This window comes from Streptomyces sp. NPDC050564 (genome assembly GCF_044457265.1).
GTDB lineage: Bacteria > Actinomycetota > Actinomycetes > Streptomycetales > Streptomycetaceae > Streptomyces.
Genome location: NZ_JBITGS010000011.1, coordinates 1 through 56,061 on the forward strand (window position 1 = coordinate 1; position 56,061 = coordinate 56,061).

The following is a 56,061-nucleotide window of genomic DNA, read 5'->3' on the forward strand; positions in this document are numbered from 1 at the left end:
GCCTCGGGGTATGTGCTCAAACAGATCAAGGGCTCCGACCTGGTCTCGGCAGTACGCACGGTCGCTTCCGGTCAGTCGATGCTGGACCCCACGACGACCGCCCGGCTGATGCGCTCCCTGCGCGCGGACCCCGCCGAGACACCGGCCGTGGCGCCCGAGCTCGCCAGTCTGTCGCCCCGCGAGCGGGACATCCTCGCGCTGATCGGGGACGGACTCACCAACCGCGAGATCGGCAAGAAGCTCTACTTGTCCGAGAAGACGGTCAAGAACCACATCTCCCGGCTGCTGGCCAAACTGGGCGTCCAGCGCCGCGTCCAGGCTGCGGTACTGGCCAGCCATCTCGAACACTCCGAGGCCACCGACCACCCGACGCGATGAGTCCTCCCGGCCGCGGACCGCGGCCACGTCCGCGGGCTTCGCCGGTCAGCGTCCGGCCACGTCGCCGTCCGAGCTCACGGGAACGCGCCAGACGAGCCGTGTGCCGCCGCCCTCCGGCCGTTCGCCGAGCGTCAGCGTGCCTCCGAGAGTGACGGCACGCTCCTCCAGGTTGTTCAGACCGCTGCGTCGGACGTCACCGGGCACCCCGCAGCCATCGTCCGTCACGGTGAGCGTCAACTCACCGCCGGTGCACTGGAGTCGGACGTCCACGGCTTGTGCTCCGGAGTGCCGGGCGGCATTGCTCAGCGCCTCGCCCAGCACCGCGAGGGCATGATCCGCGACCTCGCCGGGAACGTCGGTCTCGACGAGTCCCTCGATCCGCAGCGCGGGCGGGAACCCGAGCGATGTGGTCGAGGCCTTCACTGCCTCGGACACCCGTCCGCGCAGGCCGCTCCCCTCCCTCGTGCCCGATCCGTGCGCGCGGAGGCCGAAAATCGTGGAACGAATGATCTTGATGGTGTCGTCGAGGTCGTCGACGGTCCGTGCCAGGCGAGCCATGCCCTCGGGATGCTCCATGAAGGGCTGCGCACTCTGCAGGGTCATGCCGGCCGCGAAGAGCCGCTGGATGGCAAGGTCGTGCAGGTCGCGGGCGATGCGGTCCCGGTCCTGGAGCAGCGTGATCTGCTCCGCGTCCCGGCGCCGTTCGGCCAGCTCCAGCGCCAGGGCCGCCTGATCGGCGAAGCCGAGCAGCGGTCCGGTGTCCACGTCGCCGAACGGCCTGCCACCCGGCGCACGGCCCAGCAGGAGCACACCACGCGCCTTGCCGCTGGTGCCGAGGGGCACCGCGACCACGGATCCGAGCCCCGCCCACTGGGTCTCGCCCTCACCCGTGCGGGCATCGCGCCGTATGTCGGTGCTGACCACCGGCTCCGCCGTGTTCAGCGCGGCCCCCAGGAAACCGTCCCGCGCGGACATCACCAGGCCGCCGAGTTCCTCGTAGTCGCCCGGCGCGTCGAAGGGACGCAGGCCGGGAAAGGCGTGGAAGGCCGCCTTCCAGGCGGCGGCGTGCACCCGCGCGGAGTCGGTGATGCCACCGTCGGTGTCGAAGACCACGGCCGCCGTACCCCGCAACGTGCCGGATACACCGTTGCGGCGCCGCTTCTTGCTCATCGGTCGTGCGCCACCGGATCGGATGGGCCGGCGGGTGGACCTGGCCCACGGCAAGGTAGTTGGCGGCCCGACAGTGGGCGTCCAGGGTGCGCAGTTCCGCATCGGTCAGTACGGTGCTGTCCTGGTGTTCGACCTTGGGCATGGTGACTCCGTGGTCATCGGGCGGAGGAGGCGGCATGGCCGGCAAGAAGGCGGCGACATTGCCGCGCGCGGCGTACGAGCGGGAGCTGCTGCGTCTGCAGACCGAGCTGGTGAAGCTTCAGGAATGGGTACGAGCCGAGGGCGCCCGGCTCGTGGTGGTCTTCGAGGGACGGGACGCGGCGGGCAAGGGCGGCACGATCAAACGCGTCTCGGAACATCTCAACCCGCGGATCGCCCGGACGGTGGCGCTGCCCAAGCCGACCGAGCGCGAGCGCACGCAGTGGTACTTCCAGCGGTACGTCGAGCATCTCCCGGCCGCCGGGGAGATCGTGTTGTTCGACCGCAGCTGGTACAACCGCGCAGGGGTCGAGCATGTGATGGGCTTCTGCACCAAGGAGGAGCACCAGCTCTTTCTGCGCCAGTGCCCGATCTTCGAACGCATGCTGGTCGAGGAGGGCATCCTGCTGCGCAAGTACTGGTTCTCGGTGAGCGACGCGGAGCAGCAGAAGCGGTTCCGGCGACGGCTGAAGGATCCGACGCGGCGCTGGAAGCTCTCTCCGATGGACCTGGAGTCGATCACCCGCTGGGAGGCGTACTCCCGGGCGAAGGACGAGATGCTGGTGCACACCGACATCTCGGAGGCCCCGTGGTTCGTCGTCGAGAGCGACGACAAGCGCCGGGCCCGGCTGAACATGATCGCCCATCTGCTCGGCTCCGTTCCCTACGAGGAGGTGCCGCCGCCGGTTCTGGAGCTGCCGCCACGGCCGCCGTCGACCGGCTACGTGCGGCCGTCACGTGATCTGCAGACGTACGTCCCCGATTACGCGGCGGGCCTCTGGACGGCTCATGCCCGTTCCGGTACGACCGCGACCGGGCAGGCGGAGTGATGCAGGACCGGGTGCGCGACCCGGCCGAGTTGACGTCCGATGTGTCCCTCGCGGCGCCGCGCGCCGACGACCAGCAGGTCGGCGCCGGACGAGGCGTCCGGCAGGACCCGGCGGGCGGTACCCTCGGCCGCCCTTCGGCGCAGCTCGACGGCCGGATGCTCGGCTGCGGTAGTGCTCAGCGCCGGTGGGGGATGGGTCTCCTCGGTGATCACTCGTGCGGGACGACGGCGACGGGGGCGCAGGCGTGGTGCAGTACAGCGTGTGTGACGGGCCCGATGTGCGCACCCACGGGCGAACGGCGGACGCGGCGACCGACGACGACCAGGGAGGCCTCGCGGGAGGCATCCACCAGGTGGTGGGCCGCCTTGCCGGACAGCGAGTCCTCGGCGACGTCCACCGCGGGGTACTTCTGCCGCCACGGCCGCACCGCTTCGCTCACCGCGGCGGCTTCCTCCGCGGCGATGTGAGCGTTCATTTCGAGGTCCGGGGGCATGCCGTACGCGATGTAGGGCGGCTCGTTCCAGCCGTGCACAACACGCAGAGACGTACCGCGCAGGAGGGCCGCTTCGAAGGCGAAGCCGATCAATGAGCCGTCGGGGTCCGCGGAGTCGAGTCCCAGCACGACCGGCCGGAAGGGGGCCGCGGCGGACGGGACGCCGGCCGGATCCACCGTGTGCTCGTCGGCGGCCTGCTCCCCGGCACGCACGAGGACGACGGGGCGCTCGGCGTGTGCCACGACGGCCAGGCCGACGGAGCCGACCATGAAACCGCCCGCTCCGCTCATTCCGCGGGAGCCGAGAACCAGCAGCTCGGCGTCCTTCGCGGCGCACGGCAGCACCTCTGCGGGCCGCCCCGAGAGTTGCTCCATGACTACTTCGACCCCTGGGTGGCGCATCCGGATTCCGTCGGCCGCTTCGCGAGGGATCCTCCCCCAGCCTTCGGCCGGGGGTGCCCCCATCTCGCTTCGCTCGCTCCAGTGCTGCTGCGTCTCGGCTCCGAGGAGCGGCGCCTGCGCCATGGGCTCCGGTAGGGGCTCCCAGACATGGACCACCTTCAACGGCAGTCCGCGGAGCTTCGCCTCACGGGCCGCCCATTCGGCAGCGGCCCGGCTCTCGGGCGAGCCGTCGAGACCTACGGTGACGGTTCGGAGCATGGTCTCCACCTCCTGAATCGGGGAATCCGATTCCAGCGTCGTGCCGTGGGGGCTCGTGGTGCAGGGGCCGCAGGTCCCCGGAGGAGGCCGATCGGCCCAACGGACCCGCGACGGGCGCGGGAGGGCGGAACCCTTGCGCCGCCTGTCCGACCTCGCCAAGGCGGGGGCGGTGACCGCCACGGAGCTGATGTCGTCCCCGGCCGTCACGGTGCACGGCGACTCCACCCTTGCCCAGGCCGCGCGCATCATGGCCCAACGCCAGGTCAAGCGGCTGCCGGTCATCGACAACGAAGGCATGCTCATGGGCTGTCCGGCTCGACGTGCTCCCCGCCGTTCGAGCCCAGGGTGAGGGGCACCGCCGGCAGCTTCCGCTTGGAGGCGTGCCGGCGCTCTTCTCGCCGCCGCGCCGCTCCGGCCGCCGCGAGCGATCCCGCGGCCGCCTTCGGCATGAACTGGTGGTGAGTAATTGCATAATTCTCGGACATACCAGTAAATTTCCAGCTGCCGCTTCGAGATGTCACCGGCAGACGGGGGCAAAGGATGAGAACGGACGACCGCGTCGCGGTGACGACCGGGATCGCACGACTGCACGCGTCGCCCGGACTCGCCGGGCCCGGCCGGCTCGGGCTGGTGACCAACCACACCGGCGTCCTCCCCGACCTGCGCCCGGCCGCGCCCGCGCTGCTCGAGGCGGGCGCGCGGCTGGTCGCCCTGTTCGGGCCCGAGCACGGGCTGCACGGGACCGAACAGGCCGGCGAGAGCGAGGCCGCTCAGGCGGACCCCACCACCGGCCTGCCGGTCCACGACACATACCGGTGCAGTGGCAAGCGCCTCGACAAACTGCTGCTCGGCAGCGGCGTCGACGCCCTGGTGTTCGACCTGCAGGACATCGGGGCCAGGTTCTACACCTACGTGTGGACCATGTTCGATCTGATGGTCGCCGCGGCCCGCACGGGCGTACGGTTCGTGGTCGCGGACCGGCCGAATCCCCTGGGTGGACTCGTCAGCGAGGGCCCACTGCTCGACCCGGCGTGGGCCAGCTTCATCGGGCGCGCCCCGATACCCGTCCGGCACGGCCTCACCTGCGGCGAACTCGCCCGGCATCTCAATGCCTCGGTCGTTCCCCAAGTGGCGGGCAATTCAGCAAACTTGACGATGGTCGAGGCTGTCGGCTGGCAGCGCGCCATGGACGCGAACGCCACCGGCCTGCCGTGGGTCGCGCCCTCGCCGAACATGCCGACGCCCGCCACTGCCACCGTCTACCCCGGCACCTGCCTGTTCGAGGGGACGAATCTCTCGGAGGGCCGTGGTACGACGCAGCCCTTCGAGATCGTCGGGGCCCCGTACATCGACGCGCGGTTCGCGCCCTCACTCGCCGAACTCGCCCTGCCCGGAGTGCACTTCCGTGATCTGCGGTACGTACCGACCTTCCACAAACACGCCGGACGGCCGCTGCGCGGGGTCCAGCTCCACATCACCGACCGCGAGGTGTTCGCTCCCGTACGTACAGCCGTCGCGATGCTCGCCACGCTACGGCGGCTGTACCCGGACGACTTCGCCTGGCTCACCGCGGACCGCGGCGCGGAGCGGACCGGCCACCGTCACTTCATCGACCTGCTGTGGGGGTCCGACCGGTTGCGGCGCACCGTCGACGCGGACGAAGACCCGCTGCCGCTGTGCGATCCGCCGGCGCCGCCCGCCCGATGGGCCGGCGACGACGTGCTGCTCTACCCCTGAGATCTTCTGCCCCGACGCCGCGCACAGCGCCGTCGCCTACGCCGCGGACGCCGTCCTCACCACGGTGCTGCGCGAAGGGGGACTGCGCTCGGGCGAGATGGCCGGTCGCATCGCCCGACTCGCCCTCGTCGACTGCGTCCCGACCGCCGTGGCACAGCGCACCCCGCACCAGACCGAGGCAGCGCTGCGGGCGACGTTCGACGCCGTCCGCGGCCTGCGGATGGAAGGACAACCCCGTCGATGACCGATCGCACGACGAAATCCCGGGCCGAGACGCGTGGCTTTCGCGCGGGCGACGGCCCGCGGTTGGTGGAGGCGTGGCGCCGTAGTGCGCCGGCCGACTCCATCACCCCGGACCGCTTCCGCTCCCTGGTCCTGCTCGACGCCAACTTCGATCCCGAGGGGCTTCGGGTCGCCGTCGACGGCGACCGTGTCGTCGGCGCCGCCTACGCGGTACGCCGTCTGACGCCGATGACCGGCACCGACCTGGAGCCGGAGCAGGGGTGGATCCCGTTCTTCTTCGTCGACCCGGCCACCCGCGGGCGCGGCCTCGGCCGCCGGCTGCTGACCGAGACCCTCGACTGGCTGCACAGCCACGGCCGCACCCGGGTGGACTTCTCCTCGTACACCCCGAACTACGTCCTCCCCGGCCTGGACGCCAAGGCGTACCCGGAAGCGGCCCGGCTCCTGGAGTCCCTGGGCTTTCGCACTCTGTACGAGGCGGCGGCGATGGACCGCGGCCTGGTCGGCTATCGCATCCCGGAGGAGGTCGCGCGCCGCTCGGCCGAACTGACGGCGCGGGGCTACCGATTCGCCACCCCGTGCGACGACGACCTGGTGGACCTGTTCGCGCTCGCCGGGAACCACTTCGGCCCGGACTGGGCGTGCACGATCCGGGACTGTCTGGCCGCTGGCACGCCGCTCGACCGGATCGTCGTGGCCCGGGACCCTTCGGGCCGCCTGGTCGGCTGGGCGATGCACGGCGCGTTCGATTCGGTGGACGAGCGGTTCGGTCCGTTCGGCGTGCTGGAGGAGATGCGCGGTACAGGACTCGGCCACGTCCTGCTCCACCTGGTCCTGGAGCGGATGCGGGCGCGCCGTGCGCACTCCGCGTGGTTCCTGTGGACCAGCGAGCAGTCCTCGGCGGGCCACCTGTACCGCAAGACCGGTTTCACCACGACCCGGGTGTTCCGCGTGATGCGCCGGGAGGCCGCCCGATGACGCCGTCACGCCGCATGGGTGGTCTGAGCCCCGGTCAGCCATCCTGCCGCGCCAGCGACCTGAGTCCCGGTCAGCCACCGTGCCGCACCCTCGGCCTGAGCCGCCGTCACTTCGCGCTCGCGCTCCCCTCGGCCCTGCTCGCCTCCGGCTGCGCCGCGCCGCACCAGGGCACCGGGCGGCCCGGGGATCCGATCGTCCTCACCCTGCTCTCCCACTACGCGAGCGGGGAGCTCAAGGAGGCCCTGCAGGGCCCGGTCGACGAGTGGAACGCCCTGCACGACCGGGTCAAGGTACGGACGACGGCCGTCGAGTTCACGGACCTGCTGACCACGTTCATGGTCCGGCAGGCCGCGGGCCAGGGCGCCGACATCATCCACCCGTACTGCCTGTGGAACGGCCAGCTCGTCCGGGCAGGCGTCCTGCGGCCCGCCCCGTCCGAGCACGCCGAGGAGATCACACGCGGCTTCGGCGGGGCCGCGGTCGGCGCCTCGTCGGTGGGGGGCAAGATCTACGGCTACCCCACCGAGGTGCAGACGTACGCCCTTTACTACAACAAGCGGCTGTTGCGCGAGGCAGGCATCGACGGCCCTCCGCGCACCTGGCGGGAGCTGGAGGAGACGGCCTACCGCACCGCCGAGCGGGACCGGTACGGCAACACGCTGGTCCAGGGATTCGGGCTGTCGACCTACGACGACTCCACCACCGTCGGCCAGACGCTCGCCCTGCTCAACGCCGCCGGCGGAAGGTTCGTCTCCGCGGACGGCAGGAGCACCGCCATCGACTCGCCTGCCGGCCGGGCCGTGTTCGACCTGGAACACCGCCTCGTCGTCAAAGGCGCGAGCGCGCCCGGCGTCAACGTCTACAAGGCGTTCCAGTCCGGGCAGGTGGCCATGGTGGTCAGCGCCGGCTGGTGGACCGGGAGCCTGAAGGCCCAGATGGGCAAGGACTACCGCGATGTCGGCGTCGCGCCGCTGCCCGTTCCCGAGGCGCAGGACGAGCGCGCCACGCTCTCCACCGGCTTCATGCTGGGGGTCAACACGGCCAGTGAGCACCCCCGCGAGGCCTGGGAGTTCCTGCGCTGGCTCAACACCGAGAAGGTGGGCGTGAAGAGCGCCGAGAAGGGCGCGACAGCGACCCGGATGAGCTCCCTGCAGGTGTCGGTCGGCTCCCTGACCGGCCGCGCCGACGACATGCGGACGCTCCTCGGCCAGGGCAGTGATCCGAACATGCGCCCGTTCCTGGACGCGCTGGCGTACGCGGTGCCGGAGCCGAATGTGCCGGGCGCGCAGCAGGCCAAGTCGCTGCTGCGCAAGAACATCGAGGCGTTGTGGACCGGTCAGCAGTCGGTCGACGAGGCACTGCGCGCCACCCGTCGTCAGGTCGATCAGGAGGTGTCGCGCTCATGGTGAACGTCCTGGCGCCGGAGACGACCGAGCGGGCGCACAGCCCGCGGTCGGCCGCGTCCGCGGTCGACGGCCGCGTCCGGACCCGGCGCCGCCAGGCCGTCGTCGCCTATCTCTTCCTGGCGCCGACGCTGCTGTTCTTCGCGGTCTTCCTGATCCTGCCGCTCGGCTTCGCGCTGCTGCTGTCGATGTCCCGCTGGGCGGGGTTCGACCTCGGCGACATCGATCCGGTCGGCCTGGAGAACTTCACCGGCCTCTTCGCGGAGGGATCGACGTTCCTGGCGCCGATCCTCACCAATACGCTGCTGTTCGCCCTGGGCACCGTGGCCCTCGCCCTCGCCGGCTCCCTGGTGGTCGCCACCTGCATCGACAACCTGCGGTTCCAGGGGCTGTGGCGCACCCTGTACTTCCTGCCGATCGTCACGACCGTCGTCGCCGTCGGCAACGTATGGAAGTACATGTACGAGCCGGGCGGCCTGGTCAACGGCGTCCTCAACGCCCTCGGGCTCGGCTCGGTGGCGTTTCTCCAGGACCCGGACACCGCGCTGCCCTCGGTCGTGGTCGTACAGGCCTGGGCCTCGGTCGGCTCGGCGATCCTCATCCTGACCGCCGGGCTGAAGTCCATTCCCCAGTCGTACTACGAGGCCGCCGCGCTCGACGGCGCCGGCCCCGTCACCGTCTTCTGGAAGATCACACTGCCGCTGCTGCGGCCGTCCCTGCTGTTCGTGTGCATCACCCAGTTCCTCACCGGCCTGCAGTCGTTCGCACTGATCATCGTGATGACCAAGGGCGGGCCGGGTGACGCGACCAATGTGGCCGCGCTGGAGATGTACCGGCAGGCCTTCTCGTACGGCGACTGGGGCACTGCGAGCGCCGCCGCCTTCGTGCTGTTCGTGGTGGTCCTCGCGGTCACCCTGGTGCAGTTGTGGATCTTCCGGCGCAAAGGGGAGGACGCATGATCCGCCGCCGTTTCCCGTGGTTCTCGTATCTGCTGGTCGTGACCGGTGCCGTGCTCACGGTGGTGCCGTTCCTCGACATGGTGATGACGTCCTTCAAGGGGCCCGGCGAGTCCGGCACGCTGCCGTACCGGTTTCTGCCCAAGGCGCTCGACCTGTCCAACTACCGGGCGGCGATCGACCAGCTCGATCTGCCGGTGCTCTTCCGCAACAGCGTCACCGCCACCGCCCTGATCACCGGATCGGTGCTGCTCACGTCGTCACTCGCCGGCTATGCGCTCGCCAAACTCCGCTTCCCCGGCCGGAACTTCATCTTCCGCCTCGTGCTGTCGACGATGATGTTCCCCCCGTTCCTCTTCTTCATCCCGCACTTCCTGATCCTCGTGCACTGGCCGCTGGCGGGCGGCAACGACCTGTTCGGGCGCGGCGGCGCGGGCCTGACCGTCAGCATCGCGGCGCTCGCCATGCCGTTCCTCGTCAACGGCTTCGGGATCTTCCTGATGCGCCAGTTCATGGTCTCGATCCCGGACGAGGTCCTCGAGGCCGCGCGCATCGACGGGGCCGGTGAGTTCGCCGTGTGGTGGCGGATCGTGGTGCCGCAGACCAAGCCGGTGCTGGTGACGCTCGGGCTGCTGACCTTCGTCGACGCCTGGAACGAGTACATCTGGGCGCTGCTCGTCTCGACCGCCGACCCGGACGTGATGACCCTGCCCGTCGGCATCCAGCTCCTGCAGGACTACGTCGACCCGACCCGCACGATGCCCATCGTCATGGCGGGCCTCGTCCTGAGCATCCTGCCGGTGCTGATCCTCTTCCTGCTGCTGCAGAAGCACTACATCCGCGGCGTCATGCTCAGCGGCCTCAAGTAGGAGTGAATCCGTGACCGGCGCGAAAAACGAAGACGATCCTCGCCCTCGGCGGCCGCATCGGCGGCATGGACCTCACCGCAGGCCCCCTGCCGGCCGAGCACATCTCCGGCTTGACATCTTGAGTGCCGACCAGAAGTCCTCGTCACACACATCACGACAGGACTGTCAGAGCCCCGCGATCGCGTTCCAGCGCTTCGCGAACTCCGTGCGTTCGCCGGACGTGATGTCGCGGGCGATCGCGAGGCGCTTCCGCATGGTGGCGTCGGGGAAGATCAGCGGGTCCTCGGCGAGGGCGGCGGTGTCCTTGTCCTTGGAGGAGGCGAGGACGTCCTGCGCCGCGGGGACGGGGCAGACGTAGTTGACCCAGGCGGCCAGCTCGGCGGCGACCTCCGGCTCGTAGTAGTAGTCGATGAGCTTCTCCGCGTTGGCCTTGTGGCGGGCCAGGTTGGGGATCATCAGCGACTCGGCCCACAGCTCGGCGCCCTCCTCGGGGACGACGAAGCGGATGTCGGGGTCGTCGGCCTGGAGCTGGATCACGTCGCCGGAGTACGCCTGGCAGGCCAGGACATCGCCACTGGAGAGGTCCTTGATGTAGTCGTTGCCGGTGAAGCGCCGGACTTGGCCGCTGCGGACATGCTTCTCGACCTGGTCGCAGACCTGGTCGAAGTCGTCCGCCGTCCACTTGGTGATGTCGACGCCGTTGCCCTGCATCAGCAACGCGAACACCTCGTCCAGGCCGGAGAGAAGGGTGACCCTGCCCTTGAGGTCGTCGGCCCACAGGTCGGACACGTGCTTGATCTCGCGGCCGACCTTGCGGCGGTTGTACGCGATACCGGTGATGCCCGACTGCCACGGCACGGAGGATTTGCGTCCCGGGTCGAAAGCGGGCGAACGCAGCAGCGGGTCAAGGTACTTGGTGACGTTGGGCTGCCTGGCCCGGTCCATCTCCTGGACCCAGCCGAGGCGGACGAAGCGCGCACACATCCAGTCGCTGATGACGATCAGATCGCGACCCGTCCGCTGATGGTTCATCAGGGACGGGCTGATCTTCCCGAAGAACTCGTCGTTGTCATTGATCTCCTCGACGTAGTCGACGGAGATCCCGGTGCGCTTCTCGAAGGCCTCCAGGGTGGGCCGCTTCGTGGTGTCGTTGTCGTCGGTGTCGATGTACAGCGGCCAGTTCGCCCATGTCAGCCGCTTGTCGCGGGCGGAGAGATCGGCCCCGGCCCGGTCGCCGGGTGACACATAGGCGGCGGGCACCCCGCATCCGGCCAGGGCGCCGAGCACGGCACCACCGCCGAGGGCGCGCAGCAGGGACCGGCGGGACAGGGGTGAGGTCTTCCGATTCACTGGCACCCGGGCAGCATGCCGTCACCGCCCGTGGCCGGACAATGGACGCTGCGTCGACCGGTCGCCCCCCGACCCGACACCCTGTCGATCAGTCGGCAGAGGTCCGATCAGGCCGTACGGCGCCCCGTGGCGACCGGTGGCGCATGAGTCGGCACTAGGGAGCGTGACCTTCACACTCAGCCCACCCTCCGCGAGGGGCCACGCCTCGACCCTGCCACGGTGTGCGACGGTGACGGCCGGGCAGTCACGGTCGGCGCGTCGGCAGCCACGGCGTCCGGCCCGTCGACGGTGACGTCCGCGGCGCCCGTGTCGTCCAAGCACCCCGAGCCGCCTACCTGAACGGAAACCGCGGCCCCGGACGGGTTCAACTCCCGTCCGGGGCCGCGCGATTCACGTCGTACGGACTAGGCGTCCAGCGACGTCATCACGTGCTTGATGCGCGTGTAGTCGTCGAAGCCGTACGCCGACAGGTCCTTGCCGTAGCCGGACTTCTTGAAGCCGCCGTGCGGCATCTCGGCGACCAGCGGGATGTGGGTGTTGATCCACACGCAGCCGAAGTCGAGCGACTTCGACAGGCGCATCGCGCGGCCGTGGTCCTTGGTCCACACCGAGGAGGCGAGGGCGTAGTCGACGCCGTTGGCCCACTCGATGGCCTGGGCCTCGTCCGAGAAGGACTGGACGGTGATGACCGGGCCGAAGACCTCGTTCTGGATGATCTCGTCGTCCTGCTTGAGGCCCGAGACGACGGTCGGGGCGTAGAAGTAGCCCTTCTCGCCGACCTGGTGGCCACCGGCCTCGACCTTGGCGTGGGCGGGCAGCCGCTCGATGAAGCCGGTGACCTGCTTGAGCTGGTTCGGGTTGTTGAGGGGCCCGTAAAGGACATCCTCGTCGTCCGGCCGGCCCGTCTTCGTCTCGGCGGCGGCCTTGGCGAGCGCGGCGACGAACTCGTCGTGGATGGACTCCTGGACGAGGACGCGGGTGGCGGCCGTACAGTCCTGGCCGGCGTTGAAGAAGCCCGCCACCGAGATGTCCTCGACGGCCTTGGCGATGTCGGTGTCCTCGAAGACGACCACCGGGGCCTTGCCGCCCAGCTCCAGGTGGACGCGCTTGACGTCCTTGGCGGCGCTCTCGGCGACCGACATACCGGCGCGCACGGAGCCGGTGATCGACGCCATCGCCGGGGTCGGGTGCTCGACCATGGCGCGGCCGGTGTCGCGGTCACCGCAGATGACGTTGAAGACGCCCTTGGGGAGGATGCCGCCGATGATGTCGGCGATCAGGACGGTGGAGGCGGGCGTCGTGTCCGAGGGCTTGAGGACGACCGTGTTGCCCGCCGCGAGCGCGGGGGCGAACTTCCATACGGCCATCATCATCGGGTAGTTCCACGGCGCGACCTGGGCGCAGACGCCGATCGGCTCGCGGCGGATGATCGAGGTCATGCCCTCCATGTACTCGCCGGCCGAGCGGCCCTCGAGCATGCGCGCGGCACCCGCGAAGAAGCGGATCTGGTCCACCATCGGCGGGATTTCCTCGGAGCGGGTCAGCCCGATCGGCTTGCCGGTGTTCTCCACCTCGGCCGCGATGAGCTCCTCGGCCCGCTCCTCGAACGCGTCCGCAATCTTCAGGAGAGCCTTCTGGCGCTCGGCCGGGGTCTGGTCGCGCCAGGCCGGGAAGGCCGCGGCGGCGGCCGCCATCGCGGCGTCGACGTCCGCCTGTCCGGAGAGCGGCGCGGTCGCGTACGCCTCGCCGGTCGCGGGGTTGACCACATCCGTGGTCCGTCCATCGGCGGCATCGCGGAACTCTCCGTCGATGTAATTGCGCAGACGACGCAGCTCGGTGCTCACTGCCCGGCCCTCCTGTCGGATGTCCAACGACTCAGGTGTCCACTACCTGAGATGCCTGAGACCCCACCCTAATCCGTGCGCCGACGTTTTCAACACCCCCGGTCGCCCCAGAACTGCGAAATCCGCAAGACACGTCCTCGTAAACAACGAATTTCATCGCCGTGGCCTTGCGGAACTGTCGAGACGTCGTGCACAGTGAGCTCGTGGCCAGTCGAAGCGCAGACCCCAGGGACTCCCGCGAGTCCAGGAACGGCAGTCCCCAGCTGGACGCCGTCTCCCTCGCCATCATCGAGCAGCTGCAGCAGGACGGACGCCGCCCGTACGCCGCGATCGGCAAGGCCGTCGGCCTCTCCGAGGCGGCCGTGCGCCAGCGCGTCCAGAAGCTGCTCGACCAGGGCGTGATGCAGATCGTCGCCGTCACGGACCCACTCACCGTGGGTTTCCGCAGGCAGGCGATGGTGGGCATCAATGTCGAGGGCGACCTCGACCCGGTGGCCGAAGCGCTGACTGCCATGTCGGAAGTCGAGTACGTGGTGATGACCGCGGGCTCGTTCGACATCCTCGCCGAGATCGTCTGCGAGGACGACGACCACCTGCTGGACGTCATCAACAAACGCATCCGGGCCCTGCCCGGGGTGCGCTCCACCGAGAGCTTCGTCTATCTGAAGCTCAAGAAGCAGACCTACATGTGGGGAACCCGATAGCCGTGAGCACCAAGGACCTCAGCAAGACCGCGTACGACCACTTGTGGATGCACTTCACCCGCATGTCCTCGTACGAGAACGCGCCCGTTCCCACCATCGTCCGTGGTGAGGGCACCTACATCTACGACGACAAGGGCAAGAAGTACCTTGACGGTCTCGCGGGCCTGTTCGTGGTCCAGGCCGGCCACGGCCGCACCGAGCTGGCCGAGACCGCCTTCAAGCAGGCGCAGGAGCTGGCCTTCTTCCCTGTGTGGTCCTACGCCCACCCGAAGGCCGTCGAGCTGGCGGAGCGCCTCGCGCACCACGCCCCCGGCGACCTGAACAAGGTCTTCTTCACCACCGGTGGCGGCGAGGCCGTCGAGACCGCGTGGAAGCTCGCGAAGCAGTACCACAAGCTCACCGGCAACCACACGAAGTACAAGGTCATCTCGCGTGCGGTCGCCTACCACGGCACCCCGCAGGGCGCCCTGTCCATCACCGGCCTGCCGGCCCTGAAGGCCCCCTTCGAGCCGCTGGTCCCGGGCGCGCACAAGGTGCCGAACACGAACATCTACCGCGCCCCGATCCACGGCGACGACCCGGAGGCCTTCGGCCGCTGGGCCGCCGACCAGATCGAGCAGGAGATCCTCTTCGAGGGCCCGGAGACCGTCGCCGCCGTCTTCCTGGAGCCCGTGCAGAACGCCGGTGGCTGCTTCCCGCCGCCGCCCGGCTACTTCCAGCGCGTGCGCGAGATCTGCGACCAGTACGACGTGCTGCTCGTCTCCGACGAGGTCATCTGCGCCTTCGGCCGCCTCGGCACGATGTTCGCGTGCGACAAGTTCGGCTACATCCCGGACATCATCACCTGCGCCAAGGGCATGACCTCGGGCTACTCCCCGATCGGTGCCGCCATCGTCTCGGACCGCATCGCCGAGCCGTTCTACAAGGGTGACAACACCTTCCTGCACGGCTACACCTTCGGCGGCCACCCGGTCTCCGCGGCCGTGGCGCTCACCAACCTCGACATCTTCGAGCGCGAGGGCCTCAACCAGCACGTCCTGGACAACGAGGCGAACTTCCTCCAGACGCTCCAGAAGCTGCACGACCTGCCGATCGTCGGTGACGTCCGCGGCAACGGCTTCTTCTACGGCATCGAGCTGGTGAAGGACAAGGCCACCAAGGAGACCTTCACGGACGAGGAGTCGGAGCGCGTGCTCTACGGCTTCGTCTCCAAGAAGCTCTTCGAGTACGGCCTCTACTGCCGCGCCGACGACCGCGGTGACCCGGTCATCCAGCTGTCGCCGCCGCTGATCTCCGACCAGTCGACCTTCGACGAGATCGAGGGAATCATCCGTCAGGTGCTGACGGAGGCGTGGACGAAGCTGTAGTCCGTTCCAGGAAGCTCCGGCCCTCCGGCCGACTGACCAACACCGGCCCCGGTGCCGCCCGTTCGAGTGAGAATGGGCGGCCCGGGGCCGCGTGCTGTCCGGCCTCCCGGCCCCGACTCCCTAGCGTGCGCAGTGACCGATCGGCCCTGCCTTCGTTCCCCCGACCGGGGGACTGAGCGACCTTCCCGAGGCCGCTCGGGCAGCGCAAATCAGATCTGAACCGAGGTGTACGCGATGGTGGTCCCGCCGGACAACGACGTGCTCTGGGCACGCGCCCTGCACGTCAAGCACAACGGCTCGCCCGCGCTCAGCGGTGTCTCACTGGGAATCCGCGACGGCGAGATCCTGGCCGTCGGCGGCCCGCGTGGCAGCGGCAAGACGACCCTGCTCCAGTGCCTGTCGGGCCAGCTGCTGCCCCAACAGGGCGAGGTCTGGTTCAACAGCATGCCCGTGCACACCATGGGCCCGCTGACCCGCGAACGGCTGCGCCGCGACCGCTTCGGCTGGATCGATCCGGCACCGGTCCTGGTCCCCGAGCTGAACGCCTGGGAGAACACGGCGCTGCCGCTGATGCTGCGCGGCTGGGGACGCCAGGCGGCCAAGACCACCGCCCTGGAGTGGCTGGAGCGCCTCGACATCGGCGGCTGCGCCCGCAAGCGCCCGCACGCCCTGCTGCAGGCCGAGCGGCAGCGCGTGGCCATCGCCCGCGCCCTGGCCCCCGCCCCGACCGTGCTCTTCGCCGACGAACCGACCGCCCCGCTGCACCGGGCCGACCGCGCCCATGTGCTGCGCACGCTCACCACGGCGGCCCGCTCGCACGGCATCACGGTCGTCCTCGCCACACACGACGCGGAGGCCACGGCGCTCGCCGACCGCACGGTGTCACTCCTCGACGGACGGCGTGTGAACACGGTCCACCTGCCCCCGGTCGCCGAGACGGAAGGCCGGGCCGCGTGCTCGCTCTCCGTCTAGCCCGCGGGGCCCGGCCCCTTGTCCAGCTCCGCCGGCTCCTGGTCGCCACCGCATCCGGGGGCACCGGCTTCCTGCTGCTGTGCACGCTGGGGTACGCGATGACGCATCCGGACGCCTCGGCCGCCAGTGTCCTGCGCCTGGCCTGGTGCGCCGCCCCGCTCGCCGCCACGGTGTACTTCGCGCTCGCGGTCGCCCGCACCGACCCCGGCACCCGCCCCCGCCCCGGCCTCTCGGCCATCGGCCTCGGCCCGGGCCGCCTGATGGCCGTCTCCGCCGTCACCACGGCCCTCTCCACCGCCCTGGGCTCGATGCTGGCGCTGCTCTTCTTCCTGCAGCTGCGCGGCGATCTGACGGGCATGCCGTTCGACGGTGCGGCGGCGGAGTTCCTCGCCGCCGACGTGTCCCTCCCGCTGCCCGCGACCCTCACCCTGCTCAGCCTGGTCCCGATCGCGGCCTCCGCGACCGTGGCTCTGGCCCTGCGGCCGCGCGGCGGGAAGCCACAGGACGCCACGCGGTCGTACGGCCGCACCTGGATCACGGCACGGCAGAACGCGACGCGCCGCGCCGCCGGACGCGGGACCCGGGAGGGCGGGCGCCCCGTGGGGGGCGGTCGCGGCGCGTCCGGTCCCGCCGACGCTGCCACTGTCGCCGACGGCCTCGAACACGCGGGGGCGTACGACGGCACGGACGCCCTCGGGGACCCGGGCGCACGCTCCGGCACCCATGGGAGCGAGGGCTCCGGCGTTCAGGAGGACGCGGCACCGTACGCCGGTGCCGATGCCCACCGAAGCCCGGGCACCGATACCCGCGGCCTCTCCGGCACCGACCGCGACACGGCCGCCGCCCTCGAAGGCTCCGACTTCCACTGGACCGCGGAGGCGTACGCCGCCACAGACGCCCACCAGGACGACTCCTCCGACCTCCGCCCGGCCGCCCTCACGCACCGGCACGCGGCCGCCGACGACCGGTCCGACGTCCCCACCCCCTACGGTGCGTCCGACGCGTCCGACAGGTCCGACAGGTCCGGCAGATCCAACCGCGCGCGGCGCAACCCGGTTCTCGAGCCGGCCCACCGTCGGCTCCCGCCCCCTGAGTCCACCCCGAGCGGCCTCCCCTGGGGCGCGGCCGCACTCGCGGCGGGCCTCGCCGTGGAGACATATGCGAGCCGTTCGGGCCGCCCGGCGCCCGGGCTCGCGCTGCCCGGCGGTTTCGTGGGCGGGCCGGGCGGGGTGCTGGTCGGCTGGGTGCTGACCGCGGTCGGCCTGGCGCTGGCGGGTCCGGCGATCACGTATCTGTGCGGGCGGCTGCTGCAGGCGGTGCGGCCCGGCGCGCTGCGGCTGATCGCCGGGCGGGTGCTGCAGGCGGAGTCGCGGCGCATCGGGCAGCCGCTCGGCGTGGTGTGCGCGGTGGCGTCGGGCGGATACGCGACGGCGACGCTGTACGCGGGCGCGCGCCCGGACTTCGGGCCGCTTACCACCCTCGGCGCCCTGCTGGTCGCGGGGTGCACGCTGCTGACCCTGGCGACAGCGGCCGTCGAGGCGAAGCAGGCGCGCGCGGACACCACGGCGCAGCTGCTGCGGCTCGGAGCACCCGCCGCGATGCTCCGCGGCGCCGTGGCCCTGCGTGTGGGCGCGCTGCTCGTCCTGTTCGGCCCGCTGACCTGGGCGGTTGCCGAGCTGGCCGCGCTCCCCCTGGTCCAGTGAACCTTGTCCGAAAGAAGGCCGCCGGAACCTCGTGCGAAAAGACTCGCGCCGAGCGATGAGTTCCGCGCGACCCCGCGGTCTACCCCTTCGAACAGCACATCACCGACGGGAGACCTCAGATGTACCAGCAGATGATCTTCGTGAACCTGCCCGTGGCCGACGTCGACACCTCGAAGAAGTTCTTCACGGAGCTCGGCTACACGATCAATCCGCAGTTCACGACGGACGACTGCGCCTGCGTGGTGATCAGCGACACGATCATCGCGATGATGCTGAGCAGGCAGCGCTACGCGGACTTCACCAAGAAGCAGATCGCGGACGCGACGAAGACCAGTGAGGTGCTGCTGTGTCTGAGCGCAGAGAGCCGCGAGAAGGTCGACGAACTGGTCGACGGCGCGATCGCGGCGGGCGGCACGGCGACCGGCGAGACCCAGGACCACGGCTTCATGTACGGCCGGGCCTTCGACGACCCGGACGGCCACACCTGGGAGGTCATGTGGATGGACCCGGCGGCCGTCCAGGGCTGATCCCCGGTCGGCCCGGGACGCGGCGCGGCGCACCTGCCCGGCCGGGCCGGGCGCGCGGTACAGGGGTCCGCACGTCCGCGTCGGGCGCCGCGCCTAGCATGAGCGGGTGCAGCCGACACCTCTCCACGCATCCCACGACCGTGAGATCGAGTCCCTCGCCGAGTTCGACGAAGTCGTCTCGGCGGGCGGCTCGCTCGTCCAGTTCCGTGTTCAGGCTGTCGATCTGACGGACCGTACGACGCAGCTGCTGTCCGTGGACACCGCGGGCGCCGTCTTCCTCGGCTGCCTGATGGAACCCGAGGCGGCGGCGAAGGTCAGGGCCGCGGGCGCGATGGTCTTCCCGCCCGTGCCCGGGCTTCCCTTCGACCCGTACCGGGGCCTGCTCTACTCCCCCGACGAACTCTTCGACTCCCTCGACGCGGGCTATGAGGCGACGCCGGACGCCCGCGCGTACGCCTGGTTCCAGCAGACCAAGGCCGACGGGGACATATTCGCGTCGATGCTGCGCTCGATCCACGACGACTCCGTCTCGGACGCGCTCGACGAACTCCTCGTCGGCGCCCGGGTGGTCGGCGTGATGGGCGGCCACGCGATGGCACGCGGCACGCAGGCGTACGAGGGTGCCGCGCGCCTCGGCCGTGAGCTGGCGCGCGCCGGTTTCACCGTCGCCACCGGCGGCGGCCCGGGCGCGATGGAGGCGGCCAACCTCGGCGCCTACGCGGCGCCCTTCGAGGACGGGATGCTCACCGAGTCCCTCCAGCTCCTCGCCAAGGCACCGTCGTTCACCCCTTCGGTGACCGACTGGGCGCGCGCCGCCTTCGGCATACGGGAACGCTGGCCCTCCGGCGGTCCCTCGGTCGGCATCCCCACCTGGTTCTACGGTCACGAGCCGCCGAACGCCTTCGCCGAGCACATCGCCAAGTACTTCGCCAACGCGACCCGCGAGGACGGCCTGCTGGCCCGCTCGAACGCGGGCGTCGTCTTCCTGCCGGGCGCCGCCGGGACCGTGCAGGAAATCTTCGACAACGCGACTCCGAACTACTACGAGTCCCGTGGCGAGCCCACGCCCATGGTCCTGGTGAACCGGGCGCATTGGACCGAAAAGCACCCCACGTGGCCGCTCCTCCAGTCGCTGGCCCGGGAGCGCTCGATGGAGTCGCGCATCGCCCTGGTCGACCGGATCGAGGACGTTCCGGAGGCGCTCAAACGCCTCGGTGGTTAATGACAAGGCAAAGCCAACGGCCTGTCAGGGCATATGCATTGACAGTCCTTAGGCGGCCCTTATAAACCTGTGAGACTCCTGGGGGTGCTGTTGTCACAGCACCCCCACTCACCCCCCGCAGTTGCGCATCCTGTGAAGGGCAATCGTGTCCATATCTCGCCGTACCGCACGCTCCGTGCGAATCCTCGGTGTTGCCTCCGCCTCGGCCGCGCTCGCGCTCGGCGTCGCGGGCAACGCACTTGCCTGCAACATCCGTGACTTCTCGGCCGTCGCCTCCTGCGACGACAACGGGAAGGGCACCATCACCGTGACCGACACGGACTCCTCGGGCCGGGACGCCATCGTCTCGGTCTTCCTCGAGTCCAACGGCGCCGACGCGAAGAAGATCGGCGAGCAGACGGTCACCGGCACCCGCGAAGGCGCGACCGTCACGTTCTCGGAGGACTGGGCCCCCAACGCCCAGTACCGCGTGCACATCAAGGCCGGGAACATCGTCGACGAGGACATCTCGCCGGACCTGACCGCGCCGTCCGAGGCGTGCAAGTCCACCGAGACGCCGAAGCCTTCGGAGACCCCGAAGCCGTCGGAGACCCCCTCGCCGTCGGAGACCCCCTCGGACACGCCGACCCCGTCGGCCTCCGAGAGCACCACCGCCCCCGCGACGACGGGCGACAACTCCCCGTCTCCCGCGGCCGGTGACTCCAACCTCGCCGAGACCGGCGCGAACTCCAACACCCCGATGATCGCCGGCATCGCCGGTGCGCTCGTCGTGGTGGGCGGCGGAGCGGTGTTCTTCGGTATGCGCCGCCGTGGCGCGTCGAAGGCCAACTGACCCGCAACACCCCGCACGCACGCGTGGCCCGTCCCCCAGGGGGCGGGCCATTCGCGTACGGCTATCCGAACGTCGCCCGCTGCAGCCAGAAGTCCAGCAGCTCCCGCTCCCCCAGCACCTCCAACCGCCCCTCGTCCAGCGGCAGTCGGCGATAAAAGCCGAGCAGTACGTCGGTGAGCGGGCCGCGCAGCGCGACGGTCGCCTTCTCGTGGCCCCGGCGCCAGCTGACGCCCTGCTCGGTGAGCTCCACGACCCACTCGGCGTTCAGCTCGGGGGTGGTGTCGGTGGCGTGGAGGTGGATGCTGCGGCCCGTACCGCGCAGCTCGGCCGCCGCGTCGTGCGGCTGCGTCCGCTGCACGAACTCGACGATCGCGAGCCACTCGTCGATCGCGTCCGCGGCCACGTCGGCGTCGACCTGGTACGGCAGCCCGGCGGCCAGTGTCGCATCGGCGCGGTGGATCGCCAGCTCGTGCGTCATCCGGCGCGCCCAGAAGCCGGAGTTGAGGGCCCCGGCCCACGCCCACACCCGTGTGTCGGGCCCCGCCTCCCGCAGCGTGCCGACGAGCATCTCGCCGGTCTCCGCGAGCCAGGCGTCCAGAGCCGCCGGGTCGCCGTGGGGCTCCGGACCGCCGGCGAGCGGAATCCTGTCCTCGGGGACGTTCTCCTGCGCCCGCGTGCGGACGATGAATTCGACCCAGCGCAGCGCACCGCCCGTGTGCCGCACGAGCTGCTCCAGCGACCATTCGGGGCAGGTCGGCACGGCGGCGGACAGGTCGGCCGCGTTCGCGGCCAGCACATCCCTCAGCTGACGTACCTGCAGCTCGATCGCGTCGCAGTAGCGGTCATGTCCGAGTGGCGTCATAATCCGCAGCCTATGCGGCGGGGGTCTCCCCGAGCACGACTATTTCGCCGGCGTCGAACTCCACGCCGACCTCGTCGCCGGGCTCCGGCGCATCCCGCAGCGCACACGCCGCTTCCAGCCGGGGCGCGTCCTCCGGCTGCAGATGCACGGCGACGTGGGTGCCCCGGAAGGTGCGCGCGGCGACCGTGCAGCGCAGCCCGTCGGCCGCGGCCACGAGCCGTACGCCGGCGGGCCGTACGAGGAGTGTGCCCGGCCCCTGGGGGGCGCCCTCCGGCACCGGAACCTTCCCCCAGGGGGTGTCCGCGGCCTCCCCGCTCACCGTCGCCCCGACCACGTTGTCGAAGCCGAGGAAGCGGGCCACGAACTCGTCCGCGGGGCGCTGCCAGACCTCGAGCGGCGTACCGGACTGGGCGATCCGCCCGTCCCGCATCACCACGACCCGGTCCGCGAGCGCGAAGGCCTCGCCCTGGTCGTGCGTGACGGCGAGCACGGTCGTGCCCAACTCACCGAACAGCTCCCGCAGTTCCACCACGAGCCGTTCGCGCAGCGAGCGGTCCAGCTGGCCGAGCGGCTCGTCGAGCATCAGCAGGCTCGGGCGGGGTGCCAGCGCGCGAGCCAGCGCGACCCGCTGCTGCTCGCCGCCGGAGAGTTCCGCGACGGCCCGCCGTTCGGCACCCGGCAGCCCGACGAGCTCCAGCAACTCTCCTACTTCCAAGGCCTGTTGCCCCTTCCGCGCCCCGTGCATCCGCAACCCGAAGGCGACATTGCCGCCCACGTCCCGCTGCGGGAAGAGCTGGTGGTCCTGGAACATCAGGCCGACGCCCCGCTTGTGCGCCGGCACCGCCGCCTGGTCGCGTCCGCCCAGTACCACACGGCCCGCGTCCAGCGACTGCAATCCGGCCACCGCCCGCAGCAACGTGGACTTGCCGCTGCCGCTCGGCCCGAGCACACAGACGATCTCGTGCTCGGCGACATCGAGGTCGACGGCGTCGAGCACCGGCCGCCCACCGAAGCGTACGGTCGCGCCTTCGAGGCTCAGCAGCATCTAGAACTCCCCGGTCCGGTCGGTCCGTACGCGCTCCAACAGCAGCAGCGCCACCGCGCACACCACCATCAAGATCGTCGAAAGGGCCATCGCCTGGCCGTAGTTGAGGTCGCCCGCCCGCCCGAGCAGCCGGGCCACGGCGACCGGCAGCGTCGGATTGTCGGGCCGTGCGATGAAGACGGTCGCCCCGAACTCGCCGAGCGACACGGCGAAGGCGAACCCGGCCGCGATCAGCAGCGCCCGCCGCACCATCGGCAGATCGACCTCGCGCCACACCCGCCACGGCGACGCCCCGAGCACGGCCGCCGCCTCCCGCAGCCGCCCGTCCACCGCCCGCAGCACGGGCAGCATCGTCCGTACGACGAAGGGGACGCCCACCAGCGCCTGCGCGAGCGGCACCAGGATCCAGGACGCCCGCAGATCCAGCGGGGGCTTGTCCAGTGCGATCAGGAACCCGAAGCCGACGGTCACCGCGGAGACGCCGAGCGGCAGCATCAGCAGGGCGTCGAAGCCCCGCACGAGACGGCCGGTGTTGCGGCGCGTCAGGGCGGCTGCCGCCAGCCCCCCGATCGCCACGGCGATGGCGGTGGCGGCGAGCGCGTACTCCAGCGAGTTGCCGATGGCTTCGATCGGCGCGACGAGGAAGATGCCGCCGTCGGCGGAGGTCAGCGCCTTGTAGTACGCGAACCCGTAGCCGCCGGGGGTGTCGAGGGAGTGCTGGACCAGCACGCCGAGCGGCAGCACGAGGAGGACGACGATGCTCGCCAGCACCCCCGCCAGCAGTGCCCATTGCCCGGCCCCGCGCGGCCGGCGCGCGGTCGCCTCCGGGGCCACCAGACGCAGCGCGGTCTCCCGACGACGTACGGTCCGGGCGTGCACGACGAGGATCGCGCCCACGGCCACGAACTGGATCATCGTCAGCACCGCCGCCGTCGCCAGGTCGAAGATCTCCGAGGTCTGCCGGTAGATCTCGACTTCGAGCGTCGAGAAGGTGGGCCCGCCGAGGATCTGCACCACACCGAAGGAGGTGAAGGTGAAGAGGAAGACCATGAGCGCGGCGGCGGCCACGGCCGGACTCAGGGCCGGCAGCGTCACCTTGCGCCAGGCCGCGAACCGGGAGGCGCCGAGCATCCGCGCGGCCTCCTCCTGGCGCGGGTCGAGCTGCGACCAGAGCCCACCGACCGTCCGTACGACGACCGCGTAGTTGAAGAAGACATGCGCGAGCAGGATCGCCCAGACGGTGGTGTCGAGCCGTACGCCCCACAGCTCGTCCAGGAGCCCGCTGCGGCCGACAAGAGCCAGGAATGCCGTACCGACAACGACGGTGGGCAGCACGAAGGGCACGGTCACGATTGCCCGCAGGACCTGCTTGCCCCTGAAATCGAAGCGCGCGAACACATACGCGCCGGGGAGCGCTATCAGCAGCGTGAGCGCTGTCGAGGCGAGCGCCTGCCACGTGGTGAACCAGAGCACGTGCCGGATGTCCGACTGCGCGAGCACATCGCCGATCCGCCCCAACTGCCAGGCCCCGTCGACCTTCAGACCGCGGGCCACGATCGCGGCCACGGGGTAGGCGAAGAAGACGGCGAAGAACGCGACGGGCAGGGCCATGAGCCCCAGCCGCGCCGCGCTCCCCTTCCGGGCCTTCGGCGGAGCTACTTCAGTACGAGCGAGGTCCACGACTTGACCCACTGGTCACGGTTGTCGGCGATCTTGGCGGGGCCCATGATCTCGGGATCCTTGGCCTGCGGGCCGAACTTCGTGAACTCCGGCGGCACCTGAGCGGCCTGCCGCACCGGGTAGACGAACATGTTGAGCGGCATGTCGTCCTGGAACTCCTTGGTGAGCAGGAAGTCGAGGAGCGCCTTGCCGCCCTTGGTGTTCTTCGCGTGGCTCAGCAGCCCCGCGTACTCGATCTGCCGGAAGCAGGTGCCGTTCGCGACGCCGGTCGGCGCGGTCGTCGGCTTCGGGTCGGCGTAGATGACCTCGGCCGGCGGCGAGGAGGCGTACGAGACGACCAGCGGGCGGTCCGCCTTGGCCTTCTTGCCGCCGGCGGATCCGGAGAACTCGTCGTTGTAGGCCTGCTCCCAGCCGTCGACGACCTTGACGCCGTTGGCCTTGAGCTTCTTCCAGTAGTCCTGCCAGCCTCCCCCATCGCCGTACTTCGCGGCGGTCCCGAGCAGGAAGCCGAGGCCGGGCGAGGACGTGGAGGCGTTCTCGGTGACGAGGAGGTTCTTGTACTCGGGCTTGATCAGGTCGTCGAAGGACTGCGGCGGCGTCAGCTTGTGCTCGCTGAAGTAGGCCTTGTCGTAGTTGACGCAGATGTCGCCGGAGTCGATGGGCGTGACCCGGTGCTTGTCCTGGTCGACCCGGTACTCCGGGAGGACCAGGTCCGAGCCCTTGGCCTCGTACGACTGGAAGAGCCCGTTGTCGAGCGCGCGGGACAGCAGGGTGTTGTCGACGCCGAAGAAGACATCGCCCTGGGGGTTGTCCTTGGTGAGGATCGCTTTGTTGACGGCCTGTCCGGCGTCGCCGTCCTTCAGGACCTTGACCTTGTACCCGGACCGCTTCTCGAAGTCCTTCAGCACGCTCTTGGACACGGCCCACGAGTCGTGGCTGACGAGCGTCACGGTCTTGGAGTCCGCGGAGCCGCCGCTGTCGGTGGACCCGCACGCCGTCAGCACGGGCAGCGTGACCAGGCCCAGGCCGACAGCCACGGACGCGAACTTCTTGGTGTTGCTCACTGATTTCCTCCTGGCTGACCAGGAAGAGACGCGGCCCTGCCCGGAACCTCTGACAGTTCCCGGGCAGGGCGCAACAGCTTGAGTGGTGACCGAACTTCCTACCCAGAATGACCTGGGCAAGGTTCAGAGGGTCTGCGGTCTCTCCCGCACTCTCAGCGCTGTGGCGCTCCCCTGTCGGAATATGAAGATGTACGTACGCAGGACAGGTTACCGCTCGGTGGCAGCGAGCTGACCGCACGCCCCGTCGATCTCCTGGCCCCGGGTGTCCCGGATGGTCACCGGCACCCCGTGGGCCGCGATCGCCTCGACGAACGCCTTCTCGTCCTCGGGCCGCGAGGCGGTCCACTTCGAACCCGGGGTCGGGTTCAACGGGATGAGATTGACGTGCACCGGCTTGCCCTTGAGCAGCCGCCCGAGCCGGTCACCGCGCCACGCCTGGTCGTTGATGTCCCGGATGAGGGCGTACTCGATGGACAGCCGACGCCCGGACCTGGCCGCGTACTCCCAGCCGGCGTCGAGAACTTCCCGCACCTTCCACCGCGTATTGACCGGTACGAGGGTGTCGCGCAGTTCGTCGTCCGGCGCGTGCAGCGAGATGGCGAGGCGGCACTTGAAGCCCTCGTCGGAGAACCGGTGGATCGCGGGGACGAGCCCCACGGTGGACACGGTGATTCCGCGCTGCGACAGCCCGAGCCCGTCGGGCTCGGGGTCGGTGAGCGCCCGGATCGCCCCGACCACTCGCTTGTAGTTGGCGAGCGGCTCGCCCATGCCCATGAAGACGATGTTGCTCAGCCGCGCCGGACCGCCCGGGATCTCGCCGTCCCTGAGGGCGCGCATCCCGTCCACGATCTGGTGCACGATCTCACCGGTCGACAAGTTCCGGTCGAGACCGGCCTGCCCGGTGGCGCAGAACGGACAGTTCATCCCGCAGCCGGCCTGCGAGCTGATGCACATGGTCACCCGGTCCGGGTAGCGCATCAGCACGGACTCGACGAGCGTGCCGTCGAAGAGCCGCCACAGGGTCTTGCGGGTGGTGTCCTGGTCGGTGGACAGATGCCGCACGACCGTCATCAGCTCGGGGAGCAACGCCTCCCGGAGCTTGCCGCGCGAGGCGGCCGGGATGTCCGTCCACTCCGCGGGGTCGTGCGCGTACCGCGCGAAGTAGTGCTGCGAGAGCTGCTTGGCACGAAACGGCTTCTCACCGATCGCGGCAACCGCCTCTTTGCGCTCGGCGGGCGTGAGATCGGCAAGGTGCCGCGGCGGCTTCTGGGCTCCGCGCGGGGCGACGAAAGTGAGTTCTCCGGGCTTAGGCATGGCTGTACCAGTGTCGCAGATCGATTTGGGTGACCTGGGGCCCTAGACGTGCGGTGATCGTCATCGGTCGTACCCGGTCGTCCTCGGCTTTCCTCCGGCGGCCCACAGACGGCCCGACCCATGCCGCCTCGGGACGGCATACGTGCAGGTTGAAGCCCCGATGAAACCAGGAGGGTGCGAGACGGCCGCCGGCACACGCGGTGCCCGTCGCGCGGCGAGTGGACGGCGGGCCGCACCCCTTCGAAGATCGCGAACAGTTCGTGATCTTCGTTTCGCGGGCGGCCGGCCCGCCGAGGACTCCACCGCGGACTCAACCGCGCCATGGGCACGTCGCAAGGTCGGCGCGCTGAGCACATGAGCTTAGGATCCGGATCGTGGCAGACATTCCCGACGAACTCATCAAGCTGGAACATTGCGCCGAGGAGGAACGCGCGAAGCTCGCGGGCCTCACCGGCGAGGAGTACGAGGCGCAGTGGCACCGATGGCGCGACGCGTCCGAGGTGGCACAGGCGGCCATCACCAAGTACGCACAGGCGGCCGAGCAGGACCGCCACGAGGTCGAGCAATCCGTGAAGAGGGCTGTACGGCGGGCAGAGGAGGACCCGGCGGACTAGTCGGGCGCGTACAGGCCCCCGCGTCTCGCGGTGGAGGCGAGGGCCCGTCGCACCATCACCCGTACGGGGTCTCGTGTCGCCCCACGCGCCCCGCTACATTCGAACGCATGAGCGAATGGCGTGATGCGGAAGAGGTCGCCCTCCCGGTGCCGGATGAGGTGCCGGAGTGGCGAGACATCGAATTCGCCCGTACGGGACTCACGCTCACGCTCCAGCGGACAGGCCGACGGCAGAAGGCCCAGGTGTTGGAGTACCGCGACCGGCCGGACGGCAGTCGCGCCCTGCTCGTCATCGTCGACTGGCCCCGGCCCACCATCCGCATGGCCTGGGTCGCATGGGACCCGGACCACATGGGCCTGCTGTACACCGAACGACACGTTCCCGCGACCGTCGAGGCCGAGCCACAGAACGGCGACGCGGTGATCGCGGGCCACGACATGCTCGACTGCTTCCACGGCCAGCCGGTCTCCTACTGGCCACACCACGCAGTCGAGGTGCGTGTGGGCGGCCGCTGGCACGAGGGCGGACTGCGGGCCCACTTCAACGGGCCGGGCGGCCGGTCCGTCGCATGGGTACAGCCGCGCTTCCACGAACCGGAATGGCGGGCCCTCGTCACCTTCAGCCGGCACTACGTATGGGATCCGGCGACGATCAGACCCCGCAGCGCTGACCAGGCCGAACAGGCCTAGACTCGAACATGTGAACGATCCAAGTCCGCCGACCCGCCTGGATCTGCTGCGCTTCCTGGAGCGCGTCCAGGAGCAGGACCTGGCGCGTACGCGGCGATGGATCGAGGCCGAGAAGCAGCGCGAAGACGAGCGGCAGCGCGGGATCGAGGCTCGGCCGCCCGCGCCGGACTGGCTCATCGAGCAGGGGCTCTCCGGGCGCGACCCCGTGTACGTGCACGTCGGCGGCTGCTGGAACTCCGGGACGCGAAGCCGCGGAGTAGAACGGCACCAGGCGGTACGGGCGCTCACGGAGGGCGGGGTACCGGCCTGCCCGCACTGCCGTCCGGACACGGATCTGGGGATCCTCGACTAAGAGCTTTCCGGCCGAGGCATGTGCGGAGCCGGACCAAGAGGGCGGTTGGGTGACGGTGCCGCGCGATCCCGTCGCCCCCCGCCGATGATCACGCCACCGCTCGCAGCGGCCCTTGCTCACCGGCAGGAACGGCTCCTCGATTGCCCATGCAGGGCACGCCGACAAGGGAACAATGCCGAGCATGGGCGCATGGGGGACGTTGCTCGCAACAGTTGTCGGTGCTGCGATCGCTCTGCTGGGGCAGCACCTCGTGAAGCGCGCCGAAGACAAGGCTCGCCTGTCGCAGCTGCTCCTGGAGCAATGTGCTCTGGTGGCTGCCTCTGCGTCGGACTGGCGTCCGCTCGGCTGCAGATCCTCTCCAAGGACCGGGCCCTGCTCTCGGCGCTGGAGGAACTGAACAAGGCCGGCCAGCAGCTCGGCAGCTACTGGCGACGGGGCGACGTGGAAGAGGCCGAGTACACCCGGCGTTGGGAGCGGCATCGCACCGCCAAGGCGCGATTCCTCGCCGCGAGCGGAGAAGTGGTCCGTCGGCACCTCACTCAGGCCTGAGTGACTGGGTCCCACGCCCGGCCACGGCCCGGCGGCCCGCAGGACAACCTCGCAATCGACGCTGAAGACGCAGGTAAGGGGCCTGTTGCCGGCGGATCACCGCCAGTTTCCCGGACTTGGGCATGGCCCTGTCGATGTCGCAAAAAAACGGAGGTGGCTTGTCAATGTCGCAGAAAAACGGAGGGGGTTCGCCGTCCTGTGGACAACGAGCCCCCCGCCGTCAAACCGCAGCTCAACGGCGCAGCGACCGCGATCGTGACCGCGGGTCAGCCGGATCTCACGAAGATCAGCCGGCCCCTACGAAGATCACCAACAACAGCCACACCACCGGAGCCGTCGGAAGCAACGAGTCCAGTCGGTCCATGATCCCGCCGTGGCCCGGCAGCAAGGTGCCCATGTCCTTGATGCCGAGGTCCCGCTTGATCATGGACTCGCCGAGGTCACCGAGCGTGGCGCTCGCCGCGACCGCGAGGCCGAGGAGCAGGCCCTGCCACCAGGTGCCGTCGTCGATCAGGAACTGCATGCACAGCGCACCTGCCGCCATGGCGAAGCTGACCGCTCCGAGCAGGCCCTCGCGGGTCTTGCCGGGGCTGATGCGCGGCGCCAGCTTGTGCTTGCCGAAGCGCCAGCCGATAGCGTACGCGCCGGTGTCGCTGACGACCGTCAGCAACAGGAAGGTCAGGACGCGGCGCGGGCCGTCGTCGGCGGTCAGCATCATCGCTACGAACGTCGCCAGGAACGGCACGTAGAAGGCCGCGAAGACCCCCGCCGTGACGTCCCTGAGGTAGCCCTCGGGCGGTTCCGTCATGCGCCAGACCAGGACAGCCAGCGCGGTGAGCGCCATCGCCACCCATGCGCCCTCGGCGCCCCGGACGTATCCGGCGACGACCATCGCGGCACCGCCGAGTGCCAGCGGGACGAGGGGCGCCTTGATGCCTTTGCGCTCCTCCAGCCGTGAGGTGAGCTCCCAGAGCCCCACCACCACGGCGACCGCTATGACTCCGACGAACACGGCCTTGACGATGAACAACGACGCGACGATCACCGCGCCGAGCCCGACGCCCACTCCTATGGCAGCGCCCAAGTCGCGTCCCGCACTCTTCTTCTGCGGTGCGGGGACGGGCTGTGGGGCGCTGGGCATGGGCTCCTGCGGCTTCTGTGACGGGTTCCCGTACGACGCCGCCGGCGGTGAGTGGTCGCGGAACGGGGGGCCGCTCAGCCGAGCGGCCCCCCGATCGTCATCCTGGTCTCCGCCATGTGGGGGTACGTCGGGCACGATGGGCATGGGGCGAGTCTGCTGCGCGTCATGCGCATCGTACGCGGGACCCGCCGGGCCTGCCCCCTGGGCAGGCCCCTGCTCGGACGGCCCCCAGTACCCGGCTTGTGGCGGCGCCCCCCAGGAAGAGTCGTTCATCAGACCTCGAGCAGCTCCGCTTCCTTGTGCTTCAGGAGCTCGTCGACCTGGGCGACGTACTTCGCCGTGGTGTCGTCGAGCTCCTTCTCGGCACGGCGGCCCTCGTCCTCGCCGACCTCGCCGTCCTTGATCAGCTTGTCGATGGCGTCCTTGGCCTTGCGGCGCACGGAGCGGATCGAGACCTTGGCGTCCTCGCCCTTGGTCTTCGCCACCTTGATGTAGTCCTTGCGGCGCTCCTCGGTCAGCTCCGGGAACACCACTCGGATGATGTTGCCGTCGTTGCTCGGGTTGACGCCCAGGTCGGAGTCGCGGATCGCCTGCTCGATGTTGCGCAGCGCGCTCTTGTCGAACGGGGTCACCACGGCCATGCGCGGCTCCGGCACCGAGAACGAGGCCAGCTGGTTGATCGGCGTCAGTGCGCCGTAGTAGTCGGCCACGATCTTGTTGAACATCGCCGGGTGCGCACGACCGGTGCGGATCGCGGCGAAGTCCTCCTTGGCGACCACGACGGCCTTCTCCATCTTCTCCTCGGCCTCGAGGAGGGTCTCTTCGATCACCACTTGCTCCTGCGTGTCTTGAGTAGGCCCGGCAGCTGTTTCCTCGTCGGGGTCGGCGGCCGGCTGCGTCGCGTCTTATTCCTGCACGGTTCCGGACCGGCAGGACATTGTCCATCCCCCGGTCAGGGTCCGTCCTCGGCCGGGGGTTCGTCCCCCGTCCGAGGTCGTCCCCGTCAGGCCCGGCCGCTCTGGTCGCCCACGAGTGTGCCGATCTTCTCACCCTTGACGGCCCGTGCGATATTGCCCTCCGCCAGGAGCTCGAAGACCAGGATGGGCAGCTTGTTGTCCCGGCACAGGGTGATGGCGGTCATGTCGGCGACCTTGAGGTCCCGGGTGATGACCTCGCCGTAGCTGAGCGCGTCGAACTTGACGGCCTCGGGGTTCGTCTTCGGGTCGGAGTCGTAGACCCCGTCCACGCCGTTCTTACCCATCAGCAGGGCCTCGGCATCGATCTCCAGGGCACGCTGGGCGGCCGTGGTGTCGGTGGAGAAGTACGGCATGCCCATACCGGCGCCGAAGATGACCACACGGCCCTTCTCCAGATGGCGCACGGCGCGCAGCGGGATGTAGGGCTCGGCGACCTGCCCCATGGTGATGGCGGTCTGAACACGGCTGTCGATGCCCTCCTTCTCCAGGAAGTCCTGGAGAGCGAGGCAGTTCATGACCGTGCCCAGCATGCCCATGTAGTCGGAACGGGCTCGGTCCATGCCGCGCTGCTGGAGTTCGGCGCCGCGGAAGAAGTTGCCGCCGCCGATGACGACCGCGATCTGGGCGCCGCCGCGCACCACGGCCGCGATCTCGCGGGCGATCTTGTGCACCACGTCGGGGTCGACGCCCAGTCCGCCGCCACCGGCGAACGCCTCGCCGGAAAGCTTCAGCAGAAAGCGTCCCGCGCCTTTGCCGTCGCCGGTCTTCTCGCCCTTGTCGGCCTGGGTGGTGGTCATGGAGATCTCCTCATGGTGCACATACGAAGAAGGCCATTGCCGGTGGGGTGTCGTTCGCATCCCATGCTCGGCAATGGCCTCCTCGTCAGATCTGCTGTCGTCCGACACGCGCGCGTGGGTGTCGGCGTACGCGGACGACTGCTGTCGACCCTATAGGGGCCGAGCGTCGATCGCGGTACGGACTCAGATGCCGACCTTGATGCGCACGAAGCGCTTCAGGGTGACACCGGCCTCGTCCAGGACCTTCTGGACAGTCTTCTTGTTGTCGAGCGCGTACGGCTGGCCGAGGAGGGTGGCCTCCTTGAAGAAGCCGTTGACGCGACCCTCGACGATCTTCGGGAGCGCGGCTTCGGGCTTGCCCTCGGCGCGGGTGGTCTCCTCGGCGACGCGACGCTCGGTCTCGACGACCTCGGCCGGGACGTCCTCCTTGGAGAGGTACTTCGGCGCGAAGGCGGCGATGTGCTGCGCGATGCCCTTGGCAAGGTCGGCGTCGGCCTTGTCCAGCTCGACCAGGACACCGATCTGCGGGGGCAGGTCGGGCATGGTGCGGTGCATGTACGCGGCGACGTAGGCGCCGGAGAACTGGGCGAAGCGGTCCAGGACGATCTTCTCGCCCAGGTTGGCGTTGGCCTCGTCGACGAACGCCTGAACCGTCTTGCCGGGCTCGATCTCGGAACCGAGGAGCGCCTCGATGTCGGCCGGGGCGGTGGCGGCGACGTGCTGCGCGATCTGGTTGGCGACGGCCTGGAACTTCTCGCCCTTGGCGACGAAGTCCGTCTCGCACTTCAGCTCGACCAGGACACCGGAGGTGTTGTCGTCGGCGATGACGGAGACCACGGCGCCGTTCTCGGCGGAGCGGCCCTCGCGCTTGGCGACGCCCTTCTGGCCCTTGATGCGCAGCGCCTCGACGGCCTTGTCGACGTTGCCGTCGGCCTCGTCCAGGGCCTTCTTGCAGTCCATCATGCCGGCGCCGGTGAGCTCACGGAGCTTCTTGACGTCAGCGGCGGTGTAGTTCGCCATGATTCCTGGAATCTCTCTCGGAGTCTGAAGATCTACGGGCCGAACGGCGGGGGCTTTGGGGCCCCCGCCGTTCACAACCCGAAGGGGTGAGGGGTCAGGCCTGCTCGGCGTCCGCGGCCGGGGCCTCGGCGGCGGGGGCCTCAGCAGCAGCCTCGGCCGGAGCCTCAGCGGCGGGGGCCTCAGCAGCAGCCTCGGCGGCGGGGGCCTCGGCCTCGTCGGCCTTCTTCTCGCCCTCGAGCAGGTCGCGCTCCCACTCGGCGAGCGGCTCGCCCGCAGCCTTCTCACCCTCGGCCTTGCCGGCGCCGGAACGGGCGATGAGGCCCTCGGCGACGGCGTCGGCGATCACGCGGGTGAGCAGGGTGACGGAGCGGATCGCGTCGTCGTTGCCCGGGATCTTGTAGTCGACCTCGTCGGGGTCACAGTTGGTGTCGAGGATGGCGACGACCGGGATGTTGAGCTTCCGGGCCTCGCCGACCGCGATGTGCTCCTTCTTGGTGTCCACGATCCAGACGGCGCTGGGCACCTTCTGCATCTCGCGGATACCACCGAGGGTCTTCTCCAGCTTGGCCTTCTCGCGCGAGAGCACGAGAAGCTCCTTCTTGGTCAGACCGGAAGCGGCGACGTCCTCGAAGTCGATCTGCTCGAGCTCCTTGAGGCGCTGCAGACGCTTGTAGACGGTGGAGAAGTTGGTGAGCATGCCGCCCAGCCAGCGCTGGTTGACGTAGGGCATGCCGACGCGGGTGGCCTGCTCGGCGATGGCCTCCTGCGCCTGCTTCTTCGTGCCGACGAACATGACCGTGCCGCCGTGGGCGACGGTCTCCTTGACGAACTCGTAGGCGCGGTCGATGTACGACAGCGACTGGAGCAGGTCGATGATGTAGATGCCGTTGCGCTCGGTGAAGATGAAGCGCTTCATCTTCGGGTTCCAGCGACGAGTCTGGTGACCGAAGTGGACGCCGCTCTCCAGCAGCTCCCGCATCGTGACGACGGCCATGGCCGTTCTCCTTGGTGTTCTCGGTTGTGCCGCGTGTGCCGGACGGCACTCGCGCCTGACGCCCGCGATGCGCCTTGCCACTGGGGACCGAGAGGCGCTGACACCGGTTTTTGATGACCAGGTGTCGGGGCGTGCGAAGTCGACCCGGTGACCCGGATCGCCATCAGAAGTGTACGGGACCCGAGAGGCACCGGGTGACGCCACCGTCCACAACCGGCCGGTACTCCACAGATCCCGGCCATGATCCGCCCGATGCGGGACGGTTCTCGCATGCGAGCGAAACGATGTGTGCGTACGTGGCTGGGGTTGCTGCTGGGCATGACGGTGACCGTGCTGGGGACGCTGAGCCCGTCGGCTCTGGCCCGCACGCCCGCGACGGCGACACTCGCCCCGCCGGGAACACCGGAACCACCGGGCCCCGATCCGACGGTCCCGACCGTCGCCCGTACGTGGCCGGTGGGTCTACGCCCAATGGTCGTACGAGGCTGGGGACCCCCGGCGACGCCTTACGGCCGGGGCCACCGCGGCGTGGATCTGGCGGCGACCCCCGGGACAGCCGTACGGGCGGTCGCACCCGGGCGCGTGTCCTTCGCCGGCAGGGTCGCGGGTCGCGGTGTCGTCTCGGTGGAACTGTCGGGCACCGGAACGCCACCCTTGCGGACGACCTACGGACCGGTACGGGCCTCGGTGAAGAAGGACGACGAGGTGACGACGGGCGAGGTCCTGGGCACGGTGGAGCCGGGCGGTTCCCACTGCCCGACGTCCTGCCTGCACTGGGGACTGCTGAGAGGCAAGACCTACCTGGACCCGCTCTCCCTGCTCCCGCCATGGCTGCTGCACAGAGGGCCGTCACGCTTGCTGCCGGTGATCGGAAAACCGTCCTAGCCGTGGGCAGACGCACGGCCGCCCCACGCAGCTGTGCGCATGCGTGCCGCTGAGGGCGGGCAACCCACGTAGTTGTGGGCAAAGCGATCAAGAACGGACTCAGCCCCGAACGCCCCGAAGGGCCATCCCAACGGCCGCCTCGGTGATCGCCGAAGGATCCTCCGCCGCCCCCAGCTCAATCCGCCGCACAGCCGCATCCACCACACCCTGGAGCAGCATCGCGGCCAGCCGCGGTTCCCCGTGCCCCATCTCTCCCAGCGCCTCGACGATCATCGCCACGAGCCCGCCGTGAGCCGCACGGATCTTCTCCCGCGCCCCGGCATCGAGCTCGCTCGCCGAGATGGCGACCACGGCCCGGTGCCGCCGGTCCCCGACCAACGCCAGCTGCTGCCGAACATAGGCCTCGACCTTGCCCTCCGGAGAGGAGGCCCGCTCCATCGCCGCCGAAACCTCCGCCGCCCAGACGGGAAAGTCGACCTCGCACAGCTCCTCGACGACGGCCGCCCGCGACCGGAAGTACTCGTACACGGAGGACCGCGCGAGCCCCGTGCGCTCGGCGAGAGCCGGGAAGGTCAGAGCCTCCGTCCCGCCCTCGGACAGCAGGGAGCGCGCCGCGTCCAGCAGGGCGGCTCGCTGCATCGACCGGTGCTCGGCCACGGAGGCCGCTCGAATCCTTGGCACGTCAACCACTGTACGGACGGACCACCCCGAACGGCAGTCACTCCACCCAACCGCCCGGTGGAGCGGAGCCCGGACACTTGCTGGGCAGGGACGATTCAGCAGCGTGCCACCGCCGCGCTCAGCGGCCGAAACTCGCCAGCTTGGCACGCAGTTGGAGGACCGACTTGGTATGGATCTGACTCACCCGGCTCTCGGTCACCCCCAGCACGTTGCCGATCTCCGCGAGCGTGAGCCCCTCGTAGTAATAGAGGGTGACGACGGTCTTCTCCCGGTCGGGGAGCGTATTGATCGCCCGCGCCAGAAACCTCCGCAGCTCTCGGTCCTCAGCCACCTCGACGGGATTGTCGGCGGCGGTGTCCTCCAGCGTGTCCATCAAGCTCAGCCGGTCACCGCCCTCGCCGCCGACATGCAACAGCTCCTCCAGAGCCACCACATTCGCCAGCGACAACTGGCTGAACACCGCATGGAGATCCTCCACCGCGATGCCCATCTCGGAGGCCACCTCGCACTCCGACGGGGTGCGCCGCAGCCGTGCCTCCAGCGTCGCGTACGCCCGCTCCACGTTGCGCGCCTTCTGCCGCACCGACCGCGGGATCCAGTCCAGTGCCCGCAGCTCGTCGATCATCGCGCCCCGGATCCGCGTGATCGCGTACGTCTCGAACTTGATCTCCCGCTCGATGTCGAACTTCTCGATCGCGTCGATCAGCCCGAACACGCCCGAGGAGACGAAGTCGGCCTGCTCGACATTGGCCGGCAGACCCACGCTCACCCGCCCCGCGACGTACTTCACCAAAGGCGAGTAGTGCAGGATCAGCTGTTCCCGCAGCCGCTCGTCACCCGTCGCCTTGTACGACCGCCACAGTTCATCGAGCGTCGAGGGAGCGGGCGGGCGCACGCTACCGCCGTCGCGGGCGGCTGGCGGGCTCGCCGCCCGGTCGGACCCGGAGGTGTGCTGGGGCATTCGTCGCCTTGTGCCGTTCTGCCGTGAACTGGGAGTACCTGGGTGACCTGTCGGTCTGGTGTCGAGATTGTCGGTCTGAGTCGGAATCCTCGTGAGCGTAGCGTGACTGGGGTGTCGCAGTGCGCGAAGAACTGCGGATCACCCGCACGCAGAGGCATTCCGCCGAGCATCTCCCGGCGTCACGACGATTGCGCTGCGTGACGACCGAGAGACGCCAACTGCGGGAATTCCCAAGGGTGTCGGCGTTCGCCCGGACGGCCGAACACGCTGGGTCAGCAGCGTCCCTGATCGTCACGGACGGAGATCATCGCCTGGCGTGTCAACTTCCAGCCGTCGCCGTGTCGTTCGACGAAACCAAGTGCTCGGAGTTCGTACAGTCTCCCGACCGCTTCGTCCACGGTGGTCCCCGCGCCCCGGGCGATCTCCTGCGCTTCCGCCAGAGCGCGCGCCGGCAACGCGGCCAGCACGCGTCCGGCGCCCGGGTCCAGCAGGTCGCGCGGCAGCACGGGCCCACGGCGGTCGGGGGCCAGTTCACCCATGTCACCCACCAGTTCGGCGACTTCCGCGGCGTCGGAGACCAGCACTGCCTCACCGCGGAGCAGTTCGTGCACCCCCGCCGACAGTCCGCTCGTGGCGGGGCCCGGCACCCCCATCGTGAACCGCCCGAGCCGTTGCGCCGCACGGGCTGTGACCAGCGCACCGCTGCGATACGCCGCCTCGACGACCACGGTCCCCCGGGTGAGCGCCGCGATGACCCGGTTCCTGAGAATGAATCTGCTCGGTGTCGGGTGGTCGCCTGGCGGCAACTCCCCGACCACCAGACCCTGTTCCGCGATTCTGGTGATCAACTCGGTGTGCCCGCGCGGGTAGGGCCGGTCGACGCCGCAGGCCAGCACGGCGACAGTGGCGCCGCCCGCCCCGAGGACACCCCGGTGCGCGGCGCCGTCCACGCCGTAGGCACCGCCGGACACGACCACCCAGCCGCGCTCCGCGAGACCGGCACCGAGGGTGGCCGCCATGTGGGCGCCGTACTCGGTGCAGGCCCGGGCTCCGACGACGGCGACGGAGCGCAGCGCCCATATCCGCAGACTGGGGTGCCCCCGTACCCACAGGCCCGTGGGCCGGGCGTCCCCCAGATCGTCGAGTTGCGCGGGCCATTCGGGCTCACCGGGACAGATGAACCTCACCCCGGCATGCCGTGCCTGAGCCAGATCCCGCTCCGGCCGCACCCGGCCGGACCGCCCCCGCAGCCCCTCCCATCGCTTCTCACTCACCCCCGGCAGCGGCTCGCCGCCCTGCACCAGCCGCCGCGCGACCTCGACAGCCCCGAACTCCCGCAGCCATCGCCCACCGACCTCGTCCCCGGGTTCCATGACTCGGGCGAGCGCGACGCGGGCCATGCGCTCGTCGTCCGTCATTTCGGCGAGCCGATCATCATCGGCACCCCTCGCGGGATGCCGGTGCGCAGCTGAAGAGCCAGGGCTACATCCCCGGCATCGGGTCGGTCGTGTCCCGACAGGTCAGCGACCGTCCACGCCACGCGGAGCACCCGGTCCAGGCCGCGTGCGGTCAGCACACCGCGCTCCAGTCCGCGCTCCGCCTCGTCCATCGCTCCCGGCAGTGCCTGCCACCGGCTGCGCAGTTCGCGTCCCGGCACCTCGCTGTTCGTATGCCACGGAGTGTCGGTCAAACGCGCGGCGGCACGCTCGCGGGCAGCGCTCACCCGGTCGGCCACCGTCCGCGTCGGCTCACCCTGGGCACCGCGCGCCGTCAGTTCGGAACGGGTGACCGGCTCGACCGCCACCCGCAGATCGACCCGGTCGAGCAGCGGCCCGGAAAGCCTGGCCTGGTAGCGGCGTACGGAAGACGGCGGGCACTCGCAGAAGTCGTTCGCCACGCTGAAGCGCCCGCACGGGCAGGGGTTGGCGGCGAGCACCATCAGAAACTTCGCCGGGAACCGCACGACACCGGCGCTGCGCGCGATCACGACATGCCCCGCCTCCAAGGGCTGCCGCAGGGCATCGAGCGCGAAACTGCTGAACTCCGGCGCCTCGTCCAGGAAGAGCACCCCGCGGTGCGACAACGACACCGCGCCCGGCCGGGCGAGCCCCTTGCCGCCGCCGACGAGGGACTGCATCGTCGCCGAGTGGTGGGGTGCGCAGTACGGCGGGACGTCCACCATCGGCCGGCCCGGCGGCAGCAGGCCCGCGACCGAATGGATCGCCGTCACCTCAAGGGATTCCTGCCGGGTGAGGCGCGGCATGAGTGACGGCATCCGCTCGGCGAGCATCGTCTTGCCCGCACCGGGTGGCCCTTGCAGGAAGACATGGTGCCCGCCCGCTGCCGCGACCTCCATCGCGGTGCGCGCCGACATCTGGCCGACCACGTCGGAGAGATCATGACCCTGGTCGTGCTCGGGCACGGCGCCGCCGCACAGGCCGGTCGCCTCCCCCGTGCCGGGCACGCGCAGGCCCGCCAGCAGCGGATCCGGCCGCCCCTGTTCATCCGGCTCCTCCTCGGGCACCGGCTCGTCCGTGAGCACCGCGATCAGCTGGCGCAGACTGCGCACCCCGAGCACCGAGACACCCGGCACCAGCGAGGCCTCCGTCGCCGCGCACTCCGGCACCACCACCTGCTCGTACCCGGCGTCCGCCGCAGCCAGCACCGCCGGCAGCACACCCCGCACCGGCCGAACCCGTCCGTCCAGCCCGAGCTCCCCGATCATCACGATGTCGGAGAGCACCCGTGGATCGATCCGCTCGGAAGCCCCGAGGACCGCACAGGCAACCGCGAGATCGAACCCACTGCCGCCCTTGGGCACCGACGCCGGACTCAACCCCACCGTGAGCTTCTTCTGGGGCCAGGACGCGCCGGAGTTCACCACTGCCGCCCGAACCCGGTCCTTGCTCTCGATCAGACTCTTGTCGGGGAGGCCGACCAGGGTGAAGGCCGCGACGCCGGGCTCCAGGTCGGCCTGGACCTCGACCACGACGCCCTCGACGCCGACGAGCGCCACGGAACATGTACGCGCGAATCCCATCAGGCAACCCCCCGCGCGTGTTCGACCACGGGCGCGCCGCGGTCGGGGAGGACGACGCCGATCAGGTCGATGCGGACGCCGCCGGGTGGTGCCCCGCCGTGTTCCTGCAGCCAGCGCTCGGCCAGGCCACGCAGGCGCTGGGCCTTGGCCGGGGTGACGGCCGCCATCGGGTGCTCGAAGGCGCCCGCCTTGCGGGTCTTGACCTCGCAGACGACCAGCGCGTCGCCGTCACGGGCCACGATGTCGATTTCGCCGGTCCTGCCGCAGCGCCAGTTGCGTGCCAGGACCGTCATCCCGGTCGCTGTCAGCCGCCGCGCGGCCAGATCCTCACCGTACTTGCCGAGTGCCCTGTGTGCCTGGGGTGTGTTCATGTCGGCACCACCTCCGGCGCCAACAGTGCGGCCACTTCGACCCGCTATTGGATCTTGGTGAACGAGCGGATGATTGTGGAAAACTCCGTCACCCGCACGAGCGGTCACCACACGTCACGGCGGCACGTCACAGCCGCCGCGTCGCACCCCACGTCATCAGCCGCCGGGCAGCTCCAGGTCGCTCTTGTTCAGCTCCTCGATATTCACGTCCTTGAACGTGAGGACGCGTACCTGCTTCACGAAGCGAGCGGGTCGGTACATGTCCCACACCCAGGCATCCGCCATGGACACCTCGAAAAACACCTCGCCCTGGACCGAGTGCACCTGCATCTCGTAGTCATTGGTGAGGTAGAAGCGCCGTTCGGTCTCGATCACATATTTGAACAGACCGACGACATCGCGGTACTCCCGATAGAGCTTCAGCTCCATCTCGGTCTCGTACTTCTCGAGGTCCTCGGCGCTCATGGCATGTTCCCCTTCAGCCGTGCGTCCCCCTATTGTGCGCCAGCCTCGCGAGCCCCTAGACGATTTCCGTGTCGAGGACCTCGGGCGTGGCCGGGGGACCCTCGTCGAGCACCCTGCGCAGCAGCTCGGCGAGTCTGGTCGGATACACCGTCTCATGTGCCTCGGTCAGTTCCTGGCACGTCCACCAGCGCGCTCCGGCGACACTGCGCCGCTCCAGGTCCGTCAGCCCCGTGGCCACCGTGGCCGTCCGGGTCGTACGGGCCAGGTAGTACCACTCGTCCTGGTCCCAGCGGCGCCCCGCGAACGGGAAGGAGCACATCCGCCGCCAGAGCACCGGGCCCAGCTCGACCTCGGTGATTCCGGTCTCCTCCGCCAGCTCGCGCAGCGCGGCCTGCTCACGGGTCTCGGCGCCCTCGATGCCGCCGCCGGGCGTGAACCACCAGTCGTCGGCGGGGTCGTCCGGCTCGTGCCCGTGCAGCAGCAGAATGCGCTCCTCGGGGTCGAGCAGCACCACACGGGCGACCTTCCGCAGGCCGCTCCGGCACTCGTCCCGGGTCCCCGTACCAGCGTCGTGCGGAGGTTCGTCGTAGGACACCTCAGCGGGCACCCGCGAGCTCCGTCCGGGCCCGGCTGCGTCGGCCCGCGATCGGACCGTACGCCGCGCCGCCCAGGACGAGCACCGCACCGGCGATCACCGCGCCGACCATCAGGCGCAGCGGTCCCGGCTGGGAAAGGCTGCCCAGGGTCTCGAAGCCGGTCGGCCGCTTCAGCATGCCGTTCATGGGCCAGGCGACGGCGTCGACCCTGGCGGTCACGGCATTGCGGGACACCGTGCCGCTGGCCGCATCCGTGAGATGGGCGCTGGAGTCCAGGGAGCCCTGGCGTTCGTCGCCGAGCAGGAACAGGCGCCCCTCGGGCACCTTCACGGTCGGGATCTTCGTGATCTCGGCCAGACTGCCCTTGGGCAGATACGGTTCGTCGATCTGCTTGCCGTTGACGGTCAGCTTGCCGTTGGTGCAGCAGGAGACCGTGTCGCCGCCGACGGCGACCACGCGCTTGACCACGGGCGCGTTGGTGACCCAGGTCTTGTCATGGAAGACGACGACGTCACCGCGGCGTACCTCGCCACCGTCGATGCGCTGTGCCAGTACCCGGTCACCGGCGTCGATCGTCGGGGTCATCGAACTGGTGGGCACGGTGTACGGCCGGTAGACCACCGCCCCCCAGGCGAAACCTCCGAGGAACAGCACCAGGCCCAGCGCGACAGCGAGTCCGGACAGCCTCTGTCCGACCTTGCCACCCGCCTGTGCCTTGCTTGCGCCACCGCTGCGCGGGGCCGTACGTGTCGTGCTCTCGCCACCCATGGGTCCGCACCTTACCCGGGGGTACGGTGCGCAGTCAGCCCATGATGCGATCACACTTGCCGGTTCCGGAATGCGCCCGTCCGGCCGACGCCTCGACGTGCTGCCGAGCACCCGTTACGGCCGAGGGGCCGGGGGCCCGGACGAATCCGAGTCACCGGCCCCAAGGGGACGCTTCAGCGCGTTACTTGGACGACTTCCGCTTCCGTCGCACCAGCACCAGCGGTACCGCCCCCACGAGCGCCACGGCAGCCGGCGAGGTGACCGCGGCCGCCGCCTGGTCGCTCAGACCGGTCTGGCCGAAGGTGTCCGGGACCGGGAGGGTGCCCCAGCGGTTGATGGGCCAGGCCTTCACGATGGCGCGGCCGACGACCTTGTCGACGGGGACCATGCCGTGGTGCTTGTCCATCTGGTTGTAGCGCGAGTCCCGCGAGTTCTGGCGGTGGTCACCCATCACCCAGATCATGCCCTTGGGGACCTTGACCTTGAACTGGCCGCCGTCTTCGTCGACGCTGCACGGGGTGTTGCCGGGGTACACGTACGGCTCGTTCAGCGCCTTGCCGTTGACGGTCAGCGGGCCGGTGCCCTTGCACTGGATGGTGTCACCGCCGACGCCGATGACCCGCTTGATGAGGTCCTTCTCCTCGGCGGACGGCATCAGGCCGATCCAACTGAGGACCGTCTGCAGAGCGTTCGGGTTGGCCGTGGGCTCGCCCGCCAGCCAGTTGTCGGGGTCGTGGAAGACGACGACCTCGCCGCGCTCCGGCTCGGAGCCGAACCACGGGGTCAGCTTGTCGACCAGGACACGGTCGCCCTGCTGGAGGGTGTTCTGCATCGAGTCCGAGGGGATCGAGAACGCCTGCACCAGGAACGTCTTGATCAGCAGCGCGAGGACCAGGGCGATGCCGATCAGGATCGGCAGCTCCTTCCAGAAGGAGCGCTGCTTCTTCGACTTCGCGTCCTGCTCGGCGCGCTCGGTCGCAGCGCTGCCGCCCTCGGACTCACTCCCGGAGCCGGATGCGCCCTCTACGGCCGGGGAAGCCGAATCGTCGGGCCGCTCCGGCTGCCCTTCGGGACCCTCGTGTCCGGACCGTGCGCCGACCGCCACATCCCCCACATCCACTCCTCACTCCGTGCCGCCGCCCGCGTCGTCGAATTCGACGCAGGCCCACCACTCCCATAACGAGCGGGAGTTCCGCAGGGCTCGGGAGGGGGATCAATCCATCTGGATCCGCAGGGGCCACCCTATGCGACTGGGCGAGAGCGGACGTCGACCCTCCAGGCGCGTCGGCGACAGTGGCGAAGGTGCTCGGCTCCTTCAGACGGGTCCAGTGACCGACGGGCCAGCCGATGAGCATGGCCCGGCCGACGACCGACTTCTCGGCGACCGTACCGCTGAACTTGTCCGTGCGGTGGTAACGGGAGTCGGCGGAGTTGCCTCGGTGGTCGCCCAGAACGAACAGGCGGCCCTGGGGCACCTTCACCTCGAAGGCGAAGTCCGACGGCTTGTCGCCGGCGTAGATGTAGGGCTCGGTCAGCGGCGTGCCGTTGACGGTCACCCGGCCTTGCGTGTCACAGCACTTGACCGTGTCGCCGCCGACGCCCACGACCCGCTTGATGAGGTCCTTCTCGTTGTCGGACGGCAGCAGGCCGATGAAGGTCAGCCCTTCCTTGACCTGCTTGACGACAACGGGGTCGTCCTTCTTCTTGGTCTCCTCGGCCGTGAGCCAGCCTCCGGGGTCCTTGAAGACGACGACGTCACCGCGCTGGGGCTTGGAGCCGAACCAGGGGGTGAGTTTGTCGACCAGGACGCGGTCACCGATCTGGATCGTGTTCTCCATGGAGCCCGACGGGATCACGAAGGCCTGGACGAGGAAGGTCTTGAGGACCAGCGCTATCAGCACCGCGACGCCGACCAGGAGGGGTACCTCCTTGATCGCCGAGCGCCGCCTGCGCCGCTTGATCTTGCGGGCGAGCTTGCGTCGCTCCACACGGCTGGGCCGGACCGCGCCCCCGGAGGCGCGCCGGGTGCCGGTGGGCAGCAGGTTGTCCGCGGCGCTGGTGGAGACCCCGCGCGGTTTGCCACGGTTACCCATGGGCACCGTCCGCGGCGGGCACGCGCGCGTAGGCGTCGGGCCGCGTCAGCCGGGTCCAATGATCGGCCGGCCAGGCGATCCAGTCGGCTCTGCCGATGACGTCGGAGACGGGGATCATGCCTCCGCCGGGCGAGCCCAGGTGGTCGCGGGAGTCGCTGGAGTCGCTGCGGTGGTCACCGAGAAGAAAGAGGGAGCCGTCGGGCACGACGACGTCGAAGCGCACGTCGGACGGACTGTCCCCGGCATACAGAAACGTCGACTCGTCGATCGACCGGCCGTTCACTTCGAGCCTCCCTTCCTTGTCGCAGCAGACCACATGGTCTCCCCCCACACCGACGACGCGCTTGATGTAGTCGGCGTTCCCGAAATACCCAGTGCCGTCGAACACAACGACGTCGCCCCGCCGCGGCTCAGCACCAAAACGGTACGCCAACTTATTTACGAGAACGCGGTCTCCGATCCTCAATCCCGACTCCATCGAGCCGCTGGGAATTTGGAACGGCTGCATCACGAACCGGCTGACGAGCAGCAGAAAAACCAGGCAGACCAGCACGGTCAGGGTGATCCGCCCGCCCGGGAGCCAGTGCGCGACCCGGTCCACCAACGCGAAACGCGACCGACCCTCCGGCCCATCCGTGTCCGAGGCGTTCTCGGATTCGCAAGGGCGGGAGGAGCGGTCGCGCTCCACAGGCTGTGCTTCGGTGTCCATCGGGGCCAGATGTTATCCGGCCCCGCTTTGAACCCCGATGTGAGCTCAGCTCTCGCGCTTCTCCTTGATCTTCGCGGCCTTGCCGCGGAGGTCACGCAGGTAGTACAGCTTCGCGCGACGCACGTCACCACGGGTGACGAGCTCGATCTTCTCGACGATCGGGGTGTGCACCGGGAAGGTGCGCTCGACGCCGACCGAGAAGGAGACCTTGCGGACCGTGAAGGTCTCGCGGACACCGGCGCCCTGGCGGCGGATGACTACGCCCTTGAACTGCTGCACACGGGAGCGGTTGCCCTCGATGACGCGGACGTGGACGTTGACGGTGTCACCCGGGCGGAAGGCCGGGATGTCGCTGCGCAGCGACGCGCTGTCGACGGAGTCGAGCAGGTGAGACATTTCGTCTGCTTTCTTCGCTGATGCCACAGGTCATCAACGGGAGATAGTTTTCCAAGAGGGTGCTGCCGCGTCGGGGCGGGCGTCGTGTCCCCCTGTGGCAGGGGCGCACGCCGGACGACGTACAGCAGCGGTCTATTCTTCCACGGCCTCCGGGCTGCGCCAAAATCGGCCGTCGGGACCCGGCTGCCAGCCCAGGATCGAGAGCATTTCGCGGTCCTTCTTGTCGAAGACGGAAGGGTCGCAGCGCTCGATGAGGTCGGGCCGGTTCGCCGTCGTACGGCGCAGGGCCTCGTCGCGGCGCCAGCGGGCGATCTTCCCGTGGTGGCCGCTGACCAGTACCTCGGGGATCTCACGGCCGCGCCACGCCGGGGGCTTGGTGTAAACCGGCCCCTCCAGGAGGTTGGCCATGGCCCCGGGGGCGAAGGAGTCGTCCCTGTGGGACTCGGCGTTGCCGAGGACGCCGGGCAGCAGCCGCGCCACGGCCTCCGTGACGACCAGCACGGCCGCCTCGCCGCCGGCGAGTACGTAGTCGCCGATGGACACTTCGTGGACGGGCATCCGGGTGGCGTACTCGTCGATGACACGGCGGTCGATGCCCTCATAGCGCGCGGGCGTGAAGACCAGCCAGGGGCGCTCGGAGAGCTCGACGGCGAGCTCCTGGGTGAAGGGGCGCCCGCTGGGCGTGGGGACCACCAGTACGGGCCCGTGGGAACCGGTCTCGTAGCCGTCCGCCAGTACGGAGTCCAGGGCGTCACCCCAGGGCTCGGTCTTCATGACCATGCCGGGGCCGCCGCCGTACGGGGTGTCGTCGACCGTGTTGTGACGGTCGTAGGTCCACTCCCGAAGATCATGCACGTGCACATTCAGCTGTCCACGCGCGCGCGCCTTGCCGACGAGCGAGACGTTCAAGGGGTCGAGGTACTCGGGGAAGATCGTGACGACGTCGAGCCGCATTACGCCTCGTCCTCGTCCCGGGAGGAGACGGTCTCGGCCCGGTCGTCGATCAGGCCGGGCGGCGGGTCGATGACGGCCCGCTGCTCCTTAAGGTCGATCTCGACGACGATCTCCTCGACGAACGGGATCAGGACCTCGGTCCCGTCCGCGCGCTCGACCACGAACAGGTCCTGCGAAGGCAGATGCGAGATCTCCGTGATCCGTCCGACCTCCGCACCGTCCCTGGTGACCACGTCCAGGTCCATCAGCTGGTGGTCGTAGTACTCGTCGGGGTCCTCGGGCTTCTCGTCCGGGTCGACCTCTGCGATCAGCAGGGTGTTGCGCAGTGCCTCGGCGGCGTTCCGGTCCCGTACGCCCTCGAAGCGCAGCAGCAGACGGCCGCTGTGCACCCTGCCCGTCTCGATGGTCAGCGGTCCGGCGGAGGCCGGGTCGGTGAGCAGGACGGCGCCGGGCCCGAGCCTGAGTTCCGGCTCGTCCGTACGCACCTCCACGGTGACCTCGCCCTTGATGCCGTGGGCGCGGCCGACGCGAGCGACTACCAGCTGCACTGTGCTTGATCTCCTGTCGGTACGACTACGGGCCGGGGACGGCTCGTAAGCCCTCCCCGGCCCGAGCCGGTGCTGCCTTTACGTCAGCGGACGTGATCCACGTCGACGAGGTCGACGCGGACACCGCGGCCGCCGATGGCGCCCACGACGGTACGCAGAGCGCGCGCGGTGCGGCCGTTGCGGCCGATCACCTTGCCGAGGTCGTCGGGGTGCACCCGGACCTCGAGAACGCGTCCGCGGCGCAGGTTGCGCGAGGCGACCTGCACATCGTCGGGGTTGTCGACGATGCCCTTCACGAGGTGCTCGAGAGCCTCCTCGAGCATGCTCAGGCCTCGGTCGACTCGGACTCGGCCGAAGCCTCGTCCTTCTTCTCAGCCTTCTTCTTCTGGGTGATGGCCTCACCCTTGCCCTCGTCGTCGCCACCAAGGGCGTCGAACGACGGGCGCACGGCCTTCGGCTCGGCCACGAGCAGCGGAGCCGGGGCCGGCAGGCCCTTGAACTTCTGCCAGTCGCCGGTCAGCTTCAGGATGGCGAGAACCGGCTCGGTCGGCTGCGCGCCGACACCCAGCCAGTACTGCGCGCGGTCCGAGTCGACCTCGATGCGCGAGGGGTTCTGCACCGGGTGGTACAGACCGATCTCCTCGATGGCCCGGCCGTCACGGCGGGTACGGGAGTCGGCGACGACGATGCGGTAGTGAGGCGAACGGATCTTGCCCAGACGCTTCAGCTTGATCTTGACTGCCACGGAAGTGGTGTCTCCTGGTCTTGACGTGGTTGGGCACGGCGAGATGGCCGCGTGGGGTTGCGGTACCCGAGTGCCCGATGGACGCGTCAGCCGGAGGAGAGAGGGGTCCTGTGCGGCTGTCGAGTACAGCTAGCCATTGTGCCACATCCTGACGGGGCACCTTCACCGGGCAGCCCTCGCCCAGAGCACGGCTCATCGGCACTCGGCGCCGGGGTGAGTCCGACGTCGGCCGCGGCTGACGGCATCCACGAGATGCCGCTACCGACCACTGCCGACGACTGCGCAACCCGGCGCTCCCAGGGTGCCGTCTCTCTTCGGGACGGGTGCCGCCCCTGGCGGCACGACTGCCCGCGGGCTACGAGGCCGCCGCGCCCACGACCTCCGGGATCCGGAACGGCTTTCCGCATCCGCCGCACACGATCGGCGCCTGGGCCAGTACCGACGGGACGACCCGTACATTGCGGCCGCAGTCGCACACCGCCTTGACGCGGACGCCTCCCCCGGAGGAGCCGTGGCGGGCAGCCGGGCCGCGGAACGAACGGGCGGTGTCGGCGGCGGTCGCGACCGTGTGGGCCTTGAGCGCGCGCTGCAGGCGCTCGATCGTCGGGCGGTAGCGGCGCTTCGCCTCGGGGTTGAGCGTGACCAGCGAGAAGCCACTGCTGGGATGCGGCTCCTCGGGATGGTCGAGGCCCAACTCTTCCGCAATCGCGAGGAATCTGCGGTTGTGATACCGGCCGGCGCGAGAGGTGTCGCGGACTCCTCGGGCGGCGGCGATGCCGTGGACTGCCTCGTGAAGCAGTCGCTCGAAGGAGAGTTCGTGCCCGCAGGCGGACGACGACTCTCCGATCAGGGACTCTGGCGCGGCAAGATCGGGCAGTTCGGGGTGGTGCCGCTGAATGTCGGCCCACGCCCCTGCCAGCTCTGCGGCGAGAACAGGTGGTGTCGTGCTCACGTAATGACAACGAGCCGGGGTGCCTCTGTGTTCCTATTCCGGGGCATCCCAAATAATTTGCACGTACCCGTCAGTTGCCGCTGATGCGTCCTGACGAGGGCGGGTGCGCTGATCTGCGGAGAAGTCTCACAGCTCATACCAAGGGGGTACGTAGGCATACGTACGCCCCGGCGCGTAGACGGTGTCCGCGCGCCGGGGCACCTGAGGTCAGCAGATGCGCAAGAGGCGTTTCGGTCGCCCTGGGGGCCTACTCAGTAAGCGCGCGCGACGACGGCGACGTTACCCGGTGCGTCGTCGGCTTCCGGCACCGACCCGTCCTCGGCGACCAGACACCGTACGGTCACGGAGTGCTCGGCCAGCTTGGCCTCGCCCTCTTCGCCGAGGTCGGCCCAGGGAATGCGCGCCCAGCCACCGGCGGTGGCCACCTCGGCGGCCTCCTCGATCGTCGACACCTGCGAGGTACGGGACTCGCGGCGCTCGCGCGACTGCTTCAGCAGCAGTGCCTGGTCCTCTTCGAGCACCGTGGGGAGCAGGCCCACGAGCGCGTCGATCGCCACCGGCTCCTTGCCTCCCCCAGTGCCGAAAGCCTGGGAGGTACGCCCAGGGATGCGGCGGGCCAGCATCGCGGTGCCGTTCTCCAGGTCACGGGGGCCGACCTCGATGCGTACGGGTACGCCCTTGAGCTCCCAGTCGACGGCGCGGCGCCCGAACGGGGTGTCCGTACGGTCGTCCACTTGGACGCGTACACCCGCCGCCCTCAGTTGATCGCCGATTTCGCGGACCTTGGCCAGAACCGCATCGTCGCCCTTGATCGCGAGGACGACCGCCTGTACAGGGGCGAGCCGCGGCGGCACCCGCAACCCATTGTCATCGCCGTGCGACATGATCAGGCCACCCACCATGCGGGTCGACGACCCCCAGGAGGTCTGCCAGACGAGCTCCTGCTTGCCCTCCTTGGACAGGTACTGGGTGTTGAAGGCCTTGGCGAAGTTCTGCCCGAGCTCGTGGCTGGTGCCCATCTGGAGGGCCTTGCCGTCACCCATCATGGCTTCGAGCGTGAGGGTGTTGATGGCACCCGCGAAGCGCTCGCTGGGTGTCTTGCGCCCGAGTACCACGTCGATCCCGAGGACGTTCACCATGAAGTCCGCGTAGACCTTCTCGTGGATGTACGCGGCGTAGTCCCGGGCGTCCTCGTACGTGGCGTGGGCGGTGTGGCCCTCCTGCCAGAGGAATTCCGTCGTCCGGAGGAACACACGCGGGCGCATCTCCCAACGGACCACGTTCGCCCACTGGTTGATCAGCAGCGGCAGGTCGCGGTAGCTCTGCACCCACTTGGAGAAGTAGTCGTTGATGATCGTCTCGGAGGTGGGGCGGACGACGACCGGCTCCTCCAACGCCTTGCCGCCGCCGTGCGTGACGACCGCGAGCTCGGGGGCGAAGCCCTCGACGTGCTCGGCCTCCTTCGTCAGGTACGACTGCGGGATGAAGAGGGGGAAGTACGCGTTCTGCGCGCCCGCCTCCTTGATGCGGGCGTCCATCTCCTGCTGCATCCGCTCCCACAGCCCGTACCCGTACGGTCGGATGACCATGGTGCCGCGCACCGGCCCGTTGTCGGCCAACTCGGCCTTGTTGATCAGGTCCTGGTACCAGCGCGGGAAGTCATCCGCCTGGGGCGTGAGAACGGGTGCCTTTGCCATGCGGCGATGGTACGGGGGCACATTGCCGGAATGTGAATTCTCGCGGCGCGCACGGGGAGCGCACAAGCCGGGCGCCGCAACCCCTGGACGCCACGTCGAGCGCGGAGTTTCCTGGCATACGGGGGGAGTGCGGCGCACTGCACGGGGGCCAGGGAAACGGGGCACAGCGGCAACTCTCGGCGGATTGGGGCGCTTTCGATGACACCTACGCTCGTGCGGCAGCAACTACCTCACGCGGGGGCGGCACCCCGGGTGAATCAGTCTGCACGCGCGCGTGACTGGGCCGAGATCCAGGAGCGGATGCTGGTACCGCTCTACGAGGCCGTCTACGAGCGACTCGAAGTGGGCGGTGGGACGCGGCTTCTCGGCCTCGGCTGCGGGTCGGGGCTCGCCCTTCTGATGGCGGCCGCTCGGGGTGCCGCCGTCACCGGCGTCGACTCCTCGTCGCCCGAGCGGCTGGCCCTTGCGCGGGAGCGGTTGCTGCCGGAGGCATGGGGCAGGCGCGCGCGTGCGGAAGCCCGACTCGTGGAGGGCTCCCCCGCGGACGTGGCCGTCGCGGGAGCGCCGGCGTACAACCTGGTGACCGCGTTGGAGCCGATCGGCTGTGTGGCCGGGGACTCCGAAGTGCTGGGCTCGCTGCTCGGCTCGGCCACGCCGCTCGCCGAGCGGGGGGCTCCTGTGGTGCTGGTCGGGTGGGGGCCGCCGGAGCGGTGCACCTCCTCCGCGGTGCTGCGGGTCGCCACCAAGTTGGCCGATCCCCTTCGGGGGGCGGGGAGTTGGCGGGCCGCCTGTCGGGACGACCTGGAGGAGGTCGCTCAGCGGGCCGGGCTGCGGCCGGACGGATCCGGGCGGGTCGCCTGTCCGTTCGGGTATGCCGATGTGGACAGTGCGGTGCGGGGGCTGTTCTCGACGGGGCTGTTCGACGCGGCGGTCGAGGCCACGGATCAGGTGCAGGTGGACAAGGAGCTGACCGAGGCGCTTCATCCGCACCAGCGGCGGGACGGGACGGTGTGGATGCCCAACGTGTTCCGGTACCTGATCGCTCGTACGAGCTGAGGGCGCAGGCGTTCTTCGCCCCCCTCCACCCCTGCCCGTCCCGTACCCGGGGCTGCGCCCCGGACCCCGCCGGGCTGTTCTTCGACTTCGGGTGGGTGGGGGCCGGTCGCGCAGTTCCCGCGCCCCTTCCGGGCGGAGGGGCGAAACACCCCTACCCCAGCCTCTTGACGCCCGCGATGCGGTACGCCTCCGCCTCCTCCAGCGTCTCGTTCGCCAGGAGCGCCTCCGCGAGGGCGTCGAGCTGGTCACGGTGGTCGCGGAGTTTGTCGCAGGCCTCCTCGTAGCACTCGTCGACGATGCGGCGCATCTCGTGGTCGATGGAGTCCAGGGTCGCCGGGGCGGCGGCGAGGCCGTAGGCCTGCTGGGCGTCGTTCGGTAGGGCGGAGAGGCGGCCGACCCGTTCGCTCATGCCCCAGCGGGCGACCATGCCGCGGACGATGTTGGTGACCTGTTCGAGGTCGTTCTCCGAGCCCGTCGTGATGACCCCGTAGACGACGTGTTCGGCGGCCATGCCGCCCAGGGCACCGATGATCCGGCCGCGGAGGTACTCCTCCGTGTACGAGTATCTGTCCGCTTCCGGAGTCGACAGCGTCACGCCCAGGGCTCGGCCGCGCGGGACGATCGTGACCTTGCGGACCGGGTCCGCGCCCGGCTGCAGCATGCCGAGGAGGGCGTGGCCGCTCTCGTGGTAGGCCGTGCGGCGGCGCTCCGCCTCCGGCATGACCAGCGCGCGTTCCGCGCCCAGCTGCACCTTTTCCAGCGCCTCGGAGAGGTCCGTCTGCGTGACCTGCTCCTGCTTGCGCTTGACCGCCAACAGGGCCGCCTCGTTGGCGAGATTCGCGAGGTCCGCTCCGGTCATGCCCGGGGTCGTACCGGCCACCTGGGAGAGGTTCACATCGGGCGACAGCGGAATGTCGCGGGTGTGGATCGCCAGGATCGCCTCGCGGCCGCCGCGGTCGGGGGGCGCGACATTGACGATGCGGTCGAAGCGGCCGGGGCGGGTGAGCGCCGGGTCGAGGATGTCCGCGCGGTTCGTCGCGGCGATGACGATGACGCCCTCGGAGCCCGAGAAGCCGTCCATCTCGGTCAGGATCTGGTTCAGCGTCTGCTCGCGCTCGTCGTGGCCGCCCATGCCGGAGCCGCCCGCCCGCGCCCGGCCGATCGTGTCGATCTCGTCGATGAAGATGATGGAGGGGGCGACCTTGCGGGCCTCGGCGAACAGTTCACGGACACGGGACGCGCCGACGCCGACGATCATCTCGATGAACTCGGAGGCAGAGGCCGAGAAGAAGGGAACTCCCGCCTCCCCCGCCACCGCCCGTGCGAGCAGTGTCTTGCCCGTGCCGGGCGGACCGGAGAGCAGCACGCCGCGCGGCATCTTCGCGCCCATCCTGCGGTAGGCGTCCGGATTCTTGAGGAAGTCCACGACGTCGTTCAGTTCGCCCTCGACCTCGTCGATGCCGGCCACGTCGGCGAAGGTCGTACGCGGGGTGCCGGGCTGCAGTTCGACCGGCTTCGGGGGTGCCTTGCGGCCGAGCATGCCGCCGGCACCGCCCAGGCCCGCCCGAAATCGTCGGGCGAAGAAGATCCACAGCACTACCAGGAGCACGATCGGGGCCAGGGAGAGCAGCAGGTTGGAGAGGAAGCTGCGTTGCTGGACCACCGGCGAGGCGGTCACCGTGACCTGGTGTTTCTCCAGGTTCTGCCAGAGCTTGTCGTCCGCGAAGGACGGGCGCTGGGTCTTGAACTTGGTGTACTTCCCGCCGCCCTCCGGGTTGTCCTGGGCGTTCTTGAGCTGGCCCTGGATCGCGTCGCCCTTGGAGTAGATCTTGGTGATGTTGCCGTTGTCGACCTGCTTGCTGAACTCCGTGTACGAGATCGTCGGCTCGTTGCCCTCATTGAAGAAGGACAGCACCAGGATGGCGATGACGAACACGACCAGGGCGGCAATGACCAGGCCGATCCAGCCCCCGGGCATCCTCCGTCTCCCGGAGGGCGGCCCGGTCGGCTCCGGCGGCGTGCCCTCGGTACGCCACGGCTGGTCTGGAGCCTTGCGCGGCGGCACGGAGTTGCTCATATTGGGACGTTACGACACGAAATGCATGCCAGCACCCGCACACAACACATTGGGGGCGCCCCTCGGACGAGGGGCGCCCCCAGTGACGTACCGGCGCAATCGCCCGTACGGACAGAACCGTCAGCCCATGAACTTCTTGAACTCGTCCGGCAGCTCGAAGTCCTGGCCGCCCTGCTGCGGCAGACCGAACGCGTTGCCGCCCTGGGCGCCCGCCTCGCGGCGCTGCGCCTCCTCCAGCTCCTGCTGCTTGCGCTTCATCGGGTTGCCGGAGCGCTGCTTGCCCTTGGCCTGCTTGGTCTTCTTCTTGGTGCGGCCGGGACCGCCGCCCATGCCCGGCATCCCGGGCATCCCGGGCATGCCGCCGCCCTGAGCCATCCGGGACATCATCTTGCGGGCCTCGAAGAAGCGCTCGACCAGGCCCTTGACGGCGCTGACCTCGACGCCGGAGCCCTTGGCGATACGGGCGCGGCGCGAGCCGTTGATGATCGTCGGCTCCTGGCGCTCGGCCGGGGTCATCGACTTGATGATCGCGGCCGTGCGATCGACGTCGCGCTCGTCGAGGTTGTTGATCTGGTCCTTGATCTGGCCCATACCGGGGAGCATGCCGAGCAGCTTGCTGATGCTGCCCATCTTCCGGACCTGCTCCATCTGGGCCAGGAAGTCGTCCAGGGTGAAGTCCTGGCCCTTCTTGGACGCCAGCTTGGAGGCCATCTTCTCGGCCTCTTCTTGGCTGAACGTCTTCTCCGCCTGCTCGATCAGGGTGAGCAGGTCACCCATGTCGAGGATGCGGGAGGCCATCCGGTCCGGGTGGAAGGCGTCGAAGTCGTCGAGCTTCTCGCCGTTCGACGCGAACATGATCGGCTTGCCGGTGACCGACGCGATGGAGAGGGCCGCGCCGCCTCGGGCGTCGCCGTCGAGCTTCGACAGGACCACGCCGTCGAAGCCGACGCCGTCGCGGAAGGCCTCGGCGGTGTTGACCGCGTCCTGACCGATCATCGCGTCGACGACGAAGAGGATCTCGTCCGGAGAGGTGGCGTCGCGGATGTCCGCGGCCTGCTGCATCATGTCCTGGTCGATACCGAGGCGACCGGCGGTGTCCACGATCACGATGTCGTGGACCTTGGTCTTCGCGAACTCCATGGAGTCCTTGGCGACCTTGACCGGGTCACCGACGCCGTTGCCCGGCTCGGGCGCGTAGACCGCGACGCCGGCGCGCTCGGCGACGACGCTGAGCTGGTTCACGGCGTTCGGGCGCTGGAGGTCGGCGGCGACCAGCAGCGGGGAGTGGCCCTGGTCCTTGAGCCACTTGCCGAGCTTTCCGGCGAGGGTGGTCTTACCGGCACCCTGCAGACCCGCGAGCATGATCACGGTGGGCGGGTTCTTGGCGAACCGGAGACGGCGGGTCTCGCCGCCGAGGATCGTGACGAGTTCCTCGTTCACGATCTTGAGAACCTGCTGGGCCGGGTTCAGCGCCTTGGAGACCTCGGCACCGAGCGCGCGCTCCTTGACGTTCTTGATGAAGGTCCGCACGACGGGCAGGGCCACGTCGGCCTCGAGGAGCGCGATACGGATCTCGCGTGCGGTGGCGTCGATGTCAGCTTCGGACAGCCGGCCCTTGCCCCGCAGGTTCTTGAACGTCGCTGAGAGGCGATCGGAGAGAGTATCGAACACGGCGCTCGTCGGTCCTCAGGGGTCGGGGGCGAAGGGAATCGCCCTCCAGGGTATCTGGCCGCGTGCGGTGCGGTCTCCACCGCGTTCGTACGAGACCGGGGGCACCCCCCCGATCCCGTACGGGGCGGGCGCTCCGAGCGGGTCCGGGGAAACGCACCCGCGCTTGCTCGGGGCGCTCAGCCCCGCAGCGTCTCCTCCAGGGCGCGGGCCACCGAGGCCGCCTCCTCCCCCGGCAGGGGCGCGCCCTTCGTGCCGGTCACGTAGAAGGCGTCCACGGCGTTCGCGCCGAGCGTGGAGACGTGCATGCTCCGCACCCGGACGTTCGCGTCCTCCAGGGCCCGCCCGATGCGGTGCAGCAGCCCGGGGGCGTCGTGGGCGCGGACCTCGATGACCGTGGCGTGGCGGGAGGCCGCCGAGGCGACCGTCACACGGGGCGGCGGCGCGACCGTTCCGCGGCGGCGGGGGTAGGCGGCGTCCCGTTCGGCGAGCCGGGCCGTGATGTCGAGGGAGCCGTCCAGGGCGCGTACGAGATCGGCGCGCAGACGGGCGGCCTGCGGCAGGGAGCCGTACTCGGCGGCGACCCGCCAGTTGAGCAGCAGCACCGAGCCCTCCACACCGTCGGGCAGGTCGAAAGCGCGCAGCTCGGCGGTGCGGACGGTCAGTCGGTGCATGGCGAGGACGCCCGCGACCGCGGGGAGCACGCCGGGCTGGTCGGGCACGGCGATGAGGAGCTCCACGCCCAGCGGCTCCGGGTCGCCGGCGGTCTCCTCGGCCGGCGGCTCGGTCTGCGCGCGCAGCGCCAGTACGGGCCCGCGCGTCCGGAACGCCTCGATCGCGAGCCGCTCCTGCTCGGCCGTGGGCGCCGCGTCTTCGGGCTCCTCGGGAGCGTCCCCGGCGAGTACGGCCGAGACCCGCTTGACCAGGTCGGCGACGAGGGAGCCGCGCCACGAGGACCAGGCGGCGGGGCCGGTGGCCAGGGCGTCCGCCTCGGTCAGGGCGTGCAGCAGTTCCAAAGTGCCCTGCGAGCCCACTGCCTCGGCGACCGAGCGGACCGTGGCCGGGTCCTCCAGGTCGCGCCGGGTCGCGGTGTCGACGAGCAGCAGATGGTGGCGTACGAGGGCGGCGAGCACCGCCACGTCCGCGCGGTCGAAGCCGATCCGGGAGGCGACGTCCCGCGCGATGATCTCGCCGGCCACGGAGTGGTCGCCGGGCCAGCCCTTGCCGATGTCGTGCAGCAGGGAGGCCACGAGCAGCAGGTCGGGGCGGCCCACGCGGCGGGTGAGCTCGGAGGCGCGGACGGCCGTCTCGATGAGGTGGCGGTCGACGGTCCAGATGTGCACGGCGTTGCGCTGCGGCCGGCAGCGGACCCGCTCCCAGTCGGGCAGGAGGCGGGTGATCAGACCCTCCGCCTCCAGCGCCTCCCAGACCTCGACGGTCGGGCGGCCCGAGCCGAGGAGCGTGACGAGCTGTTCGCGGGCCTCGGCGGGCCAGGGCGTGGGCAGCGGGCGCGCCGCTGCGGCCATGCGCCGTACGGCGTGCAGGGACAGGGGGAGCCCCGCCTGGGCCGCCGCGGCCGCGGCGCGGAGCGGGAGTACGGGATCGCGTTCGGGGCGTGCCGTGCGTGCGAGCACCACCTCGCCGTCCATCTCGACCACACCCTCGGCGAGCGGGGAGCGCTCCGCGGCGGGCTTGGCGCCGCCGCCCAGCATGGCGCGCAGCCGCGGACGAACGGCGCGCGAACGCAGCACGCGCCCCACCTCGCGCCAAGTGACGTCACTGGCGTACGAGACGACGCGCGCGGCCTCGTACACCTGGCGCAGCAGGGTGTCGGCGTCCAGCAGCCCCAGTTCCGCGGCGACCTG

General features: G+C 69.9%; 57 protein-coding genes, 1 pseudogene and 1 riboswitch (1 of these 59 only partly in view). Of the genes and pseudogenes, 22 read left to right on the forward strand and 36 right to left on the reverse strand.

The features are described from left to right. The coding region (locus ACIBK0_RS18700) for a LuxR C-terminal-related transcriptional regulator (protein ID WP_399080960.1) at positions 1–378 on the forward strand (378 nt) is incomplete at its 5' end. Between the two features lie 45 nt (positions 379–423). Here ACIBK0_RS18700 and ACIBK0_RS18705 read toward each other — a convergent pair. After that, entirely contained in the window at positions 424–1,548 is a 1,125-nt protein-coding gene (locus ACIBK0_RS18705) for a GAF domain-containing sensor histidine kinase (protein WP_399080962.1), read from the reverse strand. Positions 1,549–1,724: 176 nt separating this feature from the next. Between ACIBK0_RS18705 and ppk2 the strand changes: the two genes are divergently transcribed. Beyond that, a complete protein-coding gene (gene ppk2 / locus ACIBK0_RS18710; RefSeq protein ID WP_399080964.1) occupies positions 1,725–2,576 on the forward strand; it encodes a polyphosphate kinase 2 in 852 nt (283 codons plus the stop codon). On the opposite strand, the gene ACIBK0_RS18715 is transcribed toward ppk2, so the two are convergent. Then, on the reverse strand, positions 2,534–2,788 hold the full coding sequence (locus ACIBK0_RS18715) for a universal stress protein (RefSeq protein WP_399080966.1): 255 nt from the start codon (positions 2,786–2,788) through the stop codon (positions 2,534–2,536). The genes ppk2 and ACIBK0_RS18715 overlap by 43 nt on opposite strands. Continuing rightward, positions 2,785–3,729, reverse strand: coding sequence for a universal stress protein (locus ACIBK0_RS18720; protein WP_399080968.1), 945 nt, complete (start codon positions 3,727–3,729; stop codon positions 2,785–2,787). The genes ACIBK0_RS18715 and ACIBK0_RS18720 overlap by 4 nt, the downstream gene beginning before the upstream one ends. Positions 3,730–3,850: 121 nt before the next feature. Here ACIBK0_RS18720 and ACIBK0_RS18725 point away from each other — a divergent pair. From ACIBK0_RS18725 to ACIBK0_RS18755, 7 genes and pseudogenes are all read left to right on the forward strand, one after another. Then, positions 3,851–4,048: pseudogene (locus ACIBK0_RS18725) on the forward strand (CBS domain-containing protein); the annotation flags it as partial. A gap of 221 nt (positions 4,049–4,269) precedes the next feature. Further along, positions 4,270–5,466, forward strand: coding sequence for an exo-beta-N-acetylmuramidase NamZ domain-containing protein (locus ACIBK0_RS18730; RefSeq protein ID WP_399080970.1), 1,197 nt, complete (start codon positions 4,270–4,272; stop codon positions 5,464–5,466). Between the two features lie 64 nt (positions 5,467–5,530). Then, positions 5,531–5,710: a hypothetical protein gene (locus ACIBK0_RS18735; protein ID WP_399080972.1), complete on the forward strand. Its 180-nt coding sequence runs from the start codon at positions 5,531–5,533 to the stop codon at positions 5,708–5,710. Further along, the gene (locus ACIBK0_RS18740) at positions 5,707–6,687 is read left to right on the forward strand and encodes a GNAT family N-acetyltransferase (protein WP_399080974.1); all 981 of its coding nucleotides are present in this window, start codon (positions 5,707–5,709) and stop codon (positions 6,685–6,687) included. Before ACIBK0_RS18735 ends, ACIBK0_RS18740 begins: the two co-directional genes overlap by 4 nt. Continuing rightward, on the forward strand, positions 6,684–8,096 hold the full coding sequence (locus ACIBK0_RS18745; RefSeq protein ID WP_399080976.1) for an ABC transporter substrate-binding protein: 1,413 nt from the start codon (positions 6,684–6,686) through the stop codon (positions 8,094–8,096). The genes ACIBK0_RS18740 and ACIBK0_RS18745 overlap by 4 nt, the downstream gene beginning before the upstream one ends. Beyond that, on the forward strand, positions 8,090–9,049 hold the full coding sequence (locus ACIBK0_RS18750) for a carbohydrate ABC transporter permease (RefSeq protein ID WP_399080978.1): 960 nt from the start codon (positions 8,090–8,092) through the stop codon (positions 9,047–9,049). Before ACIBK0_RS18745 ends, ACIBK0_RS18750 begins: the two co-directional genes overlap by 7 nt. Next, a complete protein-coding gene (locus ACIBK0_RS18755; protein WP_399080981.1) occupies positions 9,046–9,915 on the forward strand; it encodes a carbohydrate ABC transporter permease in 870 nt (289 codons plus the stop codon). Before ACIBK0_RS18750 ends, ACIBK0_RS18755 begins: the two co-directional genes overlap by 4 nt. 165 nt (positions 9,916–10,080) lie before the next feature. Here ACIBK0_RS18755 and ACIBK0_RS18760 read toward each other — a convergent pair whose 3' ends face one another. Together ACIBK0_RS18760 and ACIBK0_RS18765 are read right to left on the reverse strand one after the other, a co-directional pair. Then, a complete protein-coding gene (locus ACIBK0_RS18760) occupies positions 10,081–11,271 on the reverse strand; it encodes a PotD/PotF family extracellular solute-binding protein (protein WP_399080983.1) in 1,191 nt (396 codons plus the stop codon). Between the two features lie 398 nt (positions 11,272–11,669). Next, the gene (locus tag ACIBK0_RS18765; protein ID WP_399080985.1) at positions 11,670–13,109 is read right to left on the reverse strand and encodes a gamma-aminobutyraldehyde dehydrogenase; all 1,440 of its coding nucleotides are present in this window, start codon (positions 13,107–13,109) and stop codon (positions 11,670–11,672) included. A gap of 188 nt (positions 13,110–13,297) precedes the next feature. On the opposite strand from ACIBK0_RS18765, the gene ACIBK0_RS18770 reads away from it, so the two are divergent. The 7 genes from ACIBK0_RS18770 (at position 13,298) to ACIBK0_RS18800 (ending at position 20,436) form a co-directional block, all read left to right on the forward strand. After that, the gene (locus tag ACIBK0_RS18770; protein WP_399080988.1) at positions 13,298–13,813 is read left to right on the forward strand and encodes an Lrp/AsnC family transcriptional regulator; all 516 of its coding nucleotides are present in this window, start codon (positions 13,298–13,300) and stop codon (positions 13,811–13,813) included. Further along, positions 13,798–15,180, forward strand: coding sequence for an aspartate aminotransferase family protein (locus tag ACIBK0_RS18775; RefSeq protein ID WP_399080990.1), 1,383 nt, complete (start codon positions 13,798–13,800; stop codon positions 15,178–15,180). The genes ACIBK0_RS18770 and ACIBK0_RS18775 overlap by 16 nt, the downstream gene beginning before the upstream one ends. 234 nt (positions 15,181–15,414) lie before the next feature. Next, positions 15,415–16,152 (forward strand): ABC transporter ATP-binding protein, encoded by a 738-nt coding sequence (locus ACIBK0_RS18780; protein ID WP_399080992.1) that lies wholly within the window; start codon positions 15,415–15,417, stop codon positions 16,150–16,152. Then, the gene (locus ACIBK0_RS18785; RefSeq protein WP_399080994.1) at positions 16,134–17,855 is read left to right on the forward strand and encodes a hypothetical protein; all 1,722 of its coding nucleotides are present in this window, start codon (positions 16,134–16,136) and stop codon (positions 17,853–17,855) included. The genes ACIBK0_RS18780 and ACIBK0_RS18785 overlap by 19 nt, the downstream gene beginning before the upstream one ends. 119 nt (positions 17,856–17,974) lie before the next feature. Beyond that, on the forward strand, positions 17,975–18,382 hold the full coding sequence (locus ACIBK0_RS18790) for a VOC family protein (RefSeq protein WP_399080996.1): 408 nt from the start codon (positions 17,975–17,977) through the stop codon (positions 18,380–18,382). Positions 18,383–18,488: 106 nt separating this feature from the next. Further along, positions 18,489–19,604: an LOG family protein gene (locus ACIBK0_RS18795; protein ID WP_399080998.1), complete on the forward strand. Its 1,116-nt coding sequence runs from the start codon at positions 18,489–18,491 to the stop codon at positions 19,602–19,604. A gap of 175 nt (positions 19,605–19,779) precedes the next feature. Further along, positions 19,780–20,436, forward strand: a complete 657-nt coding sequence (locus tag ACIBK0_RS18800) for an LAETG motif-containing sortase-dependent surface protein (RefSeq protein WP_399081001.1) — start codon at positions 19,780–19,782, stop codon at positions 20,434–20,436. Between the two features lie 61 nt (positions 20,437–20,497). On the opposite strand, the gene ACIBK0_RS18805 is transcribed toward ACIBK0_RS18800, so the two are convergent. The 5 genes from ACIBK0_RS18805 to rlmN form a co-directional block, all read right to left on the reverse strand. Then, on the reverse strand, positions 20,498–21,298 hold the full coding sequence (locus ACIBK0_RS18805) for a maleylpyruvate isomerase family mycothiol-dependent enzyme (protein ID WP_399081003.1): 801 nt from the start codon (positions 21,296–21,298) through the stop codon (positions 20,498–20,500). 10 nt (positions 21,299–21,308) lie between these two features. Further along, positions 21,309–22,343, reverse strand: a complete 1,035-nt coding sequence (locus ACIBK0_RS18810; RefSeq protein WP_399081006.1) for an ABC transporter ATP-binding protein — start codon at positions 22,341–22,343, stop codon at positions 21,309–21,311. Next, positions 22,344–24,023: an ABC transporter permease gene (locus ACIBK0_RS18815; RefSeq protein WP_399081008.1), complete on the reverse strand. Its 1,680-nt coding sequence runs from the start codon at positions 24,021–24,023 to the stop codon at positions 22,344–22,346. It lies immediately after the preceding gene. Further along, complete coding sequence (locus tag ACIBK0_RS18820; RefSeq protein WP_399081010.1) at positions 23,999–25,087, reverse strand: thiamine ABC transporter substrate binding subunit; 1,089 nt, start codon at positions 25,085–25,087, stop codon at positions 23,999–24,001. Before ACIBK0_RS18820 ends, ACIBK0_RS18815 begins: the two co-directional genes overlap by 25 nt. A 77-nt stretch (positions 25,088–25,164) precedes the next feature. Then, positions 25,165–25,270, reverse strand: a riboswitch (TPP riboswitch). A 24-nt stretch (positions 25,271–25,294) separates the two neighbouring features. Continuing rightward, entirely contained in the window at positions 25,295–26,401 is a 1,107-nt protein-coding gene (rlmN, locus tag ACIBK0_RS18825; RefSeq protein WP_399081012.1) for a 23S rRNA (adenine(2503)-C(2))-methyltransferase RlmN, read from the reverse strand. 374 nt (positions 26,402–26,775) lie between these two features. On the opposite strand from rlmN, the gene ACIBK0_RS18830 reads away from it, so the two are divergent. From ACIBK0_RS18830 to ACIBK0_RS18845, 4 genes are all read left to right on the forward strand, one after another. Then, on the forward strand, positions 26,776–27,015 hold the full coding sequence (locus ACIBK0_RS18830; RefSeq protein WP_399081014.1) for a hypothetical protein: 240 nt from the start codon (positions 26,776–26,778) through the stop codon (positions 27,013–27,015). 107 nt (positions 27,016–27,122) lie between these two features. After that, positions 27,123–27,704, forward strand: a complete 582-nt coding sequence (locus ACIBK0_RS18835) for a hypothetical protein (protein ID WP_399081016.1) — start codon at positions 27,123–27,125, stop codon at positions 27,702–27,704. Between the two features lie 10 nt (positions 27,705–27,714). Next, positions 27,715–28,056, forward strand: a complete 342-nt coding sequence (locus ACIBK0_RS18840; RefSeq protein ID WP_399081019.1) for a DUF6233 domain-containing protein — start codon at positions 27,715–27,717, stop codon at positions 28,054–28,056. Positions 28,057–28,356: 300 nt separating this feature from the next. Continuing rightward, entirely contained in the window at positions 28,357–28,605 is a 249-nt protein-coding gene (locus ACIBK0_RS18845; RefSeq protein ID WP_399081021.1) for a hypothetical protein, read from the forward strand. Positions 28,606–28,891: 286 nt separating this feature from the next. On the opposite strand, the gene ACIBK0_RS18850 is transcribed toward ACIBK0_RS18845, so the two are convergent. From ACIBK0_RS18850 to rpsB, 5 genes are all read right to left on the reverse strand, one after another. Next, the gene (locus ACIBK0_RS18850; protein WP_399081023.1) at positions 28,892–30,019 is read right to left on the reverse strand and encodes a phosphatidate cytidylyltransferase; all 1,128 of its coding nucleotides are present in this window, start codon (positions 30,017–30,019) and stop codon (positions 28,892–28,894) included. Continuing rightward, positions 30,019–30,576: a ribosome recycling factor gene (gene frr / locus ACIBK0_RS18855; RefSeq protein WP_010984060.1), complete on the reverse strand. Its 558-nt coding sequence runs from the start codon at positions 30,574–30,576 to the stop codon at positions 30,019–30,021. The genes ACIBK0_RS18850 and frr overlap by 1 nt, the downstream gene beginning before the upstream one ends. 173 nt (positions 30,577–30,749) lie before the next feature. Then, positions 30,750–31,520 carry a UMP kinase gene (gene pyrH, locus ACIBK0_RS18860; RefSeq protein ID WP_399081026.1) on the reverse strand — a complete coding sequence of 257 codons (771 nt, stop codon included), beginning with the start codon at positions 31,518–31,520 and terminating at the stop codon, positions 30,750–30,752. Between the two features lie 183 nt (positions 31,521–31,703). Beyond that, entirely contained in the window at positions 31,704–32,540 is an 837-nt protein-coding gene (gene tsf, locus ACIBK0_RS18865) for a translation elongation factor Ts (RefSeq protein WP_399081028.1), read from the reverse strand. Between the two features lie 94 nt (positions 32,541–32,634). Beyond that, positions 32,635–33,534: a 30S ribosomal protein S2 gene (gene rpsB / locus ACIBK0_RS18870; RefSeq protein WP_399081030.1), complete on the reverse strand. Its 900-nt coding sequence runs from the start codon at positions 33,532–33,534 to the stop codon at positions 32,635–32,637. Between the two features lie 270 nt (positions 33,535–33,804). Here rpsB and ACIBK0_RS18875 point away from each other — a divergent pair, with 270 nt between their 5' ends. Further along, positions 33,805–34,419 carry a murein hydrolase activator EnvC family protein gene (locus tag ACIBK0_RS18875; RefSeq protein ID WP_399081032.1) on the forward strand — a complete coding sequence of 205 codons (615 nt, stop codon included), beginning with the start codon at positions 33,805–33,807 and terminating at the stop codon, positions 34,417–34,419. 99 nt (positions 34,420–34,518) lie between these two features. Here the strand turns inward: ACIBK0_RS18875 and ACIBK0_RS18880 are convergent, their stop codons facing one another. The 18 genes from ACIBK0_RS18880 to proS all read right to left on the reverse strand — a co-directional run bounded on the left by ACIBK0_RS18880 (position 34,519) and on the right by proS (position 49,395). Then, positions 34,519–35,076, reverse strand: coding sequence for a TetR/AcrR family transcriptional regulator (locus tag ACIBK0_RS18880; protein WP_399081407.1), 558 nt, complete (start codon positions 35,074–35,076; stop codon positions 34,519–34,521). Between the two features lie 142 nt (positions 35,077–35,218). Continuing rightward, positions 35,219–36,061 carry an RNA polymerase sigma factor WhiG gene (gene whiG / locus ACIBK0_RS18885; RefSeq protein WP_399081034.1) on the reverse strand — a complete coding sequence of 281 codons (843 nt, stop codon included), beginning with the start codon at positions 36,059–36,061 and terminating at the stop codon, positions 35,219–35,221. Between the two features lie 272 nt (positions 36,062–36,333). Beyond that, positions 36,334–37,479, reverse strand: a complete 1,146-nt coding sequence (gene dprA, locus ACIBK0_RS18890) for a DNA-processing protein DprA (RefSeq protein WP_399081036.1) — start codon at positions 37,477–37,479, stop codon at positions 36,334–36,336. Next, positions 37,476–39,101, reverse strand: coding sequence for a YifB family Mg chelatase-like AAA ATPase (locus ACIBK0_RS18895; RefSeq protein ID WP_399081038.1), 1,626 nt, complete (start codon positions 39,099–39,101; stop codon positions 37,476–37,478). The genes dprA and ACIBK0_RS18895 overlap by 4 nt, the downstream gene beginning before the upstream one ends. Further along, the gene (locus ACIBK0_RS18900) at positions 39,101–39,472 is read right to left on the reverse strand and encodes a YraN family protein (RefSeq protein WP_399081040.1); all 372 of its coding nucleotides are present in this window, start codon (positions 39,470–39,472) and stop codon (positions 39,101–39,103) included. Before ACIBK0_RS18900 ends, ACIBK0_RS18895 begins: the two co-directional genes overlap by 1 nt. 156 nt (positions 39,473–39,628) lie before the next feature. Next, positions 39,629–39,937 carry a DUF2469 domain-containing protein gene (locus tag ACIBK0_RS18905; RefSeq protein WP_003965949.1) on the reverse strand — a complete coding sequence of 103 codons (309 nt, stop codon included), beginning with the start codon at positions 39,935–39,937 and terminating at the stop codon, positions 39,629–39,631. A gap of 55 nt (positions 39,938–39,992) precedes the next feature. Continuing rightward, on the reverse strand, positions 39,993–40,469 hold the full coding sequence (locus tag ACIBK0_RS18910; protein WP_399081409.1) for an NUDIX hydrolase: 477 nt from the start codon (positions 40,467–40,469) through the stop codon (positions 39,993–39,995). Between the two features lie 64 nt (positions 40,470–40,533). Continuing rightward, on the reverse strand, positions 40,534–41,301 hold the full coding sequence (gene lepB / locus ACIBK0_RS18915) for a signal peptidase I (protein WP_399081042.1): 768 nt from the start codon (positions 41,299–41,301) through the stop codon (positions 40,534–40,536). A gap of 181 nt (positions 41,302–41,482) precedes the next feature. Then, positions 41,483–42,415, reverse strand: a complete 933-nt coding sequence (lepB, locus tag ACIBK0_RS18920; RefSeq protein ID WP_399081045.1) for a signal peptidase I — start codon at positions 42,413–42,415, stop codon at positions 41,483–41,485. Further along, the gene (gene lepB / locus ACIBK0_RS18925; RefSeq protein ID WP_399081047.1) at positions 42,300–43,394 is read right to left on the reverse strand and encodes a signal peptidase I; all 1,095 of its coding nucleotides are present in this window, start codon (positions 43,392–43,394) and stop codon (positions 42,300–42,302) included. Before lepB (ACIBK0_RS18925) ends, lepB (ACIBK0_RS18920) begins: the two co-directional genes overlap by 116 nt. Further along, positions 43,387–44,103 carry a signal peptidase I gene (lepB, locus tag ACIBK0_RS18930; RefSeq protein WP_399081049.1) on the reverse strand — a complete coding sequence of 239 codons (717 nt, stop codon included), beginning with the start codon at positions 44,101–44,103 and terminating at the stop codon, positions 43,387–43,389. The genes lepB (ACIBK0_RS18925) and lepB (ACIBK0_RS18930) overlap by 8 nt, the downstream gene beginning before the upstream one ends. Before the next feature lie 45 nt (positions 44,104–44,148). Next, positions 44,149–44,499, reverse strand: a complete 351-nt coding sequence (gene rplS, locus ACIBK0_RS18935; protein WP_030675924.1) for a 50S ribosomal protein L19 — start codon at positions 44,497–44,499, stop codon at positions 44,149–44,151. 132 nt (positions 44,500–44,631) lie between these two features. Further along, a complete protein-coding gene (gene trmD, locus ACIBK0_RS18940) occupies positions 44,632–45,453 on the reverse strand; it encodes a tRNA (guanosine(37)-N1)-methyltransferase TrmD (RefSeq protein WP_399081051.1) in 822 nt (273 codons plus the stop codon). Then, positions 45,453–46,001: a ribosome maturation factor RimM gene (gene rimM / locus ACIBK0_RS18945; protein WP_399081054.1), complete on the reverse strand. Its 549-nt coding sequence runs from the start codon at positions 45,999–46,001 to the stop codon at positions 45,453–45,455. The genes trmD and rimM overlap by 1 nt, the downstream gene beginning before the upstream one ends. An 83-nt stretch (positions 46,002–46,084) precedes the next feature. Then, positions 46,085–46,324: an RNA-binding protein gene (locus tag ACIBK0_RS18950; RefSeq protein ID WP_003973401.1), complete on the reverse strand. Its 240-nt coding sequence runs from the start codon at positions 46,322–46,324 to the stop codon at positions 46,085–46,087. 2 nt (positions 46,325–46,326) lie between these two features. Beyond that, complete coding sequence (gene rpsP, locus ACIBK0_RS18955) at positions 46,327–46,746, reverse strand: 30S ribosomal protein S16 (protein WP_399081056.1); 420 nt, start codon at positions 46,744–46,746, stop codon at positions 46,327–46,329. Positions 46,747–47,101: 355 nt separating this feature from the next. Then, positions 47,102–47,698 carry a hypothetical protein gene (locus ACIBK0_RS18960; RefSeq protein WP_369249461.1) on the reverse strand — a complete coding sequence of 199 codons (597 nt, stop codon included), beginning with the start codon at positions 47,696–47,698 and terminating at the stop codon, positions 47,102–47,104. Positions 47,699–47,949: 251 nt separating this feature from the next. Next, entirely contained in the window at positions 47,950–49,395 is a 1,446-nt protein-coding gene (gene proS, locus ACIBK0_RS18965; protein WP_399081059.1) for a proline--tRNA ligase, read from the reverse strand. 198 nt (positions 49,396–49,593) lie between these two features. Here proS and ACIBK0_RS18970 point away from each other — a divergent pair, with 198 nt between their 5' ends. Beyond that, positions 49,594–50,451: an SAM-dependent methyltransferase gene (locus tag ACIBK0_RS18970; RefSeq protein WP_399081061.1), complete on the forward strand. Its 858-nt coding sequence runs from the start codon at positions 49,594–49,596 to the stop codon at positions 50,449–50,451. A 151-nt stretch (positions 50,452–50,602) separates the two neighbouring features. Here ACIBK0_RS18970 and ftsH read toward each other — a convergent pair whose 3' ends face one another. The 3 genes from ftsH to ACIBK0_RS18985 form a co-directional block, all read right to left on the reverse strand. Further along, a complete protein-coding gene (gene ftsH / locus ACIBK0_RS18975) occupies positions 50,603–52,528 on the reverse strand; it encodes an ATP-dependent zinc metalloprotease FtsH (protein WP_399081063.1) in 1,926 nt (641 codons plus the stop codon). 120 nt (positions 52,529–52,648) lie between these two features. Continuing rightward, entirely contained in the window at positions 52,649–54,199 is a 1,551-nt protein-coding gene (gene ffh, locus ACIBK0_RS18980; RefSeq protein ID WP_399081065.1) for a signal recognition particle protein, read from the reverse strand. Between the two features lie 176 nt (positions 54,200–54,375). Next, positions 54,376–56,061: the 3' portion of a [protein-PII] uridylyltransferase gene (locus tag ACIBK0_RS18985; RefSeq protein WP_399081067.1), read on the reverse strand. Its footprint extends 762 nt past the window's final position; only the last 1,686 of its 2,448 coding nucleotides appear in the window; its start codon lies off the right edge, out of view; it ends in the stop codon at positions 54,376–54,378.

What these genes read in the sequence shown, in the direction of transcription:
- ACIBK0_RS18730 (WP_399080970.1), top strand. Translation starts at nt 4,270, where the DNA reads ATGAGAACGGACGACCGCGTCGCGGTGACGACCGGGATCGCACGACTG.
- pyrH (WP_399081026.1), bottom strand. Translation starts at nt 31,520, where the DNA reads ATGACCACCACCCAGGCCGACAAGGGCGAGAAGACCGGCGACGGCAAA.
- trmD (WP_399081051.1), bottom strand. Translation starts at nt 45,453, where the DNA reads ATGCGGCTCGACGTCGTCACGATCTTCCCCGAGTACCTCGACCCCTTG.
- ACIBK0_RS18755 (WP_399080981.1), top strand. Translation starts at nt 9,046, where the DNA reads ATGATCCGCCGCCGTTTCCCGTGGTTCTCGTATCTGCTGGTCGTGACC.
- ACIBK0_RS18845 (WP_399081021.1), top strand. Translation starts at nt 28,357, where the DNA reads ATGTGCTCTGGTGGCTGCCTCTGCGTCGGACTGGCGTCCGCTCGGCTG.
- ACIBK0_RS18895 (WP_399081038.1), bottom strand. Translation starts at nt 39,101, where the DNA reads ATGGGATTCGCGCGTACATGTTCCGTGGCGCTCGTCGGCGTCGAGGGC.
- rlmN (WP_399081012.1), bottom strand. Translation starts at nt 26,401, where the DNA reads ATGCCTAAGCCCGGAGAACTCACTTTCGTCGCCCCGCGCGGAGCCCAG.
- lepB (WP_399081042.1), bottom strand. Translation starts at nt 41,301, where the DNA reads ATGGGTGGCGAGAGCACGACACGTACGGCCCCGCGCAGCGGTGGCGCA.
- proS (WP_399081059.1), bottom strand. Translation starts at nt 49,395, where the DNA reads ATGGCAAAGGCACCCGTTCTCACGCCCCAGGCGGATGACTTCCCGCGC.
- ACIBK0_RS18805 (WP_399081003.1), bottom strand. Translation starts at nt 21,298, where the DNA reads ATGACGCCACTCGGACATGACCGCTACTGCGACGCGATCGAGCTGCAG.
- ACIBK0_RS18720 (WP_399080968.1), bottom strand. Translation starts at nt 3,729, where the DNA reads ATGCTCCGAACCGTCACCGTAGGTCTCGACGGCTCGCCCGAGAGCCGG.
- ACIBK0_RS18900 (WP_399081040.1), bottom strand. Translation starts at nt 39,472, where the DNA reads ATGAACACACCCCAGGCACACAGGGCACTCGGCAAGTACGGTGAGGAT.
- ACIBK0_RS18745 (WP_399080976.1), top strand. Translation starts at nt 6,684, where the DNA reads ATGACGCCGTCACGCCGCATGGGTGGTCTGAGCCCCGGTCAGCCATCC.
- whiG (WP_399081034.1), bottom strand. Translation starts at nt 36,061, where the DNA reads ATGCCCCAGCACACCTCCGGGTCCGACCGGGCGGCGAGCCCGCCAGCC.
- tsf (WP_399081028.1), bottom strand. Translation starts at nt 32,540, where the DNA reads ATGGCGAACTACACCGCCGCTGACGTCAAGAAGCTCCGTGAGCTCACC.
- rplS (WP_030675924.1), bottom strand. Translation starts at nt 44,499, where the DNA reads ATGTCTCACCTGCTCGACTCCGTCGACAGCGCGTCGCTGCGCAGCGAC.
- dprA (WP_399081036.1), bottom strand. Translation starts at nt 37,479, where the DNA reads ATGACGGACGACGAGCGCATGGCCCGCGTCGCGCTCGCCCGAGTCATG.
- lepB (WP_399081049.1), bottom strand. Translation starts at nt 44,103, where the DNA reads ATGGACACCGAAGCACAGCCTGTGGAGCGCGACCGCTCCTCCCGCCCT.
- ACIBK0_RS18740 (WP_399080974.1), top strand. Translation starts at nt 5,707, where the DNA reads ATGACCGATCGCACGACGAAATCCCGGGCCGAGACGCGTGGCTTTCGC.
- ACIBK0_RS18780 (WP_399080992.1), top strand. Translation starts at nt 15,415, where the DNA reads ATGGTGGTCCCGCCGGACAACGACGTGCTCTGGGCACGCGCCCTGCAC.
- rpsB (WP_399081030.1), bottom strand. Translation starts at nt 33,534, where the DNA reads ATGGCCGTCGTCACGATGCGGGAGCTGCTGGAGAGCGGCGTCCACTTC.
- ACIBK0_RS18750 (WP_399080978.1), top strand. Translation starts at nt 8,090, where the DNA reads ATGGTGAACGTCCTGGCGCCGGAGACGACCGAGCGGGCGCACAGCCCG.
- ACIBK0_RS18875 (WP_399081032.1), top strand. Translation starts at nt 33,805, where the DNA reads ATGCGAGCGAAACGATGTGTGCGTACGTGGCTGGGGTTGCTGCTGGGC.
- ppk2 (WP_399080964.1), top strand. Translation starts at nt 1,725, where the DNA reads ATGGCCGGCAAGAAGGCGGCGACATTGCCGCGCGCGGCGTACGAGCGG.
- lepB (WP_399081047.1), bottom strand. Translation starts at nt 43,394, where the DNA reads ATGGGTAACCGTGGCAAACCGCGCGGGGTCTCCACCAGCGCCGCGGAC.
- ACIBK0_RS18835 (WP_399081016.1), top strand. Translation starts at nt 27,123, where the DNA reads ATGAGCGAATGGCGTGATGCGGAAGAGGTCGCCCTCCCGGTGCCGGAT.
- ACIBK0_RS18905 (WP_003965949.1), bottom strand. Translation starts at nt 39,937, where the DNA reads ATGAGCGCCGAGGACCTCGAGAAGTACGAGACCGAGATGGAGCTGAAG.
- ACIBK0_RS18950 (WP_003973401.1), bottom strand. Translation starts at nt 46,324, where the DNA reads ATGCTCGAGGAGGCTCTCGAGCACCTCGTGAAGGGCATCGTCGACAAC.
- ACIBK0_RS18810 (WP_399081006.1), bottom strand. Translation starts at nt 22,343, where the DNA reads ATGCTGCTGAGCCTCGAAGGCGCGACCGTACGCTTCGGTGGGCGGCCG.
- ACIBK0_RS18970 (WP_399081061.1), top strand. Translation starts at nt 49,594, where the DNA reads ATGACACCTACGCTCGTGCGGCAGCAACTACCTCACGCGGGGGCGGCA.
- ACIBK0_RS18790 (WP_399080996.1), top strand. Translation starts at nt 17,975, where the DNA reads ATGTACCAGCAGATGATCTTCGTGAACCTGCCCGTGGCCGACGTCGAC.
- ACIBK0_RS18705 (WP_399080962.1), bottom strand. Translation starts at nt 1,548, where the DNA reads ATGAGCAAGAAGCGGCGCCGCAACGGTGTATCCGGCACGTTGCGGGGT.
- ftsH (WP_399081063.1), bottom strand. Translation starts at nt 52,528, where the DNA reads ATGAGCAACTCCGTGCCGCCGCGCAAGGCTCCAGACCAGCCGTGGCGT.
- ACIBK0_RS18850 (WP_399081023.1), bottom strand. Translation starts at nt 30,019, where the DNA reads ATGAACGACTCTTCCTGGGGGGCGCCGCCACAAGCCGGGTACTGGGGG.